This window comes from Halomonas sp. 141 (assembly GCF_002810305.1).
GTDB classification, from domain to species: Bacteria; Pseudomonadota; Gammaproteobacteria; order Pseudomonadales; family Halomonadaceae; genus Vreelandella; species Vreelandella stevensii.
The window spans coordinates 1-56,952 of record NZ_PINZ01000002.1; the positions used below are offsets into that span (position 1 = coordinate 1).

The window sequence follows — 56,952 nt, forward strand, 5'->3', positions numbered from 1 at the left end:
GAGGAGCCGAGTGCGTCAATCGCGCACGCTCGGATCTGTGGGGGGCCGGAACGAGCAATCGTCCGGTCTACCCGACCAATAACTCCTGGCCTTTGCTACGCTGAAAGAAAACCGGGAGGGTGGCGATGCACGTGCACGAGTATCAACAGTACGACGCAACGGGGCTGGCAGCGCTGATTCGTGGCGGGCAGGTGAGCCGGGAAGAGGTGCTGGAAGCCGCGCTGGTGGCCATCGAGCAGGCTAACCCGGTGCTGCAGGCCGTGGTGCGCATGCGGGTCGAGCAGGCGCGTCGTGAAAGCCAGCAGGTCGAAAGTTCGGCCTGTTTTGCCGGTGTGCCCACCTTGAGCAAGGATTTGTTGATGGCCCTCGAAGGGGAGCCCTTGGCATTCGGCAGTGCTGCGCTACGCGACTGGCGGCCTGCCGAGGATTCACTGTTCATCCAGCGCTCGCGCAGGGCGGGGCTGGTGGTGGTGGGCCAAACGGCCACGCCGGAGCTTGGCTTGATGGGCATCACGGAGCCCAGGGCATTTGCCCACCCTGAAAACCCATGGCGCGCAGGCTATTCGCCCGGTGGTTCCAGCGGTGGGGCGGCGGCCGCGGTGGCCGGGGGCATGGTGCCCTTGGCGCTGGCAGGCGATGGCGGCGGTTCCATTCGTATCCCTGCCAGCTATTGCGGGCTGTTCGGGTTCAAGCCTTCCAGGGGCCGTGTGCCACTGGCGCCAGCCCATGGTGAAGTGTGGCAGGGAGCGGTCGTGGAGCATGCGATCACGCGGAGCGTGCGTGACAGTGCGGCCCTGCTGGAAGAGGTCAACGGCATGGCGCCTTCGGGCCCTTACCCGGTGCTTGCGGAGCGCGGCTATGTGGAGGCGCTGTCGAAGCCCTGCCCACCCTTGCGGGTGGCGATCTCTTTGGGGGAGCCTTTGGGGCGCAGTGTGGGTACACGGTTGAATTCAGAGGTGACAACGGCCATCGAGAAAACCGCCCAGCGCCTGGAGGAGATGGGGCACACGGTAGCGTGGTGCGACCCGCCGGTCGACGGTGAGGCGCTTGCCGACAGTTACCTGACGCTCTACCTGGGCCACCTGGCGGCAGACCTGCGCTGGATTAGTCAGCAAACCGGCGTGCCGCTCGGCCGCCTGCCTCTGGAGCCTTCTACCCGCGCCATTGGCCGCTTGGGCGCCAAACTCTCTGCCTGGGAGTACGAGACGGCCAAGCGCTACTGGCACGTGGCCGCCGAGCAGATGAGCCAGTTTCATCAGCGTCATGATGTGCTGGTGCTGCCCGTGGCCGCAGACACCGCGCCTCGGTTAGGGGAGCTGTACCCGTCGGCCCTGCGCGAACGGCTGATGGCGCTGCTGGCGGTGCCGGGCCTGCCCGCGCTGGCCCTGAAGGCGGGGCTGTTGAAGCGCCTGGCCGTCGATGCCCTGAGCCGTACGCCCTTTACCCAGTTGGCCAACCTGACCGGCCAGCCTGCCATGTCGCTACCGATGCACGTGGCGCAAAGCGGCTTGCCCGTGGGGGTGCAGGTAATTGGACGGCTGGGGGAAGACCGTCAGTTGCTGCAGTTGGCCGCCGCCCTGGAGCAGCAGGAAAACTGGCAGGCGAGGCTGCCTCGGCAAGCGTTTGCAGCTCAGGCAGGGTAAACTACGCCCCCGTCAATCGACGCCCGTGATTCTATCTAGAGCTTGCTGCATGCACCCATCCTACGAACTGACCGAGGCGGGCGACCGTTATTTCGATGGTCTGGCGGAGAAATTTTCCCGCTCGCTGTATCAGGCCCCGCGTGGAGAGCTGCGCTTGGCCATGCTGGATTACCTGCTGCCTCAGATGCTGAACCTGAACGCCCAGCCGGTACTGGATGTAGGCGGCGGCCTGGGACAGCTGTCGGCCTGGCTGGCCGAGCGGGGGCATGCGGTGACCATGGCAGAGCCTTCCCAGGATATGTTGGTACACGCCCAGGCATGGCATGGCCAGCGGGTCAGCGAAGGTGCTTTCAATGCCGACGCGCTGCACTACGTTGTGGCACCGCTGCAAGCGTTGCCCGTTCAAGCCCCCGGGCCCTGGCCGCTGATCACTTGTCATGCGGTGCTGGAGTGGCTGGGCGACCCGGCCCAGGCGCTGGCTACCCTGGCCAGCCTGCTGGCCCCCGGTGGTCAGCTGAGCCTGATGGTGTTCAACCGCGATGCGCTGCGCTTCTCCAACGTGGTGAAGGGCAACTTGAGCAAGGCGCTGGGCGACCAGTTGGCAGGCAAGGGGCGTCGCCAGCGCTTGACCCCCATTTCACCCATGACCCACGCGCAAGTTCTGGGCTGGGCCGATAGCTGCGGCCTGGAGATGGTCGACGTGGCGGGCATTCGTATCTTTCAGGACTACCTGCGCCAGACCCCTGCCAGCGCTGACGACCAGGCCACGCTCATGGCGCTGGAACGCCAGTACTGCCGCCAGGAGCCCCATTGGCGGCTGGGCCGCTATCTACTTTACACCTTCACCAAACCCGAGGCCGATGCATGAGCGCTCAACTGCCCGCCAGCCAACTTCTCGAACGTTACCATGGCCCTGCGGCTCAACTGCTGCCCATCGCTCCGCCTGCCGATGGCTGGCTGGTGGAGCGCTCTACCGCCATGATCAGTGGCGATGTGGCGCTGCGCCAGCAGTGGCAGGACGCTGGAAAGCTGGCCAGTAGCCCGCTGGCGCCCATGAATGCAGAGCCCGCTGGCCGCGTGGTGCTGTTCTGGCCCAAGGCGCATGCCTTGGGCACGTGGTGGCTGCGCTGGCTGTGCCAATGGCTCCCCGAGAACACGCCTTTCGAGATCGTGGGGGAGCACCAGGGCGGGATCAAGCGTGTGCCGAAGCTGCTGGCAGCGCTGGGCATGGGGTGTGACAAGCTGGACAACGCACGCCGCTGTTCACTGTTTGCCAGCCACACCGTGGCGCTGCCCGAGCAGCCGGATGAGTGGCAGCGCTTCGAAGCGCTGGGCATGACGCTGGTGAGCCACCCTGGTGTGTTTGGCCATGGCAAGGTCGACGAAGGAACCTTGCTACTACTTGAAACCCTGGAAGCGCACTTGCCCAGGCGCCCGCTGAGCGTGCTGGACATGGGCTGTGGTGACGGCATCATCAGCGCCTGGCTGGCCAGCCGTGGCCATACGGTGACAGCGGTGGACGTCAACGCCTTTGCCGTCGAGGCGTGTCGCCAGACGCTGGCGGCCAACCAGCTGACGGGCAGCGTGTGCGAAAGCGATGTCTACCGTGCGCTGGGCGATGCGCGTTTCGACCTGATCGTCAGCAATCCACCGTTTCACCAGGAGCGCGAGATCAGCTACGGACCGAGTGCGCGACTCATCGACGAAGCGCGTCAGCACCTGACCCCCAAAGGCCAACTGGTGCTGGTGGCCAACGCCTTCCTGCCTTATCCCGAGCGGCTGGAGCGTGCGTTTGGAAGCTTCGAGACGCTGGCCGACAATCGGCGTTTCCGGGTGTATCGCGGGCAGTCGTGAAGGGGCCGCTGGCTCAGGCGTTGGGTGAGGCACCGGCATAGCGAATGTCGGTAATGGTGTAGAACGCCTCGCCGTTGGGCGTGATCACCGTGATCTCATCGTCCACCTCCTTGCCCAGCAGCGCCTTGGCCATGGGGGCATCGACACTGATCCAGTGCTTCCGGGTGTCGATTTCGTCATGGCCCACCAGGCGGATATGCAGGGTTTCCCCCGCGTCGTCTTCCAGGCTCACGAACGCGCCGAAAAACACCTTGTCGGTGTTGGCGGGCAGCCTGTCCACTACCTGTAGTTCGTCCAGCCGCTGGGTCAGATAGCGGATGCGGGCGATGACCCGGTTCAGCTCTTTCTTGTTGTAGGTGTAGTCGGCGTTCTCACTGCGGTCCCCCAGCGCAGCGGCTTCCCCTACCTTGGCCGACAGCTCAGGGCGCTTGACGCGGGAAAGGTGGTCCAGAATGCCCCGCAGGCGGGCCGCGCCCTCGGCGGTAATCAGATTGCTCTTGGGTGCCTGGCGCGGGTCTTTTGCCGGATCGCGCCAGCGCGTCATGTTGCGGCCTTTCATGGTGTCGTTACCTTCCCGGAAAAGTGCCTAGCTTACGCTACCAAGGTACGGGGCAACAAAGCGGTGATTCTCTGGCGAATCATTCAAACGTTCGTTACATTGTCAGTGTGGACGAGATATCACCATGCCTTGAGCAGGTCTAATTCGATAGTGATAACTCAACAGTCAAGACTCATTCTTCATAACAACAAGCAGGAGTTTTCCATGCGTACAATTCCATTTTCTAGACTCTTCATGGCGGCGGCGTTGGGCGGTGCCCTGGTACTGTCGCCGCTGAGCGCGTCGGCCTTCGAAAGCGAGCTGTTCTCCCTGAAGAACCGCTGGGAGCATACGGTGACCGAGATGCCCGCCAACCAACGCGAGTCGACCCTGAGGGCATTGGCGGGCGAGGCGGAGCGACTGGCCCAGCAGAACCCCAACGAGGCCGAGGTGCTGGTATGGCAAGGCATCGTGCTGGCTTCCTATGCTCGAGAGCGGGGTGGGTTGGGGGCGCTGGGTACCGCCGGTGATGCGCGCACGGTGCTGGAGCGCGCCGTCGAGATCGACCCTACGGGGGGTAATGGCTCTGCGTATGTGACCCTGGGGGCGCTGTATGACCGTGCCCCGGGTCGCCCGCTGGGGTTTGGCAATAGCGCCACCGCTGAGCGGATGTTCCAGCGGGCGCTGGAAATTCGCCCGGACGGTATCGATGTGAACTACTACTATGCCGCTTTCCTGAAAGAAGAGGGCAACACCCAGGCGGCGCGGGAGCATGCTCAGCGAGCCGTGAACGGCACGGCGCGGGAGAGTCGCCAGCGTTCCGACGAAGCCCTTCGCCGTGATGCCGAGGCGCTGCTGCGCGAGCTGTAATGGCCGTCAAATCACGCGGTTGATGATCCGATTGGCATTCCCGGTGGCCAGCATTGATAATGGTACGATCATGTTCACCGGGAGTGCCGTATGGGCCCCACACTCAATCGCGACGATGTGGAACTCATCACGCGTGACACCCTTTACAAGGGGTTTTTTCGCCTGGAAGCGCTAGAGCTGCGTCATCGACTTTTCGAGGGCGGCTGGAGCGCCACCATGCGCCGAGAAGTGCACAACCGCCACGATGCGGTGGGTGTGCTGTTGTATGACCCCGAGCGCGATGCGCTGATCCTCGTCGAGCAGTTTCGCGCTGGCGCCATCGACGACCCTCACTCCCCCTGGAAGTTGGAACTGGTGGCGGGCCTCGTCGACAAGGACGAGACCCTGGAAAACGTGGCGCGCCGTGAGGCCCAGGAGGAAGCCGGTTGCCAGGTGGGCCAACTGACCCGATTGCATACCTACTACCCAAGCCCTGGCGCCTGCAACGAGCGGGTCACGCTATTTTGCGGGCTGGTCGATAGCCAGGGCGTGGGAGGCGTGCATGGCGTCGAGGACGAGAATGAAGACATCCGTGTTCATGTCGTCTCTTTTCCCGCCGCCTGGCAACTCCTGGAGCAGGGCCGACTCGACAACGCCATGTGTTTGATCGGCATGCACTGGTTGGCCGGGCAGCGGGCATCGCTGCGGGCGGCTTCCCGGCGCGCGGCCGTGTCAGCCGCCGAGGCCAACACCCGGTAAGGAGTCATCATGGCAAGAGCCGCCTACGTAACCGATTTGAAAACCCTGCAAGGGGAGTGCAGCGCCAACTATCTGCGCCTGGTGCGCCTGGTGGGTGACCTGCAGAGCGGCCAGCGGCGCGATATCGCCTTGCGCGGTGATCACCGGCACTTTGGCGACCTCAAGCTGGCCATTCTTCAGCAGGCCCCTTACACCACGCTGGTGGAGATCTCCCAGCGCGGCCCGCTGGATGCGGTCATTGAAGGGCCGCGCATGCGCGTGCACCTTTACCATGATGTGCGCATGGCGGAAGTCATCGACTTTCAGCGCGAGCGCCATTTCAGCGGACGCTATCGCTACCCCAATGCGCGCATGCATCAACCGGATGAAAAGCTGCAGTTGAACTGCTTTTTAGGAGAGTGGTTGGCCCATGGGCTGGCCCATGGTCATGTCGTCGATTTGCCGGAGCTACCCTGATGCGGTTGATACAGATTACCGATGCGCATCTGCACGCCGACAAGCAGGCACGCTCTCGGGCGGCCATTCCCTGGCAGCAGTTCGAAGCCGTGCTGGACGCCGTGGTGGCCGAACGCCCGGACGTGGTGGTGGTGAGTGGTGATATCAGCCAGGATGAAACCAGCGCGTCTTACGTTCACGCCTGCGAGGCCTTGAACCGCCTGCCGTGCCCCTGGTTCTGGATACCGGGCAACCACGACCAGCCCGAACTGATGGCCGCAGAACGCCCGATGCTGGATGAAGTCGACCTGGAACAGTGGCGCCTGCTGCTGCTGAATACCCATGTGCCGGGCAAGCCCCATGGCGAGCTGGGGGCGGCCAAACTCACCGCCCTGGCCGAACGGCTGGAGCAGGACGAGCGGCCGGTGGCTATCGTCATGCACCACCCGCCGGTGGACGTAGGGGCAGACTGGATGGATGCGATTGGTTTGCAGGACCGCGATGCGTTCTGGCAGCTGTTGAGCGCTTACCCCCAGGTCAAGATCATTCTGTTTGGGCATGCCCATCAGGCTTTTGCCCAGCATCAGCCGCTGGCGGGCTCGGCGATAGGCACTTATGGTTGCCCCGCCACATCAGACCAGTTTCTGCCCGGTGCGAAAACCTTTGCGGTGGATGAAGCGTCGCGGCCGGGTTATCGCGTGGTGGAGCTGCACGGGGAGGAGTGGCAGACCTGGGTCGAGCGTATCGACCTCTGATGCTTTTCTTTTTAGTTGATAAAGATATAAAAAGATAGTTATTAATTCTTTTGGGTTATTATTGACCTGGCGTTACCCTACCCACAAATGCCCGCCTTGCGATTCATACGCTCAGGGCGGCACACCATGTTTGCACAGGCTTCCTTGAAAAGCCGTCTCGATAAAAGCAAGCACCGTTTTGTGAGGGAGAAGGTAATGAACCAGTTTTCTGCGCCGTCGGCGGCGACGCAACAGGTGCCCATCGCACCGGATGCCGCCCGACTGACCCACCTGAAGCAGCTCGAAGCCGAGTCGATCCATATCATCCGGGAAGTGGCAGCCGAGTTCAGCAACCCGGTGATGATGTACTCCATCGGCAAGGACTCCTCGGTAATGCTGCATCTGGCGCGGAAGGCCTTCTACCCCGGCACGCCGCCGTTCCCGCTGATGCATATCGATACCACCTGGAAGTTCCGCGAGATGATCGCTTTCCGCAATCGCATGGCGGAAGAGGCGGGCATGGAGCTGATCGTGCATACCAACGAAGAGGGTCGCGCCGCCAACATCAACCCCTTCGACCACGGCAGTGCCAAGTACACCGATATCATGAAGACCCAGGCCCTCAAGCAGGCCCTGAGCAAGCACGGTTTCGATGCTGCCTTTGGCGGCGCGCGGCGCGACGAGGAAGCCTCCCGTGCCAAGGAGCGCGTCTACTCCTTCCGCGACAAGTACCACCGCTGGGACCCGAAAAATCAGCGTCCGGAGCTGTGGAGCGTCTATAACGCCAAGATCAACAAGGGCGAATCGATTCGCGTGTTCCCGCTCTCCAACTGGACCGAGCTGGATATCTGGCAGTACATCTATCTGGAGTCGATTCCCATCGTGCCGTTGTACTACTCCGCTAAGCGTCCGGTAGTGCAGCGCGACGGCATGCAGATCATGGTGGACGACGAGCGCCTGCCGCTGGCCGAGGGCGAAGTGCCGGAAGAGAAGTGGGTGCGTTTCAGAACCCTGGGCTGCTACCCGCTGACGGGGGCGGTGGAGTCCACCGCCGCCACGCTGCCGGAGATCATTCAGGAGATGCTGCTGACCAGGACCAGCGAGCGCAGTGGCCGCGCCATCGATCACGATCAGGCCGGTTCCATGGAGAAGAAAAAGCGTGAGGGGTATTTCTAATGGCGCACCAATCAACGTTGATTGCCGATAACATCGAGCAATACCTGCACGAGCACGAAAACAAGGATCTGCTGCGTTTCATCACCTGCGGCAGCGTCGACGACGGCAAGTCCACGCTCATCGGACGGCTGCTCCACGACTCCAAGATGATCTTCGAAGATCAGCTCGCCGCGATCACCAAGGCTTCCAAGACCAGTGGCACCACCGGTGATACGGTGGACCTCGCCCTGTTGGTAGACGGCCTGCAATCGGAGCGCGAGCAGGGCATCACCATCGACGTGGCGTACCGCTTTTTCTCCACCGACAAGCGCAAGTTCATCATTGCCGATACGCCGGGGCACGAGCAGTACACGCGCAACATGGCCACGGGCGCTTCCACTGCCAGCCTGGCGATCATCCTGATCGACGCGCGCTACGGTGTGCAGACCCAAACCCGTCGGCACAGCTTCATTGCCGACCTGCTGGGCATTCAGCATCTGGTCATCGCGGTCAACAAGATGGACCTGGTGGGCTTCTCGGAGGCACGCTTCAACGAGATCGTGGCGGAGTACCGAGCCTTTGCGGCCAACTTGCAGGCCCCGGACATTCGCTTCGTGCCGATGTCGGCGCTCAATGGCGACAACGTGGTCAACGCCAGCGAGCACACGCCCTGGTACTTTGCGGCGGGCAGTGAAGGCTACGAAGGCAAGACCCTGATCGAGCTGCTGGAAAACGTCGAAGTCACCCGTGACCAGAACCTGAGCGACCTGCGCCTGCCGGTGCAGTACGTCAATCGCCCCAACCTGGACTTCCGAGGCTATTGCGGCACCCTGGCGGCTGGTGTGCTGCGCCCAGGCCAAGAGGTGAAGGCGCTGCCGTCGGGCAAGACCTCTCGCGTGGCGCGCATCGTCACTTTCGACGGGGATCTCGACGCTGCTTACCCCGGCCAGGCCATCACCGTGACTCTGGAAGACGAGATCGATATCTCCCGTGGCGATTGGCTGGTCAGCGCCGAAGATCAGGTGCCGCTTTCCAACGTGTTCAATGCCGATGTGGTCTGGATGCACGAAGAGCCCCTGGAGCCGGGCAAGCTCTACGATATCAAGCTGGCCACTCGTGATCTGGCGGGCCAGATCAGCGCCATCGAGTATCAGGTGGACGTCAACACGCTGGAGAAACACCCGACCCAGCGCCTGGGGCTGAATGCCATTGCTCGCTGTGAAGTGGAACTGACGGCATCGATTCCGGTGGACGACTACCGTACCAGCCCCGGCACGGGCAGTTTCATCATCATCGACCGGCTGAGCAACGTGACCGTGGGCGCCGGTATGATTCGGCGGGTCGCGGATGCCCGTGAGCAGGCCGGCACCACCGACTGGGCCGCCTTCGAACGTGACCTGAACGCTCTTGTGCGCAAGCATTTTCCGCACTGGGGCGCGAAGGACATTCGTGACCTTCTGCGCTAATGGTTTGATGACGTTATCGAGATAATCGAGTAGACGCTTAGCCGTTGGCAACGCACACTGAACCTGCTGTTGGCGCAAGACGCTGCAGCAGGTTTTCTATATGGAGACAGCGGGTGGGTTACCGCTGTTTTAATGATCAAAGATGAAGTTTTATCTCCAATGCGCCCTGGAGCGAGTCGCGTTGGGGAAGAACAGCTGCTGGTCGTTGACCTTGAAGTCGGCAATCGCTTGCTGGCCTTCGTCGGACACCAGCCACTCGTGCCATTGGCCCGCCAGCTCATGTTTCAGGTGCGGGTGCTGCTCCTGTGATAGCAGCAGCGAACCGTATTGGTTGAACAGCGCTTCGTCGCCCTCGAACAGCAGGGTCAGGTCCTGCGGGTTTTCAAAGGCCACCCAGGTGGCGCGGTCGGTGAAGCTGTAGGCGTTCATGCCTGCGGCGGTATTCAGGGTCGGCCCCATGCCGCTGCCCAGCTCACGGTACCAATCTCCTTGCGGTGTGACGCCCGCATCTTCCCAAAGGCGCAGCTCGGCGCGGTGAGTGCCGCTGTCGTCACCCCGTGAGGCGAAGGGCGACTCGCTGTCGGCGATCCGCGCGAAGGCGTCGCTGACGCTGTCACTGTCGGCGATGTTGGCGGGGTCATCGCTGGGTCCCACGATCACGAAGTCGTTGTACATCACATCCAGCCGCTCGGTGGCATAGCCATCGGCAACGAACTGCTCTTCGCCTGCGGTATCGTGAACCAGCAGGCTATCGGCATCGCCACGACGAGCGATTTCGAAGGCCTGGCCAGTGCCGACGGCCACCACGCGCACATCGATCCCGGTCGTTTCGGTAAAGACCGGCAGGATGGCTCCAAACAGCCCCGAGTTCTCGGTAGAAGTGGTGGAAGCCAGGGTAATGTAGTCATCATTGGCCAGCAGCGAGGCGCTCCAGGCCAGTGCCGTGGTGCATAGGCTGGCGGTAACGAGGGTAGTGGTCTTGTTCACGGTCCTGCTCCTTTGGGTATTGTTCAAGCGTCGTGGTGGGGCTTGCTAGAGTAGGGTTTACCAGACCAGCTCGCCCCGTATGAACGCCCTGGCTTGCGCTGTTGCCGGAGTGTCAAAAAAGTCTTCTGCCGAGGTGTGTTCGATCAACTGACCGCTGTACATGAACAGCACGTCGTCGGCCAGACGCCGGGCCTGGTGCAAATCGTGGGTGGTCATGACGATACGCGTGCCTGCCTGATGGAACTCATTGACCGCGTCTTCCACGGCCTTGATGGCCGCCGGGTCCAGGGCGGAGGTGGGTTCATCCAGAAACAGGACGGCAGGCTTGAGCAGCCAGGCCCGTGCCAGCGTGAGACGTTGCTGCTCGCCTCCGGAAAGCACCCGGGCGGGGCGTTTGGCCAGGCTGGTCAGGCCGAATTTTTCCAATGCCTGCAAGGCCAGCGCCTTGCGCTGGCGGCGAGGCACCCGATGCACGGCCAGCGCGTAGGTGAGGTTGTCCAGCGCCGAACGGCGCAGCAGCACCGGGCGCTGAAAGACCATGGCCTGCACCGGCGGCTTGCCTTCCCAGGTCACCTGGCCACTGCTGGGGCGCAGCAGCCCATGCGCCAAGCGCATGAGCAGGCTTTTACCAGCCCCGTTGGGGCCCATTACCAGCGTCCGGCGGCAGCCGTGCAGCGCTAGCGTGGTCGGTGCCAGCAGCGTGTCGCCACGGTGGCAGAAACTGACCTGCTGAAAATGCAGTCTGGGGACGGTGGAAGCCGCGGGGCTGAGGGGTGCGTTCATCCTAACCGCCGTTTTGCCGTTTCACTGACCCAGTGGGCCAGTGCATTGATCAAGGTGACCAGGCTGAGCAGAATGATGCCCAGCCCCAAGGCCATCGCCAGGTTACCCTTGCTGGTTTCCAGCACGATGCTGGTGGTCATGACCCTGGTCACGCCGTCGATATTGCCCCCCACGATCATCACTGCGCCCACTTCCGCACTGGCGCGGCCAAAGCCCGCCAGTATCACGGTCAGCAGGCCAAATCGCGCATCCCACAGCAGCGTGGGCATCATGCGCAGTTGGCCGAGCCCCAGCGAACGCAGCTGTTCGGCGTACTCGCTGTGCAGGGCTTCCACCTGCTGGCGTGTCAGGGCAGCAATGATCGGAAAGACGAGAATCACCTGGGCAATGACCATGGCGGTGGGCGAGAACAGCAGCCCGAACTGACCCAATGGCCCCGCACGGGAAAGCAGGAGGTAGACGCACAGGCCCGCGACCACGGGAGGTAGTCCCATGAGGGCATTGAGCACCACGATCAGAGCGTTCCGCCCGGGGAACTGCCACAGTGCCAGCGCCGCCCCTAGGGGCAGTGCCAACAGGCTGGCCAGGGTGACGGCGATCAGCGACACCTGAAGCGATAGCGTTACGATGGCCACGAGCGCGGGGTCCATGCCCAGAATGAGCGCTATCGCGGTGCTGAATGGGTTATCCGACATGACGTTCCGTGGCCAGGGTTGCTGATAGGGGCAGGTTCATTGTGTTGGTAGGGTGTCGTTGTAAGGTCATGACGTGTCTAAAAAGTCACGATGCTGGTAGAAGCATCAGGTAGGTGCATAGTGTACGTAAATTTCCCGGGATGCACGGTGCGCTGAAAAATATGCGCTACTATGCAGTCTCATGCAGCATTTGAAGGTGGGCGGGTGAGAGAGTCTTTGAAAGAGTATTCAAAAGAGTACCTTACGACGGCGGAAGTGGCGGAGTATCTGCGGCTCAAGGAGCGCAAGGTGTATGACCTGGTGCGCCAGGGGCAGATCCCTTGTAGCCGTGCCACCGGGAAACTGCTGTTTCCTCGTCAGCACATCGACATGTGGGTGTTGAGCCACCTGGAAGGCGACCAGGCCCAACGGTTGCCGCCCCCTCAGGTGCTGGCCGGAAGCCTCGATCCGCTGCTGGAGTGGGCGATTCGTGAGAGTGGCTGCGATCTGGCATCGCTGTGCCATGGGAGTGGCGACGGCATTCGGCGCTTGCTCGAAGGCAAGGCCATGGTGGCGGGTATCCACTTGCGGGACCCTGACAGCGGCCGCTACAACGAACCGACCGTGCTGGGGTTGGGTGGGGTCAAGGATCTGGTGGTACTGCACTGGGCCAAGCGCCGTCAGGGTCTGATAGTGGCGCCGGGCAACCCGCTGGGCCTGAAGACGATAAAGGATCTTGCCCGCCCAGACGTGGTGTGTGCTCATCGCCAGCCCGATGCCGGGGCTGCGCATTTGCTGCGAGGCTTGTTGACGCAAGCGTCCATCGCGTCTGACGCGCTGCGCTGGGCCGACCACATGGCGCTCAGCGAGGAGGATCTCGGCCTGGCCATTGCTCAGGGAGAGGCGGATGTCGGGGTGGGCATGGAGGCGGCGGCGCATCGCCAGCAGCTTCATTTCATTCCCCTGGTGGAGGAGTCGTTCGATCTGGTCCTGCATCGACGCAGCGCTTTCGAGCCCACAATGCAAGCGCTGATGGCCTTTGCCCGGCAGCCGCGCTTTCATCAGCGGGCCGAGGCGCTGAAAGGTTACGACATCAGCCAGCTGGGTCGCGTTTTATACAATGCTTGACGATGGTATAAGATGCGCCACACTGGTTAGGTGCTGTACATGACTACTCATCACGAAATGGAGAGCATGATGAATCAAGCGCTAAATAGTAAACGTGTTGCTATTCTGGCAACGGATGGTTTCGAAGAGTCCGAGCTGAGCGTACCTCGCGCCGCGCTGCAAAAGGAAGGCGTCGATGTGCATGTGATCTCCCCGGAAGGCAAGGAGATCCGCGCCTGGGCAGAGACCGAGTGGGGCGATAACTACCCCGCCGACAAGTCGCTTGCCCAAGCCAGCGAGGCGGACTATCACGCCTTGGTGCTTCCCGGTGGCCTGTTCAACCCGGACGAGCTGCGCATGAACGATGAGGCGCTGAGCTTCGTCAAAGCCTTCTTCCAGGCAGGCAAGCCGGTGGCGGCCATCTGTCACGCCCCGTGGATTCTGATCAATGCGGACGTGGTGGAAGGGCGCAAGATGACCTCGGTCGCCAGTGTCGCTCAGGATTTGCGCAATGCGGGCGTGAACTGGGTAGACGAGCCGGTGGTGGTCGACAGTGGGCTCGTGACCAGCCGCACCCCCAAGGACCTGGATGCCTTCAACGCCAAGCTGCTGGAAGAGCTGCAGGAAGGGCGTCACTCGGGTCAGCACGCTTAATGGCGTGGTATCACCAGTGGGCAAGCTTTGCCAAAAGGCTTGCCCATGTCGTTGCCAAACCCATGAAAAAGGATCGTGGCCGGGGTGGCATGATGGTGCACCCTTATCGTGGCTACGGCTCTCAACAGGAAATTTTCGTCATGGGCCGCGTGTTTCGACAGGCGGCCCTTGGGCGTGCCATCCCGCGGCGCGGCATATTGCGTGACACGGCCGACGTGGCCCGGCGCATCTTTCGCCGTGGCCTGGCCGATGCCCAGGTAGAGATCCGTGTGGGTGAAAATCAGCTGACGCTGACCACCGACCGCGACGGTTATTTCGACGCCCATTTGCCCATCACCTCGACGCTGCCAGTGGACGTTTCCTGGCACCGTGCGGATATCGTCGTACGTGCCAGCGGCCAGCCCACGGTGCGCACCAGTGTGGAAGTCTACGTGCCGCCCCCCGAGGCCGACCTGCTGGTGATCAGTGATATCGACGACACCGTGATGTTCACCGGTGTAGCCGAAAAGCTGAAGATGCTCTATCGGCTGTTCGTGCGCAAACCCCATCGACGCACCGCGTTTCCCGGCGTGGCATCGTTGTACCAGGCGCTCTACCGTGGCCAGACCGAAAAGGCAGAGCGTCCCATTCTGTACGTGTCCCGTGGCCCCTGGGCCATCTATGAAATTCTCGAAGCCTTCTTTCAGCTCAACCGTATTCCGGTGGGGCCGATCCTGTTTCTGCGCGAATGGGGTATCTCCTGGCGCAAGCCTTGGCCGCGCCGGGCAGAAGCCCACAAGCGCGACCTGATCGACCGCATGCTGGCGCTCTATCAGGACATGCCCTGCATCCTGATCGGCGACAGCGGCCAGCACGACCCGGAGGTATATACCGAGGTCGTCAAAGCCTACCCGGAGCGCATCAAGGCGATTTACATCCGACGGGTGGACAGTGACCCCAAACGCGAAGAAGCCATTCAACGGCTGCGTGAGCAGTTGGCGCACACTCAGTGCGAACTGGTGTTGGCCGCTGACAGCGTGCTGATGGCCGAACATGCCCACGGGCAGGGCGATATATCTGCCCGCGGGCTGCAGGCCGTCAAGCGTGATGTCGCCGCACATCACAACGACCCCGACTGACGCTGCGCCCCCACGCGTATCATGGTAAAACTAATGGCCCGCTTGCGGGTCTTTTTACGTAGGCACTGACCGTCGCGAGCAGCTTGCTTTGCCGCCGTCAGTGCCCCCACGGCTTGTCGAAGCCTCTCTGAATTACCTGTGAACGCAGCGGTGGAGTTATGTGGATTCTGGTCATTGCCATCATGCTGGCAATCTTCGTACTGCCCAATGCCTGGGCGAAATGGGTGCTGAAGCGTCACACCCGTGGCCGCGACGACTACCCGGGCACCGGGGCCGAACTGGCCGAGCACCTGTTGCGCCGCCTGGGTGTAGAAGGGGTCAAGGTAGAACGTACCGAGCATGGCGACCACTACGACCCGGAAGCCCGCTGTGTGCGCTTGACGCCAGACCACTACGACGGCCGCTCGCTCACCGCCGTCACCGTGGCGGCTCACGAAGTGGGCCATGCCCTGCAGCACCATGAAGGCTATGCGCCGCTGCTGGCCCGCAGCCGCCTGGTACAGCTGGCACAAAGAGCGGAAAAGCTGGGGGCGGTGCTGATGATGCTGGCGCCTTTCCTGTTCCTGCTGACCCGCTTGCCCGGCGGCCTGGCAGCGGTGGTGGCCATGGCCGTGATCAGTTTTGGCACTGCGGCACTGGTGCATCTGGTCACGCTACCGGTCGAGTTCGATGCCAGCTTCAACCGGGCCCTGCCGCTGCTGAAAGATTACGTGCCCCCCTACGACATGCCCGGTGCCCGCCACGTACTGACCGCTTGCGCCTTCACCTACGTGGCAGCCTCCCTGGCCAGCGTCATGAACCTGGGGCGCTGGCTGGTGATTTTGCGGCGCTGAGCCTGGCTTACGCCGGCTTGTTCGCCAGAATCACCGCGCGGCGGGGGGCGGGGTAGCCCTCTATGGTGCGGGTGCGGTCGTGGGGATCCAAAAAGTCGGCCAGTGACTGATAGGTCATCCACTCGGTGGAGCGCTGCTCGTCCAGCGTGGTGGCGGCTTCATCCACTACGCGCACGTTGGTGAAGCCGCAGCGCTCCAGCCAGTGGCACAGGGCGCGGGATGAGGGCAGGAAGTAGACGTTGGGCATGGCGGCGTAGCGCTCGCCGGGCACGAACACGGTCTGCTCGTCGCCTTCCACTACCAGGGTTTCCAGCACCAGCTCGCCGCCGGGGGCCAGCGCGCCCTTGAGCTGTTGCAGGTGCTCCAGGGGCGAAGGGCGATGGTAGAGCACGCCCATGGAGAACACCGTATCGAAAAAGCCCAGGTTTTCCGGTACGTCCTCGATACCCACGGGCAGGAAGTGCGTGCGGCCTTCATCGGCGTCACCCACGAAGTGGCGCACGGCCTGGAACTGCCAGTAGAAGCGCGGGGAAGGGTCGATCACCAGCACGAAGGCGGCGCCTGCGCCTGCCATGCGCCAGGCGTGGTAGCCGCTGCCGCCGCCGACATCCAGCACTTTGCGATACTTGAGCGGGGCAAGATGCGGCGCGACGCGCTGCCATTTCCAGTCGGAGCGCCACTCGGTGTCGATATGAATACCGCCCAGACAAAACGGCCCCTTGCGCCAGGGGGCCAGCTTGCGCAGCAGGTTGAAACACTGGCGCTGCTGGCTCTCGGTAAGTGCCAGCTCTACCGTCAGCGTGTCGCTGTTGAGGTCGACGTGGCGCTCTTCGGGCAGCGGGGGCAGCTTGGCCACGGCCTTTTCCCAGGCGGAAAGGTCGCCGTGGCGCTGGCGGTCTAGCCCGCTGGCCAGCTGCTCGGGCAGTTTGGCCAGCCACGGCGTCAGCGAGGTGTCCTGCGCGGCCTGATCCAGAAACGCTTGATACAGCACGCGATGATCGTCGGGAAGCAGCGCCACGTCAGCCCTCCTTGAACGCGATCAGCGAGGTGAAGTTCAGGTACTGAAACCAGGTCATCGAGCGCGGAAAGCCCGCCTGCGACAACCGCTCGTGCAAGGCATCCAGGGTGTCGGGAATCAGCACATTCTCCAGCGCCGTGCGTTTCTGGCTGATTTCCATGTCGCTGTAGCCGTTGGCGCGCTTGAAGTCGTGGTAGCGCTCTACTCGCCAGGCATTGTCGCGCTCATCGGCGTCGATGGTCTTTTCCGAGAGAATCAGCACGCCGCCGGGCTCCAGGGCAGCGTACAGCCGCTTGAGCAGGGCATCTCGGTCGGCGGGAGGCAGAAACTGCAGCGTGAAGTTGAGAATGATCATCCCCGACGGCGCGTACGCGTAGGTGCGGATGTCGGCTTCTTCCACCTGCATGGCGTGGTCGGGGCTCTCGTCGAGAAAGGTCTGGCGAGCACGCTCGACCATGGCAGGCGAGAGGTCGATGCCGGTATAGCGGAAAGCGTCGGCGGGCATGGCCCCGGCCAGCGCCAGGCCCGAGGCCCCCAGCGAGCAGCCCAGGTCGTAGACATGGGCGCCGTGGCGCAAATGGCGCTGGGCGATCAGGCTCAGCATGCCCAGGATCTGGCCATAGCCGGGCACCGAGCGGCGGATCATGTCGGGAAAGCAGGCGACGACCTGTTCATCAAAAGAGAACCTTGCCACCTTATCCAGGGGTGTTGAAAAGATAGCGTCGCGGTAAGATGCATCACTCATGGGCAAGCCAGGCTGGTTAATGAGGCTCGCTAGTTTACGCGCCCTTGTTAATCCAGAACAGGCCCGTCGATCACAGATTCCTGCCTCACGGAACGACGCCACAGGAGAGGGCACATGGCTTCAGCAAAGGCAACTCCCGATACGCTACCCGCTTGGCAAACGCTTACCCAGCATGCCCAGGCGATTCGTCACATCCATCTGAAGAACCTGTTTGGTGACGACCCCGAGCGCTGGTCACACTTCACCCGTCACGTGGCGGGGCTGACGCTGGACCTCTCCAAACAGCGTTGGGATGACGACACCCTGGAGCATTTGCTGGGTCTGGCGGAAGAGGCGGGCGTGCCGGGGGCCATCGAAGCGCTGTTGAGCGGCAAGCGGGTCAACGTCAGCGAAAACCGCCCGGCGCTGCACACCGCCTTGCGCTTGCCCGCCGATGCCCAGCTGGAGGTGGAGGGTGAAGACATCGTCGGGGCCGTGCACGACAGCCTGGCGCAGATGGAGCGCCTGGTGCAGCGCCTGCACGCAGGCCAGTGGCGCGGTGCCACCGGCAAGCCGATTCGTCACGTGGTGAACCTGGGGGTAGGCGGCTCGGATTTGGGCCCGCTGATGGTGACCCACGCGCTGGCCGATTATCGCCCCAGCGATATTCACCCCGTCGAGGTGCACTTTGCCTCGACCATGGATGGCTCGCAGCTGGCCGACTACCTGACGCGTTTCAACCCGGAAACGACGCTGTTCGTGCTCTCTTCGAAGTCGTTCACCACCATCGATACGCTGTCCAACGCCAACACCGCCCGTGACTGGCTGCTGGGACGGCTGTCCCGGCATGCGGAAGCTGGCGAAGCCCCTCAGGCGCACACCATCAGTGCCGAACTGGTCGTGCGTCAGCACTTCATTGGTGTCTCGGCAAGCCCGGAAAAAATGAGCGAGTGGGGCATCACCCCGGACCACCAGCTGATGTTCTGGGAGTGGGTGGGGGGGCGCTATTCGCTCTGGGGCACCATTGGCCTGCCGATTGCCCTGGTGATCGGCATGGAGAACTTTCGTGCGCTGCTGTCGGGCGCGCACGCCATGGATACCCACTTCAAGACGGCGCCCATGGCCGACAACCTGCCCGTGCTGCTGGGCCTGGCGGGTATCTGGAACGTGAACTTTCTGGACATTCGTGCCCATTCGATTCTGCCCTATGACGGGCGTCTGGAATATTTTGCCGCCTATCTGGAACAGCTGGAAATGGAGTCCAACGGTAAATCCGTGACCCGCCAGGGCCAGGCGGTGAGTTACTCTACCTGCCCGGTGCTTTGGGGGCAGTTGGGTCCCAATGCTCAGCATGCGTTCTATCAGCTGCTGCACCAGGGCACCCAGCCAGTGGTCTGCGACTTCATTGCCCCGCTCAAGCGCTACGACGAGGTCGAAGACCCGGACACTCGCCGCCACCTGAAGGCCCAGCATCGGCTGGCGCTGGCCAACTGCTTCGCCCAGTCGCGGGTGCTGATGCTGGGGGACGATGCGCTGGAGGAGGACGGCCCGCGCCCCGAACACAAACGCTATCGCGGTAATCAGCCCTCGACCACGGTGCTGCTGGACAAACTCACGCCCGCCACCCTGGGGGCGCTGATTGCGCTCTACGAGCACAAGGTGTTCGTGCAGGCGGTGATCTGGGACATCAATCCTTTCGACCAGTGGGGTGTCGAGCTGGGCAAGCAGATTGCCACCGACACCCAGGCCATCATCGAAGGCGAAGGCGAGCTGGCGCGTTTGGACGCTTCCAGCCGTGGGCTGATCGAAGCGTTCTGGGCGGCGGAGCAGACGCCGCGCGGCTAAGGGATGCGTGGCGCCTGTTTTTCATGGCTGGATATACAGCTTTTTGCTTTTCCGCTATCCTGTGCCCTTTTGTCGGCGGCGCACGCCGCCGACAGTACGTATTTTTAGGAACTGACGTTACATGACCCAGTTTGATGCTTCTCAGTACGGCGCGAGTTCCATCGAGGTTCTCTCCGGGCTTGAGCCGGTGCGCAAGCGCCCTGGAATGTATACCGATACCTCGCGGCCCAATCACCTGGCCCAGGAGGTCATCGACAACAGTGTCGATGAGGCGCTGGCTGGGCATGCCACGGCCATCAGCGTCGTGCTGCACTTCGATGGCGCCATCGAAGTGCAGGACAACGGGCGCGGCATGCCCATCGACCTGCATCCCGAGCACGGCGTCTCGGGGGTCGAGCTGATTCTGACCAAGCTCCACGCGGGGGGCAAGTTCTCCTCGTCGAGCTATCGCTTTTCCGGCGGCTTGCACGGCGTGGGCGTGTCGGTGGTCAATGCGCTGTCGCGGCGGCTGGAGGTCGAGGTCACCCGGGACGGCGCACGCCACGCCATTGCCTTCGAACACGGCGAAAAGGTCGAAGAGCTCAAGGAGATCGGCAAGGCCGCCAAACGTGCCACCGGAACGTTGGTGCGCTTCTGGCCGGACGAAAGCTACTTCGACAGCCCCAAACTTGCGCTCTCACGATTGAAGCACCTGCTGCGGGCCAAGGCGGTGCTGTGCCCGGGGCTGGCGGTCACGCTGGTGGAGCCGGACGGCACCAAAACCGAGTGGGCGTACGCCGATGGCCTGCGCGACTACCTGGCCGAAGCCACCGATGGCTACGAGGTGCTCCCCAGGGAGCCTTTCGTTGGCCACTTCAATGATGACGAGCATGGCGTGGACTGGGCGATTCAGTGGCTGCCGGAAGGTGGCGAAGCGCTGCTGGAGAGCTACGTCAACCTGATTCCCACGCCCCAGGGCGGCACCCATGTGAACGGTTTCCGGGCGGGGTTGCTGGATGCCCTGAGGGAGTTCTGCGAATTCCGCAACCTGCTGCCCAGGGGCATCAAACTCACCGCCGAAGACCTGTGGGAGCGCGCATCCTTCGTGCTGTCGGTCAAGATGCTCGACCCTCAGTTTGCCGGGCAGACCAAGGAGCGGCTATCGTCGCGTACCATCGCCGGATTCGTGTCCGGCGTGGTGAAAGACGCGTTCTCGCTGTGGCTGAACCACCACGTGGAGCAGGCCGAGCAGTTGGCCGAGCTGGTGATCAGCGCTGCCCAGCAGCGTCAGCGGAAATCGAAGAAAGTGGCGCGCAAGAAGGTCACCTCGGGCCCCGCGCTGCCGGGCAAGCTGGCCGACTGTTCGGGCCAGGACCCGGCCCAGAGCGAGCTGTTTCTGGTGGAAGGGGACTCGGCCGGGGGCAGCGCCAAGCAGGCGCGCAACCGCGAAACCCAGGCCATCCTGCCGCTGCGCGGCAAGATTCTGAACACCTGGGAGGTCGAGACCCACGATATCTACGGCTCCCAGGAAGTCCACGACATCGCGGTGGCCATTGGCGCCGACCCCGGCAGTGCCGACCTGGAAAAGCTGCGCTACCACAAGATCTGCATCCTGGCCGATGCCGATTCGGATGGCCTGCACATCGCCACGCTGCTGTGTGCCCTGTTCGTGAGGCACTTCCCCGCCCTGGTGGATGCAGGCCATGTGTTCGTGGCCATGCCGCCGCTCTACCGGATCGATCTGGGCAAGGAAGTGCACTACGCCCTGGACGAGAGCGAAAAGGCCGCCATTCTCAAGCAACTGGCCAGCAAGCGCGGCACCCCCAACGTGCAGCGCTTCAAGGGGCTGGGCGAAATGAGCCCGCTACAGCTGCGTGAAACCACCATGGCCGTGGAGACCCGCCGGCTGGTGCAGCTCACGCTGAGCGAGGGGGACGGCACGCTGGAGATGATGGACATGCTGCTGGCGAAAAAACGTGCCAGCGATCGCAAGAAGTGGCTGGAAGATTACGGCAACCTCGCAGACATTGAGGTATAACCTCCGATGACCATGGATATTCAGGTAGCGGAGGGCGACGTCGAGCGTCTGTCCCTGCGCGACTACACCGAAAAAGCGTACCTCGACTACTCGATGTACGTCATTCTCGACCGCGCGTTGCCCAACATCGGTGACGGCATGAAGCCCGTGCAGCGGCGCATCATTTATGCCATGCGTGAACTGGCGCTGCACGCCAACGCCAAGTACAAGAAGTCGGCGCGTACCGTGGGCGACGTGCTGGGCAAGTTCCACCCCCACGGCGACAGCGCCTGCTACGAAGCCATGGTGCTGATGGCCCAGCCGTTCAGCTACCGCTACCCGCTGGTGGATGGCCAAGGCAACTGGGGTAGCCCGGACGACCCCAAATCCTTCGCGGCAATGCGCTACACCGAGGCCAAGCTCTCCAAATTCGCCGACGTGCTGCTCAGCGAACTGGGCCAGGGCACCGTGGAGTGGGCGCCCAATTTCGATGGCACCATGCAGGAGCCGGTGGTACTGCCGGCTCGTCTGCCCCATGTGCTGCTCAATGGCGGCACCGGCATTGCCGTGGGCATGGCCACGGACATTCCGCCGCACAACGTATCGGAAGTGGTCGATGCCACCTGCCATCTGCTGCGCAACCCCAAGGCCACCACGGCCGAGCTGATGGCGTTCGTGCCCGCGCCGGATTTCCCCACCGATGCCGAGATCATCACCCCCAAAGCGGACCTGCAAAAGCTCTATGAAAGCGGCCGTGGCTCGGTGAAGCTGCGCGCTCGCTACGTGCGAGAAGAGGCCAACGTGGTGATCACCGCGCTGCCTTACCAGGTCAGTGGTGCCAAGGTGCTGGAGCAGATCGCCGCGCAGATGCAGGCGAAGAAGCTGCCCATGGTGGCCGACCTGCGCGACGAGTCGACCCATGAAGAGCCCACCCGACTGGTGATCGAGCCACGCTCCAGCCGTGTGGACGTGGAGTCGCTGATGGCTCACCTGTTCGCCACCACGGACCTCGAAAAGAACGTGCGGGTGAACATGAACGTGATTGGCCTGGACGGTCGGCCACGGGTCATGCCGCTGAATGACATGCTGGGCGAGTGGCTGCGCTTTCGTCGTGCCACGGTGCGCCGTCGCCTGGAGCATCGGCTGGGCAAGGTGGAAGATCGCCTGCACATTCTGGAAGGCCTGCTGACGGCTTACCTGAACATCGATGAAGTGATTCGTATCATCCGCGAAGAGGACGAGCCCAAACCTGCCCTGATGAGCGCTTTTGGCCTCTCCGAGCGGCAGGCCGAGGCGATTCTGGAGCTGCGCCTGCGCCACCTGGCCAAGCTGGAAGAGATGAAGATTCGCGGCGAGCAGGACGAGCTGGAGAAAGAGCGCAAGACCCTGCAAGGCCTGCTGGGCAGCGACGCCAAGCTCACCACGCTGATCGAAAAAGAGATTCGCGCGGCGGGCAAGGAGCACGGCGATGCGCGCCGTTCGCCGCTGGTCGAGCGCAGCGAAGCGAAAGCGCTCTCGGAAGTGGAGCTGCTGGGAGCCGACCCGATTACCGTGGTGCTGTCCGACAAGGGCTGGATCCGTGCGGCCAAGGGCCATGACATCGACCCTGAAGGGCTATCGTACAAGGCGGGCGACAGCTTCCGCCTGGCGGCCCGGGGCAAGACCAATCAGCCGCTGGTGCTGCTGGACGATACTGGCCGTGCCTACACGCTGCCAGCGCACAACCTGCCCAGCGCCCGAGGGCAGGGCGAGCCGGTCACCGGCCGCGCCAATGTCTCGGCGGGCGCCCAGATGGCGGGCTTGATGCTGGCGCCGCCCACGCGACGCTTTTTGCTGGCCAGCGATGGTGGCTATGGCTTCGTCGCGCCCCTGGAGGCGCTGACCGGCAAGAACAAGGCGGGCAAGGCGGTACTCAGCGTGCCGAAGGGCTGCAGCGTCATGGCGCCCGTGGAGGTGCCGGAAGGCGAATCGCTGTGGGTGGCGTCGGTTTCCAATGAAGGGCGGCTGCTGCTCTTCCCGCTGGACCAGTTGCCCGAGATGGCCAAGGGCAAGGGCAACAAGATGCTCGATATCCCCGGCCCCCGGGCGGCGCGGCGCGAAGAGTTCCTGCGTGATATCGCCATTGTGCCGGAAGGCGGGGAGCTGATCATTCATGCGGGCAAGCGCAAGCTGACGCTCAAGGCCGATGACCTTGCTTATTACCGGGGTGAACGTGGGCGTCGGGGCAGCAAGTTGCCGCGCGGTTTCCAAAAAGTAGAACGACTAGAAGCAGGGGAGTGACCGATGGCACGCGGTGATGAAGCAGTAGCCGATGTGGTGATGAGTGTACTGGCACCACGCTGGACACCCGACATGGAGCCGCCCCTGGCGGCACTGCTGGCGCAGTTCGGCCTGCAGGAGCAGCAGCGCACGCCGTTGGCCCAGGTGGCAGAAGGCGCGCCGCTGGATTGCCTGGAGCTGCACCTGGCTGGCGCTCCCGCCGAGTGGCGGGAGCTGCGTCAGGCGGCGCTGGCGCTGGGGGAAACGCTGGGGGCCGACGTGGTGGTGCAACCCGACCGGCGCCACCTGGGGGCTCCCAGGCTGGTCTGTTTCGATATGGACTCCACCCTGATCAAGGCCGAGGTGATCGATGAGCTGGCGCGCCGCCACGGGGTAGGCGACGAAGTGGCCGAAGTCACCGAGCGGGCGATGCGCGGCGAGCTGGACTTTCAGGCCAGCTTCCGGGAGCGGATGAGCAAGCTGGCGGGGCTGGATGAGTCGGTGTTGGCCAGCATTGCGGCCGAGCTGCCGCTGATGGACGGTGTCGAGCGGCTGATGGCCAATCTTCGCCATCAGGGTATCCGCACTGCCATCCTTTCCGGTGGCTTTACCTATTTTGCCCGTGGCCTGCAGGCGCGGCTTGGCTTCGATGAGATCCACGCCAATGAGCTGGTGATTCAACAGGGCAAGGTCACAGGCGAAGTCCAGGAGCCCATCGTCGATGCCGAGCGCAAGGCGCTGCTGCTGGAGCAGATTGCCCAGCGTGAAGGTATCGACCTGGCGCAGACGGTGGCGGTAGGTGACGGGGCCAACGACCTGAAGATGTTGGCCAAGGCGGGAATGGGCGTAGCGTTTCGCGCCAAGCCACTGGTGCGTGCCGAGGCGCGTCAGGCGCTGGGCGTGGCAGGGCTGGATGGCGTGCTCTATCTGCTGGGCTATTCCCAGGCCGAGCTGATCGATCCTATCTAGTGATGACGGGGCGGCGTTTGGCCGCCCTGTTCAGCTCGAAGGGCTCTCGGTGCTGGGCGTCAGGCTACCGTACTCGGCCCGCAGGGCTGCCAGCCGTTCGGTTTCGGCCTCCGTCAGCGTAGGCGCGTGCCACAGCCGTTGGCCCTGGGCATCCTTCACGCCCTTCAACGTGAGGGTGAGCTGGACATCCCGGGGTATCTGATCGTTGCCCCAAGGGCCAAAACGGTTGGGTGCCAGGCTCCAGGTGGCGCGCTCACCCGGCGCCAGGCCGCCGGAAATCACGTAGTAGAACGTCTCGTCTACCCAGGCAACGTCGCGGTTGGCGCTGCGCAGTACGCCGCGCAGCTGCAGCTCGGCAATGGTCTCCTCGGAGTCGTTGCTGACCTCTAGTTCAATGACCGGCTCCAGCGCTCCGAATGGGCTGGAAGCAAGATAGTAGCGCGCCCTGTCGATAGTCACCTGCGCCAGCTGCTGCTGAGCGGCTTCGGCGTTGGCCTCTTTTTCTTCCAGGCGGCTCAAGGTGCGCAGGGCCTGGTCACGCTCTCGGGCACGGCGCTGGCGCAGCATCTCGTCGGCTCGCTCGATGACCTGGTCGCCGGTGAGCCCGTGCATGTAGGCGTTGGCCGACTCGGCGATTTCAGCCGCGTTCATGCGCCCGGGTTGCAGCGCACTCATCCCGCTGAAAGACGACATGGCGATGATCTTCAACGCCTGGTCGAACTCGTCGCGCTTGTAAGTGGGCAGCGAATCGCGGACTTTCTCGATGGACACCACGGCTGCGGGCATCGAACTCGTATCAATTTTGGGGTCAGCGCAGCCTGCCATCAGCAGGGCCGTCAGCGACAGTATCGATAGCCTTGTCAGGCGCCGCATAGTTGTACCTCGTTACAGGCCAAAAAACCGACAGGGAGCTTACCCGAAAGTGGTATCGACCACTAGCCGGAGCAGCAAAACTCCCCTGACTCCAGCAGGTGGAAGGCGGCTCTTTTTGGTATAAAGTGTGCCGATTCAACGTTTCCGAGAAGCCCCGTTCCATGAGTGCATCCTTTACTACCTGGCAGGCGCGCTTTGAAAAGCTGCGCAGCAACAAGCTGTTCGAGACCGTGGTGATCGCCATCATCGTGCTGTCTGCCCTGACCATCGGTGCCCGCACCTACGATGAGGTCAGTCAGTTCGAGCAGTGGCTGATCTATCTGGACGTCGCCGTCACCATCTTCTTTCTGGTGGAACTGCTGATTCGCATGGCCGCCGAACGCAATCTGACCAACTTCTTCAAGAAGGGTTGGAACATCTTCGACTTCCTGATCGTCACGGCCAGCCTCATCCCCATGGACGACTCGGAGATGGTGCTGCTGGCACGCCTGCTGCGCATCTTCCGGGTGCTGCGTCTGGTGTCGATGATTCCCGAGCTGCGCCTGCTCTTGGTGGCGTTGATCAAGTCCATTCCACGGATGGGCTACGTGGCGCTGCTGATGTTCATCATCTTCTATATCTACGCGGCGGTGGGCAGCTTCATCTTCCATACCGTGGATGAGCAGCTGTGGGGCAACATTGCGCTGGCCATGCTGACGCTGTTCCAGGTGGCCACCTTCGAGAGCTGGGCCACGGCGGTGCTGTATCCCACCATGGAGCAGTACCCCTACGCCTGGATCTACTTTCTGACCTTCATCTTTTTGAATGCGTTCATTTTCCTGAATATGATGATCGGTATCGTGCTGGACGTGATGCAGAAAGAGAGCGCACAGATTGATTTAGAAAGCGGAGAAGGCGAAGCTGCAGAGATACAGGGCCTGCGTGACGACGTGCGCGCACTGCGCAGCCAGTTGGATCGCATGGAGTCCGCCCTGCAGGCGGCCGCGCAAGCAAAGCCTGGTCTAGCACAGCCTGGGCAAGCAAAGCCTGACCGCGACGAATAACAGGAGAGCCACGATGATGATGAAGGACCCTTCGAAAAAGTATCGCCCTTTCGTGGCGGTGGACCTGCCCGACCGTCAGTGGCCCGGCCAGCGCATCGACACGCCGCCCATCTGGTGCAGCGTCGACCTGCGCGATGGCAACCAGTCGCTGATCGACCCCATGGATCAGGAGCGCAAGCAGCGGTTGTTCGACATGCTGCTGAAGATCGGTTTCAAAGAGATCGAAGTGGGCTTTCCTTCTGCGTCGCAAACCGATTTCGATTTCGTGCGCTCGTTGATCGAGCAGGACAAGATTCCCGACGACGTCACCATCCAGGTGCTGACCCAGGCACGGCCGCATCTGATCGAGCGCACCTTCGAGGCGCTGAAGGGCGCCAAGCGTGCCATCGTGCACGTCTACAATGCCACCGACCCGATGTTTCGACGGGTGGTGTTCAACGTCGACAAGGCAGAGTGCGTGCAAATTGCCGTGGACGCCACGGCGCAGATACGTGACCTGATGGCCGCCAACCCGGAGACCCAGTGGACCTTCCAGTATTCGCCGGAACTGTTCACGACCACGGAAATGCCTTTCGCCGTGGAGATCGTCGAAGCCGTGATGGACACCTTCGGCCCCAGCGTGGACAACCGGATGATCGTCAACCTGCCGGCCACGGTCGAAGTGGCCACGCCCAACAATTACGCCGACCAGATCGAGTGGTTCTGCCGCCATGTGAAAAAGCGCGATACGCTGATCGTCAGCGTGCACCCGCACAACGACCGCGGCACCGGCGTAGCGGCGGCGGAGTTGACCCTGATGGCAGGTGCCGATCGCGTCGAGGGCACCCTGTTCGGTAATGGCGAGCGTACCGGCAATGTGGACATCGTGACACTGGCCATGAATATGTACACCCAGGGCGTGAACCCGCAGCTCGATTTCTCCAATATCACGCCGATCATGCGCGAAGTGGAGTACTGCAACCAGCTGCCGGTGCACCCCCGCCATCCGTACGTGGGCGACCTGGTGTTCACGGCATTTTCCGGTTCGCATCAGGATGCCATCAAGAAGGGCATGGCCGAGCGTCGCGCCAACCCCGAAGCCCCCTGGGACGTGCCGTACCTGCCCATCGACCCCATGGATGTCGGGCGCAGCTACGAAGCCGTGATTCGCGTCAACAGCCAGTCGGGCAAGGGCGGCATCTCCTACCTGCTGGAGCAAGAGCACGGCATCGAGCTACCGCGCAGGCTCTCCATCGAATTCAGCCAGGTGGTGCAGGAAGTGGCGGACCGTACGGGCCGCGAGATCACTTCCCAGATGATCTATCAGGCCTTCCTGGAAGAGTACCTGGAGCAGCAGGCACCGCTGGCGCTGGTCAATCACCGCCTGGCCTCCGAGCCGGATAGCCCCCGCGTCACCCTGGAAGCCGTCGTGGAGCAGCAGGGCGAACGCCATCTGTTGAGCGGTCAGGGCAACGGCCCGCTAGCGGCCTTCGTCAAAGCGCTGCACGCCCATGGTCACGACGTGGAGATCATCGACTACCACGAGCACTCCCGAGGCCAGGGCGCCGATGCGGAAGCCATTGCCTATGTCGAAGTCCGTATCGACGGCCAGGCCGTGTTTGGCGTCGGCAGCGACGAGAGCATCACCAGCGCCTCCATGAAAGGCGTGCTGAGTGCCATCAATCGTTATCATGCGGCTCGTTCCCAACAGTAAACGTTTAGGCGGCAACGTTGGAGTAAACACGGTTTACAAGATGCACTGACTCAGAGATCAGCATGGAGAATAACCCCCAGCAACGCACGCGTCGCTATATCGCAGCCAGGAAACAGCACCCTGCCTGGCTGTTGCTGGCATCCCCCCGAGCGCCCCTGGTGCTGGGCTGCCTGACCTCGTTGTTTGAATTTAGCGAAGATGGTATCGCCGAGTCAGACGCGCTAGAGGCGCTGTCGCAAATGCTGGGGCGTTATGCCGAGCAGGATGAGTACGCCATTGACCCTGACAATACGCGACAGCAGGCTGGGCGTGAGCTGCGCGAGTGGATACGTCGGGGGCTGGTCACTGAGCGTGGTCAACGGTTGTATGCCACGGATGCCTTGTCGTCGGCGATTCAGTTTGTCGATTCGCTGGACAATCGCATCATGACCTCAACTGCGTCGCGGCTGTCGGTGGTGCAGCGTGAAATCGAAAGCCTGGAAGTAAGCCTCAACCCCAATCCTGAGAGTCGCAAAGCAGCGATTCGGCGCAAAATCCAACAGCTGGAGGGCGAATTGGCCGACGCGGAGGCTGGTCATGTACCGGTGCTTTCTGAGCAGCAAGCTATTGAAAATATAAGAGAAGTTTTTCATTTGGCCACCGGTCTGCGTGCCGATTTTCGGCGAGTGGAAGACTCCTGGCGAGAGGCGGATCGCCAACTGCGCCAATCGATCATGTCCGAGAAGTATCATCGGGGGGATATTGTCGATCGCTTGCTGGATGGTCAGGAGGCTTTGCTGGACACCCCAGAGGGCCGTGTGTTCGATAGTTTTTTGCAACAGCTACGCCAAACCGCCGCGCTGGATATGATGCGCCAGCAGCTACGCACTATTCTCGTCCATCCCGCTGCTGGGAAAGCGCTTGGTCGGCTACAGCGGCTGGATCTTAAACAGCTGGGCATGCGGCTGGTTCTGGAAAGTCAGTCCGTATTACAAGCCAGAGCGCGCAGTGAAAAGGATGTCAAAGGCTTCCTCAAGACCGGTTTGGCGGCCGAACACCACCGCGTCGGGCAGTTGCTCAATGATATCTTTCATACCGCTCAGGCGCTGGATTGGCAGCGCCAGAAAGTGCGCCGTTCAGAGGTGTCAGCGCTGCCGCCGCTGGGCTTTGCCCTGGGCAACTTATCGGTGATCGAGCGGCTGCGTTTCAAGGTGCTGGAAAACGAGCAGGACGAGACGCTGGATTTGGCTCAGCAGACGAGCGATTTGAGCGATGTCGAGACTGAGTTCTGGGATTCTCTGGACGGGCTCGACCGCGACGCTTTGGTGCAGGAAACGCTGGCGCTGCTGGCGGCAGAAGGGCGCCCACTCACCCTACTGGAGCTCGCCGAGCGCCTGCCGCCCAGCCATGACCTGGAAACCCTGGCACTCTGGCTGGGCATGGCGCGGGAAGCTGGGGTTGAGATAACCGGGCAGGATGTTCAGGACGTGGTCATTACCGATGATGAACAGTGCGATTGGGTATTCAAAGTGCCGCTGGTTTCCCTGAGTGAGCAGGCGTTGCAGGGCATTGAGTGGGAGTTTTAAGTATGGCGGGTGTTTTTGATCAGATTGTTGGACGCCAGCAGGCAGATGAGGTGAGTGAAGAGCCATCGCCTCCCGAAGGGAAGGATTCGCCCCATTCAATGGCTGAGGAAGGGCTCACAGGTACCGACGGGGAAAATAGCGCGCGTACCGACGTCAAACTGCGGGAAGTGGCTCAGGAGCTGCTGCGTATGGGGCTGCTGGAAGAGAGCCTGCGCCCGCATCTTTATCGAACGGCTCTGGCCTCCATGGAGAAGCTCAATGCAACGTTAGAGCCCCTGGATTTAATTGCCCGCGCCGATGAGATCCGTGGGTTGGTATTTCTGGCGGTGCGTCATGGGGATGTCGATGTGTTTCAAGATGAGTGGTCACATCCACTGGTGCGCAAGCAGCGGCTGAATATGGAGCAGACGCTGCTGGTGGCTATTTTACGTCAGCACTTCATCGCTTACGAGCAGGACGCTGGTACGGGCGCCGGTGACGCCATGGTGGCGGTTGACGAGCTGATTCCACATATGCAGGTGTATTTGGGGGAGAGCGGCAGCGAGGCTCGGGAGCGCACGCGAATGCTGCAATTATTGGATCAGCTCAAGGGGCATGGCCTGGTCTCGGCGCCGGACAGTCACGAGCGGGTAGTCATCCGGCCAATGATCGCTCACTTGGCCAACCCGGAGAACCTCACTGCCTTGCTGTATGAGTTAAAGGCAAGAGTCGCCGCGGAGAGTAGTGACCGCCAGGACAGTGACAAAGAGGGGACGCCATGATTACGACAACGCCTAGCCAGCCCTCGCTGCTGGATGAGGAACGGGCGAGCGCCTGGCAGTTGGCTCCTACCTATATCCTGCAAACCCTGGAGCTGTTCAACTGGGGTGGCTTTGGAGGTATGCACAAGGCGGATATCGACGCTGAGGGTAGCGCCATCATTGGTCCCACCGGCAGTGGCAAGACCACGCTGGTAGATGCGTTGATGACCCTGCTCACGGCCAATCCCAGGTACAACCTTGCCTCTACCGGTGGCCATGAGAGCGACCGGGATCTGGTCTCTTACGTGCGGGGGGTGAGTGGCCCCGGTGATGGCAGTGAGGGGCAGTCGCATATTGCTCGGCCCGGTAAGACCGTGACGGGGCTGGTGGCGATGCTCAGTAATGGTGAAAGCCTGGTGCGTATCGGTGCCCTGCTGTGGTTCGACAGTACCAGCATGTCGCCCTCGGATATGAAAAAGCTATGGCTGTTCAGTACCGCCCGCGAACATACTCTGCATCGCTGGCTGACACTGCAGCAGGAAGGCGGTATGCGCGCTTTGCGCCAACAGGACAAAACCGACACCGGTATTTGGACGTATCCCAGCAAAAAGGGCTTTCTAGCGAGGCTGCGGGACTTTTTCGAAGTGCGTGACAACGCCTTCAACTTACTCAACCGAGCGGCAGGGTTGAAGCAGCTCAACAGCATCGATGAGATCTTTCGCGAGTTAGTGCTAGACGATAACGCCCAGTTTCAGCGCGCCCGGGAAGTCGCCGATAGCTTCGACGACCTCACTGCCATTCATGAAGAGCTTGAAATCGCCCGCCGCCAGCAGCGCTCTCTGGAACCGATCAAAGTCGGCTGGGAGAAGTATCAACGCAACCAGGCAGAGCTGGATGACCAGGAAACCCTCAGCCGGGTGCTGCCGGTGTGGTTTGGTGAACAGGCTCACCGGCTGTGGAAGGCCGAAGCCGAGCGTCTTCAGCAACAAACCCAGCAGGCCGAGGCCGAGTTGGCAGCCGCTGAGGAGAGCTACACTCACCAGCAGCGTACCTGTGAGCGTTTAAATGAAGCTTATCTGCGTCTGGGCGGTTCGGATATTGAGACCCTGGAAGCGCTGGTCAAGGCAAAGCAAGCCAACCTGGAGCGCTGCCAGCGCCATGCGGCAGACTACCAGCGATTGGCACGCTCGCTCTCCTTTGACGATGCCCTCAACCGTGAAGCGGTCGCCACCAATCAGATGCTGGCTGCCGAGCAGTTGCGCGAGGTTCAGCAGGCGCTTGACGCCGCCAAGCAGGCCGCCTTTGAGCAGGGCAGCCAATGCTATCGGATGGAGCATGAGTGCACGGAGTTGCACAAAGAGCTGGCCGAGGTGAAAGCGCGCCCAGGGTCTAATATCCCGGGGCGCTTTCAGCAATTTCGCTCCCTGCTGGCCGATGCGTTGGCACTCGGCGAAGACGACCTGCCCTTTGTCGCCGAGCTGGTACAGGTAAAAGCGGACGAGCAAGCCTGGCGTGGCGCGATTGAACGGGCGATGGGTAGCCACCGGCTGCGTATTTTGGTGCCGCCGGAGGCCAGCCGCCAAGCGCTAGACTGGATCAATAGCCGTCACAATGCGCTGCATGTACGACTCCTGGAAGTGAAATCGCCGTCGAGTCAGGCGCGCTTTTTTGAGGATGGCTTTACCCGCAAGCTCGACTACAAAGAGCACCCCTATCGAGAAGCGATTAAAGAGCTTTTAGCCGGGCTAGACAGACACTGCGTTGGCTCACCGGAGAGGTTGCGAGAGACTCCCCATGCCATGACGGCGGAAGGGTTGATGTCGGGCAAGGCACGCTTTTTTGACAAGCAGGATCAGAAGCGGCTAAACGACGATTGGCAAACCGGCTTTGATAACCGTGACCGGCTGGCGGCGTTAAGCGCGCAAATCAGCGAAGCAGAAGCGCGCTTGCAGAGCGCCAAGGCGGCAGAAGAGCAGGCGAAAGCCTCACTGGCTGCGCTTGAACAGCAGGTAGTGCTGTTAACCAGGCTGGCAGCGTTGGACTATGAGGAGATCAACGCGCCCCAGGCCGAGCGTGAATGGCAACAGCAGCGGGACAAACTGGCCGCCTTGACCGCACCCGATTCCGATGCGGCGACAGCCAAACGCCAACTCGAGCAAGCCCGCGATGAGTTGGCCACGCTGGAGCAGCAAAAAACGCAATGTATCAAGCAGTGTGCCCAGTTAAACAACCGGCTGGAAACAGCCCAAAAAGAGCAGCAGCAGGCGTTTCGCAAAAGCGAAGCAGGGCTGAAGGAGGCGGAGCGCACCCTTGCTGATGACCATTTTTCTCCCCTTGAACAACGGCAGCTTGCCAATGTTGATGAGCTGGAGCGCCACGCCACTACCCAGTTGCAACAGCAACTGACCACCTTGCGGGCGACCCAAAGCCGGGTAGAAAAAGAGCTGGTCAAAGCCATGTCGGATGCCCAGCGGGAAGACCGCGGGGCGCTTTCGGAGGTTGGGCGGGAGCTCGACGATGTGCCCGACTACCTGGCCCGACTCAAGGTGCTCACCGAAGAAGCGCTGCCCGACAAGCAGCAGCGTTTTCAGCAATACCTCACCGACTCTTCCGATCAGGGCGTATCGCAGCTGCTGGCCACCATCGAGGGGGAAGTAGAGCGGATCGAAGAGCGGTTGGAAGACCTCAATAACACCCTGCGGCGGGTAGACTTCCAGCGCGGCCGTTACCTACAGTTGGTGGCCAACAAGGTGGTGCATGAAAGCCTGCGCACCTTTACCCGGGCCAATACGGCGCTCGCCTCGTCGCGGTTTGTCGAGGATGGCGGCGAAAGCCAGTACAAGGCGCTGCAACATATTATCGCCCTGCTGCGCGATGCCTGCGAACGCCAGCGTACCCTCGGCGCGCGAGCGTTATTGGATCCACGTTTTAGGCTTGAGTTTAAAGTCGCCATGATCGACCGGGCCGATGGGCGTGTGATTGAAACCCGCTCGGGTTCCCAGGGCGGTAGCGGTGGCGAAAAAGAGATTATCGCCTCCTATGTGCTGACGGCCTCGCTGAGTTACGCGCTGTGCCCCGACGGCAGCCCTCGGCCGCTGTTTGGCACCATCGTGCTGGATGAAGCCTTTTCGCGCAGTTCGAATGCCGTAGCCGGGCGAATTATTGCCGCGCTCAACGAATTCCACCTTCATGCGCTGTTTATTACCCCCAATAAGGAAATGCGTTTGCTGCGCAAGCACACCCGCTCGGCGGTGGTGGTGCACCGCCGTGGCAATGCCTCCAGCCTGACGCCGATCAGTTGGCAGGCGCTGGATGCCGTGCGTGAAAAGCGGCGTGAGGCGCGCAATGAAGTCCCCGAGTGAAATCGCTGCTCGCTTGGCTAAGCAGTGGCAGCAAGCGTTCTGGCGGGTAGAGCGATTGTTATCCTCGGAGAGTTGGCCGCTGGTGATCCCTATTGGCAAACCCACCGGCCGCCAGTTTGCCGATCAAACCGGTCTGGTGCAGGCCCATGTGCAGCGCTGGCGGCAGGTCACCGTTGGTGAGGTGGTGTTTCAAGATATCAACTTCCGCGCTGCTGCTGAGCCGGTGTCACTCCCCGTGCAGTGGGTGTTGCACACGCCGTCTGAATGGGCCGCCGCTACGGTGGATGGCGATGTGCAGCAGGAGTTTGCGCTGCTGGAAACTCTGGTAGGCAGCGTCAACCAGCGTTACTGGGAGGTGCTGGTGCGTGAGCGCGCCCTCTGGCGCAATAAGTCTGTTAGTGAAATCACTGCCGCTGCAGCGCTGGCGGATTCGCTTTCTCCGGGGATGGCAGAAGGTCGACCATTAAGATTGCTCAACGGACTGAGGGTGGACACCAAGTTTATCGAGCGCAACACGGTGTTACTGACACGCCTGCTGGATGAACGCTACGACGGCATGGCCAGCCAGCAAGGCTTGAACGGTTTTCTGGATGCCCCCGACGATAAAGATCACTGGCTGCTGGTGTTGCCCTTGGAGAAGGGGTTGCTGCCTTTTAAGCGTCAGCGCATCACCGCCAGAGAACTGGCGGATACTTGCCTGCCGGGCTCGCGGGTGGTGGTGGTCGAGAATGTGCAGTGTGAGCACTTGCTACCCGACATGCCGGGTACAGTGGCGATTCTTGGCGCAGGGCTAGATGTACACTGGCTATCAGGTGAGGCGCTAAAAACAAAAGCGGTCGCCTATTGGGGCGATATGGACACTTGGGGACTGCTGATGCTGGCCAGAGCCAGGCAGGCGCTGCCTACGATTACTCCGCTGATGATGAGCGAGGCGCACTTCAAGGCATTTTGCCGTGACTGCGCCGTGCCGGAGCCGGTTCATGCCGAGCTGCCGACCAGCGGCCTGACTGAGCATGAAGTGGCTTTTTTTCATTTTCTTAAAGCCCAACCACAAGGGCGCCTGGAGCAGGAGTATCTACCTTCACAAGACGTACAGCGTGAGCTGCTGGGGTGGTTAGGTCGCTGTTAAAGGCTGCCAGCTAGTACGCCAGCCTGGGGTCGAGGGGAAACTGCTCAACTGAAAGTTTCGTCAGGCTGGCTTCCGGGTGGCGTGGGTTAAACAGATAGTTGCAGTTATGCGGCACAATCACCGTGGGTACTTTGAGCAGTAAAGCGCTACCTTCATTTAGCCACTGTGAACCTAGCGAGCGGGTGAGCTGCTGCTGTTGAGGCCATGTTTCTGGCAGACTTGCTTCAATCGGCATCTCACTGGCTGTTGAGGGTAACTCAACGCGCAGTAGCGTAAATTGATCAGGTAGCTCCTCAATGCTCATTTCAAAATGAACCAGCACCTCAAGCAGCGCAGTGGCCGGTGAGTCGGCCAAGTAAACCACTGGTTGACCTTTATGGTGCCACCGGCCAGCTGTGATCGTGCCACCTATGCCAGAGAGATCCGTGTAGTTGGATATACGCCACGCTACCTTGGTCATGCCGACAACCCATAGTGAATTTGCTGAAGTAGCTCTTCTACTGCTTCATAGCCTGGCGTCGTGGTAACTGCCGTCAAAGCACTGATTCCCCCCAGCGCACGGCGCGGCTTCTCTAACCAATGAATGGCTTTCTCGCGATTGCCGAAAATCTCTTCGGCGAGGATAACGATTCTACTCGTTCGGTAGAGTCGATCACCCTCGTCGGGGGTTAAGGGTTTTCCTTTTGAGCGCCGGTGATCATGGGTGCGGCGATTGATAATCCCAACACCGTAGGCATCGATACCGTGCTCTTTACGTAGTCGCTCAAGGGCATCCAGCGGTACGCCTTTGCGGATCAACTCATCTGAGCGTGCGCCGACAGAACCGCCCATTAGAGCAATAACGCCGCTTTCCACTACATCGATAGCTTCCATTGAAGCGCTCCTTTTTCGCTAATCTATTACTTAAGTATAGGACGCCTCATCCTGTACGGCAATTTGCTGGATATATGCTCGCAAATTGCCAAAATGTGTAAAAAAAGCGTGAAATGGGAAGAAGTGGTTGAGTTAAAGCTGTCAATTTGACATAGCACTGGTATAAGCAACGGGTATAAACTGGATCTGGTTATAAGCCTGATAGCAGCGCCACAGCGGGAGAGGGTTATGCGTACTGGGTGGTCGATGCGGACTGGATGGTTGATAGTCGCGACAGCCATTCTAGTGGCGGGGGTATTAACCGCTGCAGCTTCTCACGAGCCGTTCGATGACCGGCTAGTGCGTTTGGAAGTACAGCGAGCGTTTCCTGTGCTAGAGACAACCCTTGAGCAAGAGACACCTGAGATCAATGCGCTGTTTCTTAGCTACGCCAACGAGCAGGCGATGTGGATGAGCGCTTCGCTAGCGCTTATACGCCACGGCGATATAGCGAGAAGCGTCTTGGTCGACTACGGGCTTTCCCCTCAGTTTCAGGAGGTACTAGTGCGCTTTGGTGCGGATGCGGTACTGCCCATCAGCTACTTCCGTGATCACGATATCGCTACCCTGCGAGCCCAGCACTGGGTTGGCGAGCGCTATCAACAGGTTAGCCGCTGGTGGAACGATGCAGAAGGAGAGGCGGGTGCTGAGTTCACCCCTTACCGCCGCGGGCAGATGGGCATTGCGCTATTGGACACCAATGGCCACGCGCTGCTAAACCAGTTTGTGGTTAGTGAACAAGGCGACGTGGAGTGGCTGCAGAGTGAGCGCTTAGTCGCAGGCGTCGGCGATTTCTTTACCAGTGGGCTACGCGATTTGGAAAGCCAGTGGCGGCGGGGGGACGACATGGGCGCCGCCGATCTAGGCTGGGCCGGTGTCGATCTGCTGGTGATGGCCAGTACTGTTAAGGTGCTGCGTGCAGGGAGAGCGGCTAGAACCGCTCGGGTAGGCAGCATCGAAGCGCAGGGCGCTCGTGCTGGTGTGCGCCAAGGTATTGTTGTCTCGGGCGGACGCTTCGCCACGCTGCCGCGGATTGCCAAAGTGGCAGCGGTGGCGACCACTGCCTATGTGGTAGTACGACACCCAAGCTTAGTAAGTGCGCTTGGTGCCAATCTATCAAAATGGCTCGGCTGGCCGGTATGGCTGGGCCAATTTCTAATCTGGCTGATCGTATTATTGCCGGTACTGATCATTGCGCGTTTTTTCTATCGTTGGCTGCTCATACCACTGCTGTGGCTACTGATGCCCTTGATGAGATTGTGTTTTAAGGCCGCTAACCGTTCGTTGGCCAAGCGCACTCAAGGGCAGGCAGAGGAGCCAGGTTGACCAGGCTTTGTACGAAAAGTCGGCGAGCGTAGGCAGTTTTCGTACAAAGCCTAAAAGGCCCATCCGCAATGCTTTATATACGCATGGGCCTCTTACCATCAGCGTTAAGATCGACTCGCCAGCCACTGTCGCCAGCCGCCAAATTCGGTGATATCTTCCGCTTCACCGCCTTCATTGAGCGCCCCTGCGGTGCAGATAAAGCCGCATTTCCAGCTGCCGTCGGCAAGCTCCACTTGGCCTAAACCGAGCGGGGCGGGAACACCTGCTAAAAAACTGCCCACGGTTTCGATGGGCAGACGCCACACTTCCACATCAATGGCTTGACCATTGTCATCGCGCAGCATTGCCGGGCGTTTGGGTGGCCCACCTGCCAGGGCAAAAAGCTTATAGCGCGGGGCGCTTTGGGTAGTGCTCACCAATACTCCGCCACGCTCGGTCAATTGGTAGTTAAGCGGTAAGCCTTGCAGGTGTGCACCGCATACTATCAGCTCCATGGTGCCGTCTTGCGCTGAAGCGGGGAGTTCTGTCAAGGGCGGGTGCTGTATGTCGGTGGCACCTAATGGCAGCATTAAACGTGCTTCCAGGGCACGGGCGAGGGAGAGTAACGTTAAGTCAGCAAACACCGGCCCAAACAGTGTCACGCCCACGGGCAAATCGCGCTCGCTAAAGCCTACAGGCACGGCCAGGGCACTGTAGTCGAGCAGGTTCATAAAGTTAGTCCAGGTGCCCAGGCGGGAGTTGACGCCGATGGGATCCGCCGCCACTTCGGCCTTGCTCGGGTGTGTGACCGTGGTGGGCGAGAGCATAACATCGACGTTCGCCATTAACGCATCGGCCTGGCGCTTGAATTCGGCGAGCTTATAGCGCGCATCGAAGGCGTCCACCGCCAGCGGGGTAGCGCCGCCTTGGGTAATTTCAAACGTTACCGGGTGAACCGCCTCAGGATGGGATTGTATCAACTCGCTAATAACATGGTAGCGTTCGGCTACCCAAGGGCCTTCGTAGAGCAAACGCGCTGCTGCGAGTAACGGCGAACAGTCTAGCTCAACTTTTTCGCCGCCAAGGGCTTCCAGCTCAGCAATCGCTTGGTGCATGCCTTGGGTATAGGCCACATCGGTTTGCCACTGGGCTTCAGGCGGTACGCCAAAGCGGAACGCGGAAGGGGCCTTTCCATAGCGTCTGGCGTGCACGGCAAAATCGTGCTTGCGCGACCAGGCGCACTGATCATCATAGGCAGCGGTAATGCTGAGCACTTTCGCGGCATCGTCGGCGGTGAAGGTAAACAGACTAATGGTATCCAGTGTTGCGCAGGCGGGTACTACGCCGCGGGTGCTGAGCAGGCCCAGGCTTGGCTTGACGCCGTACAAGTTGTGAAAACAGGCCGGCACACGGCCTGAGCCCGCGGTATCGGTACCGAGAGCAAAGCTGACCATGCCTGCCGCCGTGACCACCGCCGAGCCGCTGCTGGAGCCACCCGGCACCCGCGTCGGGTCGAAGGCATTGGCGGGCGTGCCGTAAACCTCCAGCGCCCGTTCACCGACCAGCCCCGTGGCAAACTGATCCAGGTTGGTTTTGCCCATGGGGATCGCCCCCGCATCGATCAGCTGCTGCACCACAAAAGCATTTTCCGTAGGTGTATAGGCATACGCCGGGCTGCCAGCGGTGGTCGGAACGCCCGCCAGGTCGATATTGTCCTTGATCGCAAACGGAATGCCGTAAAGCGGCAGGGACTCCGGCGATTCGCCTTCCAGGCGTTGGAGGTAGGGCGCTAATTGCTCACGCGTCAGCCGGGTGATCCAGGCAGGGTCATGGCCGTGTGTATCGGCCAGGGAGAGCAGGTGTTCTACCAGTCGTGCAGGTGTCAGGTTGCCCTGCCGATAGGCGCTGTGCAGGCTGGCGATATCCAGCGCTTGGGTGAGTGCCATGGTGGTCTCCTAATCTAGTTCTGAGCTAGTGGTCTTACCTAGCCGTTCTGGGTCGTGTCGAGCTTGAGTGGCGTGTCGTTCATTGGCGTGGCTGGGTGACTTATGCGCCAGGGGTGGGTCGAAAGACGAATCTGCCACCCTTGCCCATCGCGCTCCAGATAGTCCATGCACAGGCTGGCTCGCCAGCGCAGTGCGTCGTCGCTGGCCTTTTCCAGTGGCGTGTAAAGCGAGTCATGGTGGCCTGATGCGGGGCGCGGAGTGATGGCCATGGCATGGTCACCGATCTGTAACCAGCGTAGCCGCCCTTGGGCGTCGGTGCGCACTAGCTCGCGTTGGCCGGGGGGGCATTGGCGTTGCCAGTGTTCGACGTAGCGCCCGTGGGGGTGCTGCTCTTCGAGCAGGTGGTCATCGAGCCAGGCCAGGTGCCCGACGTCTTTTTCCAAGCTGGGGTTCAGGTCCTGCAGGCGGTGCCAGGTGCATACCGGCCCGTCGATCTGGGTGATGCCGACGAAACCGGTCAGGTGGGCGAGCCATTCGAGCTGCGCTCGACTGCACGCCCCCAAGTGCTCGATGCCTGCCAGCGCATCGTGATGGGCGGGAAGGCGCAGGTCGGCATGCCACTGAGCGCCCTGAATCCAGACCACCTGGGTGCCGGTATCCGTGTACTGGTAGGGCGGCTGAGCGGGCTCGGCATAGAGCGTGCGCTTCCAGACGCCCCGAAACTCGGTTGGTGTGGCGGGGAGTGGTAGGGTCATGAGACGGGCTTCCCGTCTTGGGCAGCCGAGTGCTTGCCGTGCTGGCCCAGGCTTCCCACTTCTCGGGCACCTTCGGGAAGCGTAATCTCACCCTTTGCCAAACGCTCGCGCAGGTAGCGGAAGGTCTGGATCGTTTGGGCGTAGAGGTGTTCGCCCGCTTTGAGCGGTGCGTAATGAGCTTTGCCGTGGCGCTCGACCAATTCAGGCAGCGGTGCCACTTCAGTATGGTAATCACAGGCGAAAAACAGCGGGAAAGAGTAGCGCTCCTGTTTAACTTTGCGCACTCGGTGGGAGGTCGCCACAAATTCTCCGTTGCTCCAAATTTCCAGCATGTCGCCAATATTGACGACTAATGCATCCTCTTGATAGGGGACATCGATCCATTTGCCTACACCATTCATTACCTCGAGCCCCGGTGCCGTGGGTAGCAGCAGCGTGAAGCACTCGTAGTCGGTATGGGCACCGATGCCTTGGGCATCTTCGGCATCAGGGTTATACGGATAGTGGATCAATCGCAGTTGGCTGGGCGGCTTGGTGACGTGGCGCAGTAGCTGCTGCTCATCAAGACCCAATGCTCGGGCAAAGCCGCCCATGAGTGCCCGGCCCACTTGGTAGGCAGCCTCGTAGTAGGCGGCGATAGGCTCGCGGAAACCGTCAAGGTCGGGCCAGGGGTTGGGACCGAGGAGTGGCGTACCTGCCAACACCTCTGGGTCGTCGCTGGGCAGTTCAAAGGCAAGATCAAACGCCTCTTTCATGTCCGGCTTGTTAGGGTCTGGCGACTCTTCACCAGGAGGAACATAGCCTCGGTGGTGGTGGTAGATGCCGATGTAGCGCTCCATTTTGATGGCTTCAGGTTGGGCAAAGAAGCGTTTGGCTTGAGTAATCAAACCCTCGCGAAGCGGGAGGTCGATACCGTGGCCCACCATTTGAAAGAACCCCACGTCTCGTGCGGCGCGACCAAGGTTATCCGCAACCGCTTGGCGTGCAGCGGCATCACCATGGAGTAAACCGCTAATGTCGATAACGGGGATTGCTTGAAAGTCAGCTAAGCGCTGGTCGGCGGTGATCTGGCTCATGCGTTTACCTCCTGTTCACTGGTGAGCACCACAAGTGGTTGCCCCGGGGCAATGGAAGCGCCCTCAGAAAGGGGTAAGCGAGCAACACGGCCAGCGCAGTGGACGGTGATCTCAACTTCCATTTTCATCGACTCCACCAGTGCCACTGGCTGGCCAGCCGTTACCAGATCACCTTCTTCCACCAGCAATTTCCACAGACTGCCGGTGACGGGGCTTTCGATGCCTATTTCGTGATCATCCAGCGCGGTGACTTCGGTGGCTTCCGGGGCCTGGTCTTCAAAGGTGAACTTGCCATTGGCACGCCAGGCGGCCATTTCGGCCTGGAAGGCGGCTTCACGCTTTGAGCGGAAGGTCTCAATTGCCGAGGCATGTTTGTCGATGTCGGCTTGGTAGTCCGCCAAGCGAAAGCGAGTCGTTTCAATGGACAACTCGTAACGACCATGGGGGAAGTCGCGGCGAATTTGCGCCAGATCCCCGTGGCTGACCTCATGAAAACGCAGTTGATCAAAAAAGCGCAGCAGCCAGGGGTTCTCGAAGTGGGCCGTGGTGCGATAGCGGTTCCACATCTGCAGGGTGCGCCCCACGAACTGGTAGCCGCCAGGGCCTTCCATGCCATAGATGCACAGGTAGGCGCCGCCGATACCCACCGAGTTTTCGGCGGTCCAGGTGCGGGCCGGGTTGTACTTGGTGGTAACCAGCCGCTGGCGCGGGTCGAGGGGCGTGGCGACCGGTGCGCCGAGGTAGACGTCCCCTAGCCCCATGACGAGATAGCGGGCGTTGAAGACGATATCGCGCACCTGCTGCTCGCTTTCCAGCGCATTGATGCGGCGTATGAAGTCCAGGTTGCTGGGGCACCAGGGGGCGTCGGGTCGCACGCTGCGCTGGTACTTGTCCACCGCTTCCTGACAGGCGGGGTCGTCCCAAGAGAGCGGCAGGTGCACCACGCGGGACTCAACTTCCAGCGACTCGACATCCACCAGCGCCTGTTCGGCCTGGCGCAGGTGGTCGAGCAACTGGTCGAGGCTTAGCTCGCGGGGCTCGTAGTGGACCTGCAGGGAGCGAATGCCCGGCGTCAGCTCGCGCAGCCCCACCACTGGGTGCTCGCGTAGCCACAGCATCCAGGCGTGGACCCGAAAGCGCAGCGCGATATCCAGCTCCATGGGGCCGAACTCGATCAGCAGGAAGTCGTCACCTGCGCGGCGGTAGACGATGCGCTCGCCTGCCTGAGCAGCATCGACCTCGCGGAGCAGCGGCGAGCCGCGCTCGGCCTCACAAACGGGCGCGGGCTGGGCGGATAGCTGCTGCAACTGCGTCAACTGATGCGCTTCCAGGGCGCGGGCATCTTCCAGGCGGATCGGCACGAAGCGCACCTTGTCGCCTGCCGTCAGTTGGCCCAGCTTCCAGCGTTCGGCGCGCACGACCGTGGCCGGGCAGACGAAGCCGCCCAGTGAGGGGCCGTCGGGGCCCAGGATGACCGGCATGTCGCCGGTGAAGTCGATGGTGCCGAAGGCGTAGGCGTTGTCATGAATATTGGAGGGGTGAAGCCCCGCCTCGCCGCCATCGGCGCGTGCCCAGGTGGGCCGAGGGCCGATGAGCCTGACGCCGGTGCGGCTGGAGTTGTAGTGAACCTCCCACTCATGGTCGAAAAAGCGCTCGATATCCTCGTCGGTAAAGAAGTCCGGGGCGCCGTGGGGGCCGTAGAGAACCGCAATGCGGGTCACCTCCGGGCCGCCAAAGGTGGGGATCAGCGCTGGGTCCAGCGTCTTGACGGGCGCAGCTGAAAACGCGGGCAGGTCCAGCATGTCGCCACTGCGCAGGGCACGACCACCGTGGCCACCAAACTGGCCCAGCGTGAAGGTGCTGCGTGAGCCCAGGTAGCGGGGGCAGTCGATGCCGCCCCGCGCCAGCAGGTACGCGCGGGCGCCCACGGCGGCCTTGCCCAGGGTCAGGGTGGCGCCGGCTGGCACGTCGATGACCTGCCAGCCGGAGATGGCGGTGCCATCGAGGGTGGCAGGCAGCTCGGCGCCCGCCAGCACGATCTGGGTGGCGCGATGAAAGCGCAGCGTGGGGCCATTCAGGGTGATTTCGAGCCCGGCGGCCTCGTCGGGGTTGCCCAGCAGCCGATTGCCCAAGCGAAACGACCAGTCGTCGAAGGGACCAGATGGGGGAACACCCACGTCCCAGTGGCCTTGACGCCCCGGGTAATCCTGCACGGTGGTCAGCGTGCCCGGGCTGAGAACTTCCATGGCGGGAGGGGCCCATGCCAGCTGGGTGAGCCAGTGCGTATCGATCTGGGCGGCGTCGAAGCGGGCGTCCCTCAGCACATGGGCCAGCCAGCGGCGATTGGTGGCAATGCCATATACCGAGGCATCTTCCAGGGCCGTGGCCAGCCGGGCAATGGCCTGTTGGCGAGTGTCGGCATGGACCATCACCTTGGCCAGCATGGGGTCGAACAAGGGGGTGACTTCCAGGCCTGCTTCGAGGGCGTGGTCGATACGCAGGCCCTGATCCTCGGGGAAGGTGACTTCGGTCAGCAGCCCCGCGCTGGGGCGGAAATCGTGCGCTGGGTCTTCGGCATATAGCCTGGCCTGCACGGCATGGCCACGGGGCTGCAGGCCCTCTGCCAGGCTGGCCAGCGGGGGGAGTGCCTGGCTACCGAGGCGTACCATCCACTCGACGATATCGACCCCGTAGACCAGTTCGGTCACCCCGTGCTCGACCTGCAGGCGGGTATTGACCTCTAGGAAGTAGAACGCCTCGCGTTCGGCATCGTAGATGAATTCGACGGTGCCCGCACTGCGGTAGTTGACCGCCTGGCCAAGCTGCACCGCCGTGGCGTGCAGGGAGCGCCGCACGGCATCAGGCAGGTTGGGAGCAGGGCACTCCTCAAGGACTTTCTGATGGCGCCGCTGGGTGGAGCAGTCCCGCTCGCCAAGGGCAATCACCTGCCCCTGACCATCGCCGAACAACTGCACTTCCAGATGGCGAGCACGGGCGATGTAGGCTTCGAGAAAGACGCCGCCATCGCCGAAGTTGCGCTCGCCCAGACCTTTCACCGAATCAAAAGCGCGGGCCAGCTCTGCCTGGGAGTGGCATACCTGCATGCCGATGCCGCCACCGCCAGCGGTGGACTTGAGCATTACCGGGTAGCCGATACGCTCGGCGTGAGCCTTGGCGTCTTCCAGCGAGGCCAACAGCGGTGAACCGGGGACCAGCGGCACACCGGCCTGTTCGGCCAGCGCGCGGGCTTCGTGCTTCAAGCCAAATTGGCGGATCTGCTCGGCGGTCGGGCCCAGGAAGACCAGACCGGCCGTGTCGCAGGCGCTGATGAAGCGGGTGTTTTCCGACAGGAAGCCGTAGCCGGGGTGAACCGCTTGGGCGCCGCTTTGCTGCGCAATGGCGATGAGCTTGTCGATGTTCAGATAGGTCTCGCTGGCGCCGCCTTCACCCAGCGAATAGGCTTCGTCGGCCTGGTGCACGTAGGGCGCATCGCGGTCGGCGTCGGCGTATACCACGACGCTCTGGATGCCGAGGGCGTTCAGCGTTCGCAGGATACGCGCGGCAATGGCCCCGCGATTGGCAATCAATACCTTGGACAATAACGGTGTCATGGACATGGTGGTGCCTGCAAAGAAGGGCGGGCCGTCCCGCAGATGAATCAGCCCCTTGGGGTCGTCCCCAGGAGGAAAAGTGACCTCACTCCCAGACCAGCAGCTCGATGGGCGTCGGGTGGTAGCCGTTACAGGGGTTGTTGAGCTGAGGGCAGTTGGAGACCAGCACGATGACATCCATGTTGGCTTCCATCTCGACGTACTTGCCGGGGGCCGAAATACCGTCGGCAAAGGTCAGCCCGCCGCCGGCCGTCACCGGCACGTTCATGAAAAAGTTGATGTTGTGGGTGATGTCGCGTTTGGTCAGCCCGAACTCGGGATAGCGGGCAATGGCCTGCATCCAGTTGTCGCGGCAGGAGTGCATATGGCGCTTTTCGAGATCGTAACGCACGGTATTGCTTTCGCTGGCGCAGGCGCCGCCCAGGGTGTCGTGGCGGCCACAGGTATCGGCGGTGATGGTCAGCATGGTGCGACCTTCACTGGACATCAGCCGGGTGCCCGCCGTCAGGTAAACCGCGCCTTGTTCGCGCACGGTATCCATGGCGCTGTAGCGCTCGGCGGTATCGTCGGCATTGAAGAACAAGGTGTCGGCGGCCTGGTTACCCTCCAGGTCCAGAATGCGCAGGGTCTGGCCGCGCTTCACGGTGCCGATGTAGTGGTCACCGGCCTCGACGGTGGTGCGGCGGACGGCGTTTTCAGGGCGTAAGGTGCTTTCGATGATCATGGTGTCCCCCTTAGAGGCCGAGGTGGTAGAGGCGATTGTTGGCAAAGCCACGTGCGTTTTCGGGCCGTGAGCGGTAGCAGGGGTCTTCCTCGGTGGGAGGCTCCGCCGTGCCTAGCGCGATATCGACGCCGCGACGGGGGTAGTGCGAACTGGGGTCGAGGGGGTGCGGGCAGGTGTGCAGCAACACCAGCGTATCCATCTCGAAACGCAGCGTGACGCGGCTGCCCGGCTGGCAGTGGTTGTCGACATAGCGCAGCTTGCCTGCGTCATCGCTCTCGACTCGTGAAAACAGGTTGAGGTTGGCCGCCAGATCGCGTCGGCCCAGGCCGTATTTCGCCAGCTCGACGAGAAAGGCATCGTGGCCGGTGCGGGTCCAGTCATTATGGGCCTGCTGGTAGCTCACCGGCTGCCAGCCCTTGGCCAGAAGGTGGTGGGGCATCAGGTTGCCGCCCACGCTATCGTGCCAACCCAGGGTGTCGTGGGTGATCGACGCAAAGATGCGGCCCATGTCGGAATAGAGGCAGTGGCCCTGGGTGAGTTTGAAAGTGTGCTGGCACTTCAGGGTATCCGGCAGGTTGAGGCGCTCCAGCAGGTTTTCCGGGTTGTAGCAGAGCAGCCCTACGTTGCTGTTGGCCTGCTGGGCTGACAGGGTCAGCGTGGTGCCGCGGCGCAGGCGCAGGGACCAGTGATGGCCGCCGGGCAGGTGCGTGGCGTAGTCCGCGTGGGTTGTCATGACAGCGTCTCCTGTACGTGGGTGGTCAGACCGCGTTCCGCCAGCGTGTCACTCAGTGCCTGGGCGGAGTGTGCGCGGTTGGCCTGTTTGCCGATGGGCAGGTCGTAGGTGATGGTGGCGCCATAGGCCTCGGGGGCCTGGGGGTCGTGGCGAGTCTTGTCGAAGACCCACAGCCGCGTGCCGAGGGCGAAGGCTTCCGTGAGGTCGTGGGTGATCATGAAAATGGTCAGCGACTGTTCTTGCCAAAGCCGCGTGATCAGCGCGTGCATGTCCTGGCGAATGCCGGGGTCGAGCGCGCCGAACGGCTCGTCCAGCAGCAGTAGCCGAGGTTTCATCATCAGCGCCTGGGCAATGGCGAGGCGTTGCTGCATGCCGCCGGAGAGCTCGTGGGGGTACTTGTGCAGCGCATGGCCCAGGCCCACCTCCTCGATGCGCGCCGTGGCCACTTCGATGGCGCGCCGCCGGGATGCACCAAAGCGCTTGCCCAGCAGCGGGGCAGTCCGCAGCTCTTCGGCGATCATGACGTTGGCCAGGACGGTCAGGTGGGGGAAGACCGAGTACTTTTGAAACACGACGCCTCGGTCAGGGCCGGGTTCGTCAGGAATGGGCTGGCCATCCAGCAGCAGGCTGCCTTTGGAGCGCTTTTCGGTGCCCAGCAGCATTTTCAGGAAGGTGGTCTTGCCACAACCTGAAGCGCCCACCAGCGTCACGAACTCGCCTTCCTCGACGGAGAAGTTGAGGTTTTCCAGCACCACGTGCTGGCCATAATGCTTTTCCAACCGGTGGGCGGAGAGCAGGCTCATGATTTGTCTCCTTCATCGGCGTGATACCAGGGGAAGGCCAGCCGTGATACCCAGGCCAGCAGTTGATCCAGCACAAAGGCCAGCAGGGTGATCCAAGCCACGTAGGGCAGAATCACGTCCATGGAGAGGTAGCGGCGCACCAGAAAGATGCGATAGCCAAGGCCCTCCTGGGCGGCAATCGCTTCTGCTGCAATCAGGAACAGCCAGGCGCTGCCCAGCGCCAGCCGTGTGGCATTGAGCAGCCGAGGCGTCAATTGAGGCAGCAGCACTCTCAGCAGCACTTGCCAGGAGCTGGCGCCCAGGGTCTGGGCCTTGATCAACTGTTCGTCTGGCAGGCGCAGGGCGTGGCCCTGCAGGTCTCGAATCAGAAAGGGCGTCACGCCCATCACGATCAACGCGATCTTGGCCGCTTCCCCGGTGCCAAAGGCGATGAACAGGATCGGCAGAATGGCCATGGGCGGTATCAGCGACGTTACCGTGATCAGCGGCGAGAGCTTGGCGCGCAGCAGCGGAATGCCGCCACTCAAGATGCCCACCACCAGGCCGATCAGCGCGCTGATACCGACACCGATCAGCAGCCTTTCGAGGCTGGCGAAAGTGTCGGTCCACAATACGATCTGGCCGGTGCGCACGTTCTCGGCCGTGGCCAGGTGGTGAAAGGTCTGCGCCATGCTGCCAGGGGAAGGCAGCAGGCGGTCGTTGGGGTTGTCAGCCAGGCGAGCACTGGAGGCGCTCAGGTAGAGCATGCCCAGTACCAGAAACGGCACCAGTCCCAGCAGCCAGCGGCCGCCGCGCGAGGGCGACAGGTTAATCAAGCGCTTCATGGCAGGGTCCACCAGGTAAGTAAGGGGCAGAAGCGGCGAGCCGCCGCTTCATGGGGCGAATACCGTGGCCTCGTTACTGTGCGTCGAGGTACGCCTGAGTAAAGGAAGGATCGAAGCGCAGCTGCACGTTACTCTCGTCACCGAAGATACCGCTGGGCGTTTCGATGCCCACCACGCCCGCGCTGGGTGCCATGTCGCCCAACAGCCCGTGGGTAAAGCTGAAGTCGGCCACTCGCTCCATGGTGTCCAACAGCTCGGGGCTTTCCATCAGCGCCACGGCTTCGGCGGGGTCGGTATACAGGTAGGTTGCCTCTAGCTGGGCACGGTAACCCTCCAGATCGGTGCCGGCGGCATCGGCCATGATCGTCAGCGCGTGCTCGTCATTGGCCTCGACAAGCGCCATGACCTCGTACCAGGCGCCCACCAGGGCGTGTCCCAGGGCGGGGTAGTCGGCCAGGGTTTGGGTGTTCACTACCATCATGTCAAGAATTTCACCGGGGATTTCCGCCGAGGTGTACACCACCTGGCTGTCCGGCATCTCGGCGATGGTGCTGAGCTGCGGATTCCAGGCGGCTACGGCTTCGGTACTGCTGCTGGAAAACAGGCCGACGATATCGGCGTCGGAGGTATTGACCGTTTCGATGTCGCGCTCGGTCAGCCCAACGCTCTCCAGGGCGCGTGCCAGAAAGTAGTGAGACACGCTGAACTGCACCAGATTGACCCGGCGGCCTTCGATATCCGCCAGCTCACCGCCCCCTTTGAGCACGATGCCGTCATTGCCATTGGAGTAGTCGTTGATGATCAGCGCGGTGGAGTCGACGCCGCTGGCGGCAGGAATGGTCAGAGCGTCCATGTTGGTCATGGCGCAGCCATCGACGTTGCCCGAGGTGAACTGGTTGATGGACTCGACGTAGTCATTGACCTGTATCACGTCGATAGCGATGTCGTGCTGCTCGGCCCATTTGTCGACGATGCCTTCGACATCGGCATAGGCCCAGGGCATCCAGCCTGCATAAATGGACCAGCAGACGCTGAATTGATCACGCTCCTGGGCATGTACGAAAGAGGGGGCCAGCGAGGTGGCAAGCAGGGCGGCAGAGAGCGGGGCCAGCAGATATTTACCAGGGGTGCGGATGGAACGGGTCATGAGAGCCTCCAGCGGCTAAGTAAAAACTCAGGGGGCATCGGCGCATCACTGTGCCTTATCCTCCCGGGCTTTTATCCCGCCGTGTAACCTTGCGCTTGCAAGGTCGATCGCTCTCGGACCAGCCACAGCCATCAGGGGCGTTTCGTTGATGGTGTCGGAACCCTAGCGATCTATTGGAAACTCGATTGTGCGGCTGCGATAGCGGCCAATACCCCGTGTGTAACATCATGAACACAGCAAAATATTGGCCGCTTGCTTAAAAATGACGGTGAATCATGCGTTTGGCGACGTTTCTGACGAACAAGGCATGCAGCGTCGCTTTTGTCTGCGCATTTTTTTGGTGCGTTATCATTGGGCTTGCACCACGCTGTATCGGTTGTCAGCGCTTACAGCGGCGTCTTGCTCATCCTGCCCGGTACTTCTCGCACCAGCCTGGGCATCAGGAAGCCGGGCAGGTGTTCGAGCAACTGCTGGACCAGCGCTTTGGCGCGTTCGTCGGTGACGTCGTAGTGGGCTGCGCCTTGTACGGGGTCGAAGGCGTGCAGGTAATAGGGCAGTATCCCCGCCTCGAACAGTCGTTCGGAGAGCGTGGCCAGGGTCGTGACGTCATCGTTGATGTCGCGCAGCAGGACGCTCTGATTGAGCAGCGTGACGCCCGCCTGTTTGAGGCGCGCGCAGGCTGCGACCACGGCCTGGTCGATCTCGTTGGCGTGGTTGATGTGCAGCACCATTACCTTTTGCAGCCGGGTGTTGCCAAGCCAGCCCAGCAGGTGGTCATCCACCCGGTCCGGGATGACCACCGGCAGGCGCGTATGCAGCCGCAGTCGCTGCAGGTGGGGAATCTCTTCCAGCTGCGCGACCAGCCAGCTCAATTGCCTGTCGTTGGCGGCCAGCGGGTCGCCGCCGGAGAGAATCACTTCCCGAATGGCGCTGTCCTGGCGGATATAGCCAAGGGCTTCCTGCCACTGGGCTCGCGAAGGCGCGTGCTCCTGGTAGGGAAAGTGGCGGCGAAAGCAGTAGCGGCAGTTGATGGCGCAGGCCGGGCTGGCGATCAACAGCACGCGGTTGGTGTATTTATGGATCAGGCCTTTGGCCGGGCGGTGCTCGGCTTCTTCCAGTGGGTCGGTGACATAGCCAGGCGGCGACAGGGCTTCTTCGGCCAGCGGCAGGACCTGGCGCAGTAGTGGGTCGCTAGGGTCGTTGGGCGCGATGCGTGACAGGTACGCCTCGGGCACGCAGATATCGAACAGGCGATGCCCCGCCTGGGCTTCTTGCTGCCACTGGGCGTCCAGGCCAAGGTGCTGGCAGAGGGTTTGCGGGTCGCGAATGGCGCGGGATAGTTGCCGTTGCCAGGAGGCGGGCGCCTCGTCGGATATCGAGTGACCGGCAATGATGATGTTCTCCTGCAAAAAGCCCTCCTTCGGGTTATCATGCGCGCACTTGGCTACAAGGTTAACGACGGCGGAGCAGGGCTGCGCGCGTCACCGACTGAAACACACCATAGAACCATTGAGAGGCAGTATGGCGAACTATTCTACCAATGAATTCAAAGCGGGTTTGAAAGTAATGCTCGATGGCGATCCTTGTTCGATCGTCGAGAACGAGCTGGTCAAGCCTGGCAAGGGTCAAGCGTTCAACCGCGTCAAGCTGCGCAACCTGATGACTGGCCGTGTCGGTGAGCGCACGTTCAAGTCTGGTGACTCGCTGGAAGGCGCTGACGTCATGGATCTGGAGATGGAGTACCTCTACACCGACGGTGACATGTGGCACTTCATGAAGACCGACGGCTCTTTCGAGCAGTACGCGGTAGAGAAAAAAGCACTGGGCGAGACCGAAAAGTGGCTCAAGGAGCAGGTGCCCTACACTCTGACGCTGTGGAACGACAAGGCGATCTCGGTCACGCCGCCCAACTTCATCGAGCTGGAAGTCGTCGAAACCGACCCCGGCCTGAAAGGCGATACTGCTCAGGGCGGCTCAAAGCCTGCTACGCTTTCCTCGGGTGCCGTGGTACGCGTACCGCTGTTCATCAACCAGGGCGAAGTGTTGAAGATCGATACCCGCTCCGGTGAATACGTATCACGCGCTTGATCGGCGTCACTTGCAAGCGGTAAGCAAAGCCACGCACTCTGCGTGGCTTTATGTTGTCAGGGAGAAGGGAATGACGGCCAGTTGGCAGCCAACAGCATCCATGGAGACGCTACGTGAGCGTGCGCGCCTGCTTGCGGCAGTGCGCCATTTTTTCGTATCACGCGATGTCATGGAAGTAGAGACCCCCGTCCTCGGGCAAGGGGGCAGTACCGATGTCAACCTCGTGTCGCTGGCGACGCGGGCACGCACCGACAAGGGCCAGCGCAAGTTGTGGCTACAAACCTCGCCGGAATTTCACATGAAGCGGCTTTTGGCGGCGGGAAGTGGGCCGATCTTTCAGCTGGCTCGCAGCTTTCGTGATGGAGAGGTGGGGTCGCGGCACAATATCGAATTCACCATGCTGGAGTGGTATCAGCCGGGCTATTCGCTCGCCCAGCTGATCGAAGAGACCACGGCGCTGGTCGCCCATGTGATGCCCAATGCCCCTGGGCCGGTGGTGCACTACCGCTACCGTGAGCTGTTTCATACGCATCTGGAAGTGGACCCTTTCACCACCTCGCTGGACACCTTGCGTCTGGTAGCGGCCGAGCGGGGCAGCATGCCCGCCAAGGCGCTGGCCGAGGAGGGGCGTGATACGTGCCTCGATCTGCTCATGGGCATGGTCATCGAGCCGCGCCTGGGCCAGCAGGAGCTGAGCGTGGTGGTGGATTATCCGGCCAGTCAGGCGGCACTCGCGCAGCGCCATCAGGATAGCGATGGGGAGTGGGTGGCGTCGCGGTTCGAGCTCTATCTGAACGGGGTTGAGCTGGCGAACGGCTACCATGAGCTGACCGATGCCGACGAGCAGCGCCAGCGGTTTGCCCGCGATAACGAGGAGCGTCGTCGGTTGGGGCTGAGCGAAGTGGACGTGGACGAGCGGCTGCTGGCCGCGCTGGCCCATGGAATGCCTGCTGCCTCCGGTGTCGCGCTGGGCATCGACCGGTTGATACAGCAGGCCTTGGGTAAGGGGAAGCTGGAGGAAGTACTGGCGTTTGCTACCCCTGCCTGTTGAGGTTGGCCGTGCCGGGCGTTGGCTATGACGCCTGCGGCGTTGCCAGGGATTGGCCCATGGCCACCTTGGCGCCCAGCTCATGCTCGGCAAAGGTGATCGGCTTGGCGAAGCAGGTGACCACCGTGGAGCCCAGCTTGAAGCGGCCCATCTCGGCGCCTTTTTCGATCACGATGGGCTGGCCGAAGACCATCCGCTGGGGCGTGCCCGCCAGCGGGGTCACCTGGCCTGCCCAGACGGTCTCGATGGCGGCCACGATCATGGCACCCACCAGCACCATGGCCATGGGGCCGTGCTCGGTATCGAAGATACAGACCAGACGCTCATTGCGCGCAAACAGGCCGGGCACGTAGTTGGCGGTGGCCTGATTGACGGAGAACAGCCGCCCCGGCACGTAGATCATTTCGCGTAGCGCACCGGTCACCGGCATGTGCACGCGATGGTAATCCCGAGGGGAGAGGTAGACGGTGGCAAAGCTGCCTGCCATGAACTCCTGGGCCAGCGCATCGTCCCCCCCCAGCAATGTATGCACCGAATAGCGATGCCCCTTGGCTTGCACGATGTCGCCTGCGCACAGGCGGCCAAACTGCGAAAGGGTGCCGTCGGCCGGGCTGAGGATGCCGTCGCCCAGGGGGCGGGCATCGGGCTTCAGTGCCCGAGTGAAGAAGTCGTTGAACGTGGCGTAGGCGGTAGGGTCCGGTTCCAGTGCTTGGCTCATGTCCACGTCGAAGCGTTTGATGAACGCCTTGATGACGGCGTTCTTGACCCGTGGTTGATCGCACGCGGCGACCTTGCCCGTCAGCCGGGAAAGCGCGTGATGGGGCAGTGGGTACTGCAGTAGCGAAAAGGCTTTTTGAGAAACGGTCACAGTGGTGTCTTTGTCTCGATGTCGGTTGAGTGTCGTTGGCGCATGGCAGGCATCAGCGTTCGATGGGGGTATCGTCGCGATTGCCCCATTCGCCCCAGGAGCCCGCGTAGCCACGAATGTTGAAGCCCAGGGCCTTGCCCACCAGCCAGGTAAAGCTGCTGCGGTGGTGGCTTTGGCAGTGGGTGGCGATCTCCATGTCCGGTGTCAGGCCCAGCGCGCCCAGTTCGGTGATCAGTTCGGCGTAGTCGCGAATGCGCAGCGCGCGTTGGCGATCCATGGCATCTACCCAATCCATGTTCACCGCGCCGGGGATGTGGCCCAGGTGCTTGTTGTTGCCACGCTCACCGTCGTACTCGGCCTTCGAACGGGCATCCCAGATGGCGAACTGCTTGTCGTTCAGCTTGTCGAGAATCTCGTCGCGGCTGATGGCGGCCTGAGGATTGAGAATGTCGGCCTGATAGTCACTGGGCGTGGGGGCCGTGGGGTCGGTGCTCTCTTCGAGGCCCGCGTCGCGCCACGCATGAATGCCGCCATTCAGGTAGGAGTAGCGGGCATGGCCAATCAGCTCCAGCGTCCACAGCAGGCGAGCGGCCCAGCCGCCACCCTCGTCATCGTAGGCCACCACGTGGGTATCACGGGTCAGGCCCATGGCGCTGAACAGCTGCGAGAGAAACGCTACGGAGGGCACGTCGTTGGGGACCGGGCCCTCGCCGCGCATCAGATAGCGGTAGTCGAGGTAAATGGCGCCGGGCACGTGCCCCTGCCGGTAGCTGTCGCCATTCAGTGGCACATCGACGATCAAGAGCTGAGGGTCGCCCAGATGCTCGACGAGCTGTTCTGGTTCGACGATCAGTGGCAGCACGTTGGTTTCGGAAGAGTGGCTGTTGGTCATGGTCGGCTCCCTGTCCCTGCAATGAAAGTAATCTGAGCCATCGGCGTCAGCCGTCAGGCCTGGGTGTTCAGGCTATCCAGTATGCGTCGGTAGCTGGTAAAGCGCTCTGGGTGAATCTTGCCCGCCTCGACGGCATTCAGTAAAGCACAGCCGGGTTCATTGCGATGGCGGCAATCCCTGAAGCGGCATTGGCCCAGGTGGGGGTGAAACTCGATGAAGCCGTTGGTCACTTCCTGTTCATCGAGGTGCACCAGTCCGAATTCGCGGATGCCGGGGGAGTCGATCAGCTCGCCGTCGTGCACTTCGTCGCTGCGCATGGCGTAAAGCCTGGCGGTGGTGGTGGTATGAGTGCCCTTGCGCGAATCTTCCGAGAGGGCGCCGATGCGCAGGGTCTCGTCCGGCAGCAGCAGATCGATCAGCGAGGATTTGCCTACCCCGCTCTGGCCGACGAACACCGAGGTACGGCCCTCCAACTGCTGACGCAGGGCGTTCAGGCCGTCAGGGTTGGCCGTGGTGGTACGCACCACCCGATAGCCCAGTTGGCGGTAACGCTCCAGCAGTTGGCCGAGTTCGCCACCGCCTTCCGGCAGCAGGTCGGTCTTGTTGAGCACCAGTACGGGCGTGATGCCGGTGGCCTCGGCGGCGACCAGGTAGCGGTCGATCAGGTTGGGGTGCGGCGCAGGCTCCACCGCAAAGACGATCAGCAGTTGGTCGATGTTGGCGGCCACCGGCTTGAGCTGCCCTCTGGCATCCGGGCGTTTGAGGATCGTGTCGCGCTCCTCCCGGGCCACCACGACGCCAGAGCCATCCTGACCCGCTCGCCAGATCACCCGGTCGCCGGTCACCAGCCCTTCCAGGTTGGCGCGCAGATGGCAGCGTACCGGGGTGCCGTCGGCATCGCGAACTTCCAGGGTACGGCCGAAGTGGGCCATCACGCGGCCTGGCTGTTCGGGACCATACTCCCCGGCGGAGAGCTTTTCGGCATCCCGCGCGTCGCGTTTTTCCGCCCGCTGAGCGCGCTCGGCCTGAATTTTTTCGACGCGCCACTGCTGCTGACGGCTTAATTTACGTTTGCTCATGACCACCCGATGATCGTTACAATAGCAGGCATTGTAACCACCTGAGCCACCCACTGTCCCCTATGGGGTGCGGTGCAAGGCAATATAAGCGACACTTTTATGCACATCGCTCGTGTTGGAGCGATTTTGGCCAAGGAATGAGACGAATGAGTGAGCAAGCCGTCACCCCGCGCAGCGACCTGCTGGTATGGATCGACCTGGAGATGACCGGCCTGGAGCCGGACAAGGAGCGCATCATCGAAGTGGCCACGCTGATCACCGATGCGCATCTCAACGTGGTGGCCGAAGGGCCGGTGATTGCCGTCAAGCAGCCGGACAGCCTGCTGGCCGCCATGGATGAGTGGAACCAGAAAACCCACGGTGAGTCGGGGCTCGTGGCGCGGGTCAAGGCCAGCCAGGTGAGTACCGAAGAGGCCGAGCAGCAGACGCTGGCGTTTTTGAGCCGCTACGTGGTACCCGGCTCATCGCCCATGTGTGGCAACAGCATCCATCAGGATCGCCGCTTTCTGGAGCGCGAGATGCCCGCCCTGTGGAGCTTCTTCCACTACCGCAACCTGGATGTGTCCAGCGTCAAGGAACTGGCCAAGCGCTGGAACCCGAGTGCGCTGGAAGGGTTCAAGAAGCGCAACGTGCATTTGGCGATGGACGACATCAAGGAGTCGATAGCCGAGCTTGCCCACTATCGCAGCACCTTCCTGCGCGTGGCGCCCGGCAGCGACAGCAGCATTGATCCGCGCTGACGTTTTTCAGCCTTGCGTCGCGATGCGCGCTGCACGCTTCTGGTGCTGCTCTGCCAGTGCCCAGACCACGTGCTCGCGGACCAGCACGCTGGGGTAGGCGCGGCGTGCCCACAGGGCGGCTTCGACATCACGGCTCCAGGGCGCATTGCCCAGGCCCACCGCCAGGTTGCGTAGCCAGCGCTCGTAGCCGATGCGGCGTATCGGGCTCCCGGCGGTCTTGTCGAGAAACTCCGCCTCGCTCCAGCCGAACAGGGTGACGAGCGAGGCGCGGTCGAGATCGTGGCGCGGGGCAAAATCCTGCTCCTGGGTCGGGCGTGTGAAGCGGGTAAACGGGCAGACCAGCTGGCAGTCATCGCACCCATAGACACGGTTGCCCATGGCCCGACGGTACTCCACGGGGATCGCGCCGTGCAGTTCGATGGTCAGGTAGGAGACGCATTTGCGCGAATCGACCACCTTGTCATCGACGATGGCGCCGGTGGGGCAGGCCGTGCGGCAGGCGCTGCAGCTGCCGCAGTGCTCTCGCTCGAAGGGCGGGTCCACGGGCAGGGGCAGGTCGGTATACAGCTCGCCGAGAAAGAACAGCGAGCCAGCCTGGGGGTTGAGCAGCATGGCGTTCTTGCCGAACCAGCCAAGCCCTGCCTTCTGGGCCAGGGCACGCTCCATGACCGGGGCCGAGTCGACGAAAGCGCGAAAGCCAAAGGCGCCCACCTCTTGCTCGATCTGCCGCGCCAGCTGGGCCAGCCGTTTGCGCATCAGTTTGTGATAGTCGCGCCCCAGCGCATAGCGCGATACATAGGCACGCTGGGGCTGCCCCAGTACTTTGGTGGTGGCAACGTCGGCGGGCAGGTAGTCCATGCGCACGCTGATCACCCGCTGTGTGCCGGGTTCCAGCTCGGCCGGGCGGGTGCGCTTGGTGCCATGCTTGGCCATGAAGCCCATGTCGCCGTGGTAGCCCTGTTCCAGCCAGCGCTCGAGATGGCGCTCGTGGACGGCAAGATCGGTATCGGTGATGCCGATCTGCTGAAAGCCCAGCTCGCGCCCCCAGCGCTTGATCCGCTCGGCGAGTTGCTGGAGTTGCTCGGCAGAGAGTGAAAAATCAGAGGAAGGTGGCATGGTTGATCAACGTTGGCGCGACAGGCGCGCTATGCTAACCCATTACGCTTTCATACGATATCCACGGTGCTGCCGTGTCAATGAATACGGCGGTGCCTCGGCCCATGGCAGCCGCTAAGGAGAGACCGTGTCCACACTGAGTACCTCATCGTTACGCCCTTTGTACAAGGCAGCCCAGGTGCGTGAGCTGGATCGACGCACCATTGCCAGTGGCATCGACAGCTTCGCGCTGATGCAGCGTGCGGCCTCCAGCGCCTGGCACAGCTTTCGCTCGCGTTGGCCCCAGGCCCGCAGCGTCACGGTGCTGTGTGGAAGCGGCAACAACGGGGGCGATGGCCACGTGCTGGCGGCCCTGGCCATGCAGGCAGGGCTCAAGGTTCAGCGGCTTTCGACCAAACCCCTGGAAGCGCTCACGGGGGACGTGGCCAGGGCGGCGGAGCTGGCATCGGCCGCCGGGGTGGGATTCGACGAGTGGCAGCC

51 protein-coding genes and 1 riboswitch (1 of these 52 only partly in view) are annotated in these 56,952 nt (G+C 62.1%); of the genes, 28 read left to right on the forward strand and 23 right to left on the reverse strand.

Going from position 1 to position 56,952, the window contains the following annotated elements:
- The first annotated feature begins 125 nt into the window (after positions 1–125).
- Genes CWI66_RS01380 through CWI66_RS01390 form a run of 3 tightly spaced genes read left to right on the forward strand, consistent with a single transcriptional unit; the run spans position 126 to position 3,497 of the window.
- Complete coding sequence (locus tag CWI66_RS01380) at positions 126–1,643, forward strand: amidase (RefSeq protein WP_100730727.1); 1,518 nt, start codon at positions 126–128, stop codon at positions 1,641–1,643.
- A 49-nt stretch (positions 1,644–1,692) separates the two neighbouring features.
- Positions 1,693–2,511 (forward strand): methyltransferase domain-containing protein, encoded by an 819-nt coding sequence (locus tag CWI66_RS01385; RefSeq protein ID WP_100730728.1) that lies wholly within the window; start codon positions 1,693–1,695, stop codon positions 2,509–2,511.
- Positions 2,508–3,497 carry a class I SAM-dependent methyltransferase gene (locus CWI66_RS01390; protein ID WP_081194254.1) on the forward strand — a complete coding sequence of 330 codons (990 nt, stop codon included), beginning with the start codon at positions 2,508–2,510 and terminating at the stop codon, positions 3,495–3,497. Before CWI66_RS01385 ends, CWI66_RS01390 begins: the two co-directional genes overlap by 4 nt.
- A 13-nt stretch (positions 3,498–3,510) precedes the next feature.
- On the opposite strand, the gene greB is transcribed toward CWI66_RS01390, so the two are convergent.
- Entirely contained in the window at positions 3,511–4,056 is a 546-nt protein-coding gene (gene greB, locus CWI66_RS01395) for a transcription elongation factor GreB (protein ID WP_081194252.1), read from the reverse strand.
- A 204-nt stretch (positions 4,057–4,260) separates the two neighbouring features.
- Here greB and CWI66_RS01400 point away from each other — a divergent pair, with 204 nt between their 5' ends.
- The 6 genes from CWI66_RS01400 (at position 4,261) to cysN (ending at position 9,433) form a co-directional block, all read left to right on the forward strand.
- Positions 4,261–4,905, forward strand: coding sequence for a TRAP transporter TatT component family protein (locus CWI66_RS01400; protein ID WP_081194250.1), 645 nt, complete (start codon positions 4,261–4,263; stop codon positions 4,903–4,905).
- 90 nt (positions 4,906–4,995) lie between these two features.
- Positions 4,996–5,643 carry an NUDIX domain-containing protein gene (locus CWI66_RS01405; RefSeq protein ID WP_081194248.1) on the forward strand — a complete coding sequence of 216 codons (648 nt, stop codon included), beginning with the start codon at positions 4,996–4,998 and terminating at the stop codon, positions 5,641–5,643.
- A gap of 9 nt (positions 5,644–5,652) precedes the next feature.
- Positions 5,653–6,099, forward strand: a complete 447-nt coding sequence (locus CWI66_RS01410; protein WP_100730729.1) for a DUF1249 domain-containing protein — start codon at positions 5,653–5,655, stop codon at positions 6,097–6,099.
- Positions 6,099–6,833 (forward strand): phosphodiesterase, encoded by a 735-nt coding sequence (locus CWI66_RS01415; protein WP_100730730.1) that lies wholly within the window; start codon positions 6,099–6,101, stop codon positions 6,831–6,833. Before CWI66_RS01410 ends, CWI66_RS01415 begins: the two co-directional genes overlap by 1 nt.
- 195 nt (positions 6,834–7,028) lie before the next feature.
- Positions 7,029–7,988, forward strand: a complete 960-nt coding sequence (gene cysD, locus CWI66_RS01420; RefSeq protein ID WP_100730731.1) for a sulfate adenylyltransferase subunit CysD — start codon at positions 7,029–7,031, stop codon at positions 7,986–7,988.
- The gene (cysN, locus tag CWI66_RS01425; RefSeq protein ID WP_100730732.1) at positions 7,988–9,433 is read left to right on the forward strand and encodes a sulfate adenylyltransferase subunit CysN; all 1,446 of its coding nucleotides are present in this window, start codon (positions 7,988–7,990) and stop codon (positions 9,431–9,433) included. The genes cysD and cysN overlap by 1 nt, the downstream gene beginning before the upstream one ends.
- Positions 9,434–9,583: 150 nt before the next feature.
- Here cysN and CWI66_RS01430 read toward each other — a convergent pair whose 3' ends face one another.
- Genes CWI66_RS01430 through CWI66_RS01440 form a run of 3 tightly spaced genes read right to left on the reverse strand, consistent with a single transcriptional unit; the run spans position 9,584 to position 11,898 of the window.
- The gene (locus CWI66_RS01430) at positions 9,584–10,420 is read right to left on the reverse strand and encodes a substrate-binding domain-containing protein (RefSeq protein WP_100730733.1); all 837 of its coding nucleotides are present in this window, start codon (positions 10,418–10,420) and stop codon (positions 9,584–9,586) included.
- 57 nt (positions 10,421–10,477) lie between these two features.
- Complete coding sequence (locus CWI66_RS01435) at positions 10,478–11,203, reverse strand: ATP-binding cassette domain-containing protein (protein WP_016913406.1); 726 nt, start codon at positions 11,201–11,203, stop codon at positions 10,478–10,480.
- A complete protein-coding gene (locus CWI66_RS01440; protein ID WP_016913407.1) occupies positions 11,200–11,898 on the reverse strand; it encodes an ABC transporter permease in 699 nt (232 codons plus the stop codon). Before CWI66_RS01440 ends, CWI66_RS01435 begins: the two co-directional genes overlap by 4 nt.
- 204 nt (positions 11,899–12,102) lie before the next feature.
- Here CWI66_RS01440 and CWI66_RS01445 point away from each other — a divergent pair, with 204 nt between their 5' ends.
- From CWI66_RS01445 to CWI66_RS01460, 4 genes are all read left to right on the forward strand, one after another.
- The gene (locus tag CWI66_RS01445) at positions 12,103–13,005 is read left to right on the forward strand and encodes a helix-turn-helix transcriptional regulator (RefSeq protein ID WP_026001632.1); all 903 of its coding nucleotides are present in this window, start codon (positions 12,103–12,105) and stop codon (positions 13,003–13,005) included.
- A 69-nt stretch (positions 13,006–13,074) separates the two neighbouring features.
- A complete protein-coding gene (locus CWI66_RS01450) occupies positions 13,075–13,638 on the forward strand; it encodes a type 1 glutamine amidotransferase domain-containing protein (RefSeq protein WP_100730734.1) in 564 nt (187 codons plus the stop codon).
- Positions 13,639–13,700: 62 nt separating this feature from the next.
- Entirely contained in the window at positions 13,701–14,756 is a 1,056-nt protein-coding gene (locus tag CWI66_RS01455; RefSeq protein WP_422822515.1) for an App1 family protein, read from the forward strand.
- A gap of 158 nt (positions 14,757–14,914) precedes the next feature.
- Entirely contained in the window at positions 14,915–15,589 is a 675-nt protein-coding gene (locus CWI66_RS01460; protein ID WP_100730736.1) for a zinc metallopeptidase, read from the forward strand.
- Positions 15,590–15,596: 7 nt separating this feature from the next.
- On the opposite strand, the gene cmoB is transcribed toward CWI66_RS01460, so the two are convergent.
- Positions 15,597–16,607 carry a tRNA 5-methoxyuridine(34)/uridine 5-oxyacetic acid(34) synthase CmoB gene (gene cmoB, locus CWI66_RS01465; RefSeq protein ID WP_100730737.1) on the reverse strand — a complete coding sequence of 337 codons (1,011 nt, stop codon included), beginning with the start codon at positions 16,605–16,607 and terminating at the stop codon, positions 15,597–15,599.
- A 1-nt stretch (position 16,608) separates the two neighbouring features.
- Positions 16,609–17,352 carry a carboxy-S-adenosyl-L-methionine synthase CmoA gene (gene cmoA, locus CWI66_RS01470; RefSeq protein WP_039177622.1) on the reverse strand — a complete coding sequence of 248 codons (744 nt, stop codon included), beginning with the start codon at positions 17,350–17,352 and terminating at the stop codon, positions 16,609–16,611.
- Positions 17,353–17,466: 114 nt separating this feature from the next.
- Between cmoA and pgi the strand changes: the two genes are divergently transcribed.
- From pgi to serB, 4 genes are all read left to right on the forward strand, one after another.
- Positions 17,467–19,176: a glucose-6-phosphate isomerase gene (pgi, locus tag CWI66_RS01475; protein WP_100730738.1), complete on the forward strand. Its 1,710-nt coding sequence runs from the start codon at positions 17,467–17,469 to the stop codon at positions 19,174–19,176.
- A 121-nt stretch (positions 19,177–19,297) separates the two neighbouring features.
- Entirely contained in the window at positions 19,298–21,193 is a 1,896-nt protein-coding gene (parE, locus tag CWI66_RS01480; protein ID WP_100730739.1) for a DNA topoisomerase IV subunit B, read from the forward strand.
- 6 nt (positions 21,194–21,199) lie between these two features.
- Positions 21,200–23,452, forward strand: coding sequence for a DNA topoisomerase IV subunit A (gene parC / locus CWI66_RS01485; RefSeq protein ID WP_016913416.1), 2,253 nt, complete (start codon positions 21,200–21,202; stop codon positions 23,450–23,452).
- 3 nt (positions 23,453–23,455) lie between these two features.
- Positions 23,456–24,400, forward strand: a complete 945-nt coding sequence (gene serB, locus CWI66_RS01490) for a phosphoserine phosphatase SerB (RefSeq protein WP_100730740.1) — start codon at positions 23,456–23,458, stop codon at positions 24,398–24,400.
- A 30-nt stretch (positions 24,401–24,430) separates the two neighbouring features.
- On the opposite strand, the gene CWI66_RS01495 is transcribed toward serB, so the two are convergent.
- A complete protein-coding gene (locus CWI66_RS01495; protein ID WP_100730741.1) occupies positions 24,431–25,273 on the reverse strand; it encodes a DUF6694 family lipoprotein in 843 nt (280 codons plus the stop codon).
- 161 nt (positions 25,274–25,434) lie between these two features.
- On the opposite strand from CWI66_RS01495, the gene CWI66_RS01500 reads away from it, so the two are divergent.
- The 6 genes from CWI66_RS01500 (at position 25,435) to CWI66_RS01525 (ending at position 34,805) form a co-directional block, all read left to right on the forward strand.
- The gene (locus tag CWI66_RS01500; protein WP_096923196.1) at positions 25,435–26,316 is read left to right on the forward strand and encodes an ion transporter; all 882 of its coding nucleotides are present in this window, start codon (positions 25,435–25,437) and stop codon (positions 26,314–26,316) included.
- 13 nt (positions 26,317–26,329) lie between these two features.
- Entirely contained in the window at positions 26,330–28,009 is a 1,680-nt protein-coding gene (gene leuA / locus CWI66_RS01505; RefSeq protein ID WP_100730742.1) for a 2-isopropylmalate synthase, read from the forward strand.
- Between the two features lie 62 nt (positions 28,010–28,071).
- A complete protein-coding gene (locus CWI66_RS01510) occupies positions 28,072–29,574 on the forward strand; it encodes a DUF3375 domain-containing protein (protein WP_100730743.1) in 1,503 nt (500 codons plus the stop codon).
- Between the two features lie 98 nt (positions 29,575–29,672).
- Positions 29,673–30,335: a DUF4194 domain-containing protein gene (locus CWI66_RS01515; protein ID WP_232710691.1), complete on the forward strand. Its 663-nt coding sequence runs from the start codon at positions 29,673–29,675 to the stop codon at positions 30,333–30,335.
- Complete coding sequence (locus CWI66_RS01520; protein ID WP_100730745.1) at positions 30,332–33,676, forward strand: ATP-binding protein; 3,345 nt, start codon at positions 30,332–30,334, stop codon at positions 33,674–33,676. The genes CWI66_RS01515 and CWI66_RS01520 overlap by 4 nt, the downstream gene beginning before the upstream one ends.
- Positions 33,660–34,805, forward strand: a complete 1,146-nt coding sequence (locus CWI66_RS01525) for a Wadjet anti-phage system protein JetD domain-containing protein (protein ID WP_100730746.1) — start codon at positions 33,660–33,662, stop codon at positions 34,803–34,805. The genes CWI66_RS01520 and CWI66_RS01525 overlap by 17 nt, the downstream gene beginning before the upstream one ends.
- A 10-nt stretch (positions 34,806–34,815) precedes the next feature.
- Here the strand turns inward: CWI66_RS01525 and CWI66_RS01530 are convergent, their stop codons facing one another.
- Entirely contained in the window at positions 34,816–35,265 is a 450-nt protein-coding gene (locus CWI66_RS01530; RefSeq protein WP_100730747.1) for an RES family NAD+ phosphorylase, read from the reverse strand.
- Entirely contained in the window at positions 35,262–35,678 is a 417-nt protein-coding gene (locus CWI66_RS01535) for an antitoxin Xre/MbcA/ParS toxin-binding domain-containing protein (protein WP_100730748.1), read from the reverse strand. The genes CWI66_RS01530 and CWI66_RS01535 overlap by 4 nt, the downstream gene beginning before the upstream one ends.
- A gap of 369 nt (positions 35,679–36,047) precedes the next feature.
- On the opposite strand from CWI66_RS01535, the gene CWI66_RS01540 reads away from it, so the two are divergent.
- Positions 36,048–37,043: a hypothetical protein gene (locus tag CWI66_RS01540; RefSeq protein ID WP_232710693.1), complete on the forward strand. Its 996-nt coding sequence runs from the start codon at positions 36,048–36,050 to the stop codon at positions 37,041–37,043.
- A 104-nt stretch (positions 37,044–37,147) separates the two neighbouring features.
- On the opposite strand, the gene atzF is transcribed toward CWI66_RS01540, so the two are convergent.
- From atzF to epmB, 10 genes are all read right to left on the reverse strand, one after another.
- Positions 37,148–38,968, reverse strand: a complete 1,821-nt coding sequence (atzF, locus tag CWI66_RS01545) for an allophanate hydrolase (RefSeq protein ID WP_100730749.1) — start codon at positions 38,966–38,968, stop codon at positions 37,148–37,150.
- Positions 38,969–39,006: 38 nt separating this feature from the next.
- Positions 39,007–39,723, reverse strand: a complete 717-nt coding sequence (locus CWI66_RS01550) for a hypothetical protein (RefSeq protein WP_100730750.1) — start codon at positions 39,721–39,723, stop codon at positions 39,007–39,009.
- Positions 39,720–40,799 carry an isopenicillin N synthase family dioxygenase gene (locus tag CWI66_RS01555; RefSeq protein ID WP_100730751.1) on the reverse strand — a complete coding sequence of 360 codons (1,080 nt, stop codon included), beginning with the start codon at positions 40,797–40,799 and terminating at the stop codon, positions 39,720–39,722. Before CWI66_RS01555 ends, CWI66_RS01550 begins: the two co-directional genes overlap by 4 nt.
- Positions 40,796–44,416, reverse strand: coding sequence for an urea carboxylase (gene uca, locus CWI66_RS01560; RefSeq protein ID WP_100730752.1), 3,621 nt, complete (start codon positions 44,414–44,416; stop codon positions 40,796–40,798). Before uca ends, CWI66_RS01555 begins: the two co-directional genes overlap by 4 nt.
- 79 nt (positions 44,417–44,495) lie before the next feature.
- Positions 44,496–45,134, reverse strand: coding sequence for an urea amidolyase associated protein UAAP2 (locus CWI66_RS01565; protein ID WP_100730753.1), 639 nt, complete (start codon positions 45,132–45,134; stop codon positions 44,496–44,498).
- Between the two features lie 10 nt (positions 45,135–45,144).
- Positions 45,145–45,867: an urea amidolyase associated protein UAAP1 gene (locus tag CWI66_RS01570; RefSeq protein WP_081136953.1), complete on the reverse strand. Its 723-nt coding sequence runs from the start codon at positions 45,865–45,867 to the stop codon at positions 45,145–45,147.
- The gene (locus CWI66_RS01575; protein WP_081136955.1) at positions 45,864–46,670 is read right to left on the reverse strand and encodes an ABC transporter ATP-binding protein; all 807 of its coding nucleotides are present in this window, start codon (positions 46,668–46,670) and stop codon (positions 45,864–45,866) included. Before CWI66_RS01575 ends, CWI66_RS01570 begins: the two co-directional genes overlap by 4 nt.
- Positions 46,667–47,494, reverse strand: coding sequence for an ABC transporter permease (locus tag CWI66_RS01580; RefSeq protein WP_081136957.1), 828 nt, complete (start codon positions 47,492–47,494; stop codon positions 46,667–46,669). Before CWI66_RS01580 ends, CWI66_RS01575 begins: the two co-directional genes overlap by 4 nt.
- A gap of 73 nt (positions 47,495–47,567) precedes the next feature.
- Positions 47,568–48,641, reverse strand: a complete 1,074-nt coding sequence (locus tag CWI66_RS01585) for a putative urea ABC transporter substrate-binding protein (RefSeq protein ID WP_016913432.1) — start codon at positions 48,639–48,641, stop codon at positions 47,568–47,570.
- A 58-nt stretch (positions 48,642–48,699) separates the two neighbouring features.
- A riboswitch (guanidine-I (ykkC/yxkD leader) is annotated at positions 48,700–48,818 on the reverse strand.
- 209 nt (positions 48,819–49,027) lie between these two features.
- The gene (gene epmB / locus CWI66_RS01590; protein ID WP_081136959.1) at positions 49,028–50,050 is read right to left on the reverse strand and encodes an EF-P beta-lysylation protein EpmB; all 1,023 of its coding nucleotides are present in this window, start codon (positions 50,048–50,050) and stop codon (positions 49,028–49,030) included.
- Between the two features lie 112 nt (positions 50,051–50,162).
- On the opposite strand from epmB, the gene efp reads away from it, so the two are divergent.
- Positions 50,163–50,729 (forward strand): elongation factor P, encoded by a 567-nt coding sequence (gene efp, locus CWI66_RS01595; RefSeq protein ID WP_016913434.1) that lies wholly within the window; start codon positions 50,163–50,165, stop codon positions 50,727–50,729.
- 70 nt (positions 50,730–50,799) lie between these two features.
- Complete coding sequence (epmA, locus tag CWI66_RS01600) at positions 50,800–51,780, forward strand: EF-P lysine aminoacylase EpmA (RefSeq protein ID WP_016913435.1); 981 nt, start codon at positions 50,800–50,802, stop codon at positions 51,778–51,780.
- A gap of 22 nt (positions 51,781–51,802) precedes the next feature.
- Here the strand turns inward: epmA and asd are convergent, their stop codons facing one another.
- From asd to rsgA, 3 genes are read right to left on the reverse strand one after another with little or no spacing between them, the layout of a single operon-like run.
- Positions 51,803–52,645: an archaetidylserine decarboxylase gene (asd, locus tag CWI66_RS01605; RefSeq protein ID WP_039177575.1), complete on the reverse strand. Its 843-nt coding sequence runs from the start codon at positions 52,643–52,645 to the stop codon at positions 51,803–51,805.
- 52 nt (positions 52,646–52,697) lie between these two features.
- Positions 52,698–53,537 carry a sulfurtransferase gene (locus tag CWI66_RS01610; protein ID WP_100730754.1) on the reverse strand — a complete coding sequence of 280 codons (840 nt, stop codon included), beginning with the start codon at positions 53,535–53,537 and terminating at the stop codon, positions 52,698–52,700.
- 53 nt (positions 53,538–53,590) lie between these two features.
- Positions 53,591–54,616 carry a small ribosomal subunit biogenesis GTPase RsgA gene (gene rsgA, locus CWI66_RS01615; RefSeq protein WP_100730809.1) on the reverse strand — a complete coding sequence of 342 codons (1,026 nt, stop codon included), beginning with the start codon at positions 54,614–54,616 and terminating at the stop codon, positions 53,591–53,593.
- Positions 54,617–54,762: 146 nt separating this feature from the next.
- Here rsgA and orn point away from each other — a divergent pair, with 146 nt between their 5' ends.
- Positions 54,763–55,356 (forward strand): oligoribonuclease, encoded by a 594-nt coding sequence (orn, locus tag CWI66_RS01620; RefSeq protein WP_100730755.1) that lies wholly within the window; start codon positions 54,763–54,765, stop codon positions 55,354–55,356.
- A gap of 6 nt (positions 55,357–55,362) precedes the next feature.
- On the opposite strand, the gene queG is transcribed toward orn, so the two are convergent.
- A complete protein-coding gene (gene queG, locus CWI66_RS01625; RefSeq protein ID WP_100730756.1) occupies positions 55,363–56,472 on the reverse strand; it encodes a tRNA epoxyqueuosine(34) reductase QueG in 1,110 nt (369 codons plus the stop codon).
- Positions 56,473–56,599: 127 nt separating this feature from the next.
- Between queG and CWI66_RS01630 the strand changes: the two genes are divergently transcribed.
- Positions 56,600–56,952 carry the start of an NAD(P)H-hydrate dehydratase gene (locus tag CWI66_RS01630; protein ID WP_100730757.1) on the forward strand. 1,141 nt of this gene lie beyond the right edge of the window, so only the first 353 of its 1,494 coding nucleotides appear in the window; the start codon lies at positions 56,600–56,602; its stop codon lies beyond the right edge, outside the window.

Coding starts and splice junctions, on each gene's coding strand:
- CWI66_RS01460 (WP_100730736.1), top strand. CDS start 14,915: ATGTGGATTCTGGTCATTGCCATCATGCTGGCAATCTTCGTACTGCCC.
- parE (WP_100730739.1), top strand. CDS start 19,298: ATGACCCAGTTTGATGCTTCTCAGTACGGCGCGAGTTCCATCGAGGTT.
- efp (WP_016913434.1), top strand. CDS start 50,163: ATGGCGAACTATTCTACCAATGAATTCAAAGCGGGTTTGAAAGTAATG.
- atzF (WP_100730749.1), bottom strand. CDS start 38,968: ATGGCACTCACCCAAGCGCTGGATATCGCCAGCCTGCACAGCGCCTAT.
- CWI66_RS01535 (WP_100730748.1), bottom strand. CDS start 35,678: ATGGAAGCTATCGATGTAGTGGAAAGCGGCGTTATTGCTCTAATGGGC.
- CWI66_RS01390 (WP_081194254.1), top strand. CDS start 2,508: ATGAGCGCTCAACTGCCCGCCAGCCAACTTCTCGAACGTTACCATGGC.
- CWI66_RS01500 (WP_096923196.1), top strand. CDS start 25,435: ATGAGTGCATCCTTTACTACCTGGCAGGCGCGCTTTGAAAAGCTGCGC.
- CWI66_RS01435 (WP_016913406.1), bottom strand. CDS start 11,203: ATGAACGCACCCCTCAGCCCCGCGGCTTCCACCGTCCCCAGACTGCAT.
- CWI66_RS01525 (WP_100730746.1), top strand. CDS start 33,660: ATGAAGTCCCCGAGTGAAATCGCTGCTCGCTTGGCTAAGCAGTGGCAG.
- uca (WP_100730752.1), bottom strand. CDS start 44,416: ATGTCCATGACACCGTTATTGTCCAAGGTATTGATTGCCAATCGCGGG.
- CWI66_RS01585 (WP_016913432.1), bottom strand. CDS start 48,641: ATGACCCGTTCCATCCGCACCCCTGGTAAATATCTGCTGGCCCCGCTC.
- cysN (WP_100730732.1), top strand. CDS start 7,988: ATGGCGCACCAATCAACGTTGATTGCCGATAACATCGAGCAATACCTG.
- CWI66_RS01415 (WP_100730730.1), top strand. CDS start 6,099: ATGCGGTTGATACAGATTACCGATGCGCATCTGCACGCCGACAAGCAG.
- CWI66_RS01515 (WP_232710691.1), top strand. CDS start 29,673: ATGGCTGAGGAAGGGCTCACAGGTACCGACGGGGAAAATAGCGCGCGT.
- parC (WP_016913416.1), top strand. CDS start 21,200: ATGACCATGGATATTCAGGTAGCGGAGGGCGACGTCGAGCGTCTGTCC.
- rsgA (WP_100730809.1), bottom strand. CDS start 54,616: ATGAGCAAACGTAAATTAAGCCGTCAGCAGCAGTGGCGCGTCGAAAAA.
- cmoA (WP_039177622.1), bottom strand. CDS start 17,352: ATGAGTGATGCATCTTACCGCGACGCTATCTTTTCAACACCCCTGGAT.
- CWI66_RS01580 (WP_081136957.1), bottom strand. CDS start 47,494: ATGAAGCGCTTGATTAACCTGTCGCCCTCGCGCGGCGGCCGCTGGCTG.
- epmA (WP_016913435.1), top strand. CDS start 50,800: ATGACGGCCAGTTGGCAGCCAACAGCATCCATGGAGACGCTACGTGAG.
- orn (WP_100730755.1), top strand. CDS start 54,763: ATGAGTGAGCAAGCCGTCACCCCGCGCAGCGACCTGCTGGTATGGATC.
- CWI66_RS01410 (WP_100730729.1), top strand. CDS start 5,653: ATGGCAAGAGCCGCCTACGTAACCGATTTGAAAACCCTGCAAGGGGAG.
- CWI66_RS01575 (WP_081136955.1), bottom strand. CDS start 46,670: ATGAGCCTGCTCTCCGCCCACCGGTTGGAAAAGCATTATGGCCAGCAC.
- greB (WP_081194252.1), bottom strand. CDS start 4,056: ATGAAAGGCCGCAACATGACGCGCTGGCGCGATCCGGCAAAAGACCCG.
- CWI66_RS01520 (WP_100730745.1), top strand. CDS start 30,332: ATGATTACGACAACGCCTAGCCAGCCCTCGCTGCTGGATGAGGAACGG.
- CWI66_RS01550 (WP_100730750.1), bottom strand. CDS start 39,723: ATGACCCTACCACTCCCCGCCACACCAACCGAGTTTCGGGGCGTCTGG.
- CWI66_RS01495 (WP_100730741.1), bottom strand. CDS start 25,273: ATGCGGCGCCTGACAAGGCTATCGATACTGTCGCTGACGGCCCTGCTG.
- CWI66_RS01450 (WP_100730734.1), top strand. CDS start 13,075: ATGAATCAAGCGCTAAATAGTAAACGTGTTGCTATTCTGGCAACGGAT.
- CWI66_RS01565 (WP_100730753.1), bottom strand. CDS start 45,134: ATGATCATCGAAAGCACCTTACGCCCTGAAAACGCCGTCCGCCGCACC.
- CWI66_RS01380 (WP_100730727.1), top strand. CDS start 126: ATGCACGTGCACGAGTATCAACAGTACGACGCAACGGGGCTGGCAGCG.
- CWI66_RS01610 (WP_100730754.1), bottom strand. CDS start 53,537: ATGACCAACAGCCACTCTTCCGAAACCAACGTGCTGCCACTGATCGTC.
- leuA (WP_100730742.1), top strand. CDS start 26,330: ATGATGATGAAGGACCCTTCGAAAAAGTATCGCCCTTTCGTGGCGGTG.
- cysD (WP_100730731.1), top strand. CDS start 7,029: ATGAACCAGTTTTCTGCGCCGTCGGCGGCGACGCAACAGGTGCCCATC.
- serB (WP_100730740.1), top strand. CDS start 23,456: ATGGCACGCGGTGATGAAGCAGTAGCCGATGTGGTGATGAGTGTACTG.
- CWI66_RS01400 (WP_081194250.1), top strand. CDS start 4,261: ATGCGTACAATTCCATTTTCTAGACTCTTCATGGCGGCGGCGTTGGGC.
- CWI66_RS01405 (WP_081194248.1), top strand. CDS start 4,996: ATGGGCCCCACACTCAATCGCGACGATGTGGAACTCATCACGCGTGAC.
- CWI66_RS01510 (WP_100730743.1), top strand. CDS start 28,072: ATGGAGAATAACCCCCAGCAACGCACGCGTCGCTATATCGCAGCCAGG.
- pgi (WP_100730738.1), top strand. CDS start 17,467: ATGGCTTCAGCAAAGGCAACTCCCGATACGCTACCCGCTTGGCAAACG.
- CWI66_RS01530 (WP_100730747.1), bottom strand. CDS start 35,265: ATGACCAAGGTAGCGTGGCGTATATCCAACTACACGGATCTCTCTGGC.
- CWI66_RS01440 (WP_016913407.1), bottom strand. CDS start 11,898: ATGTCGGATAACCCATTCAGCACCGCGATAGCGCTCATTCTGGGCATG.
- CWI66_RS01385 (WP_100730728.1), top strand. CDS start 1,693: ATGCACCCATCCTACGAACTGACCGAGGCGGGCGACCGTTATTTCGAT.
- queG (WP_100730756.1), bottom strand. CDS start 56,472: ATGCCACCTTCCTCTGATTTTTCACTCTCTGCCGAGCAACTCCAGCAA.
- CWI66_RS01455 (WP_422822515.1), top strand. CDS start 13,701: ATGAAAAAGGATCGTGGCCGGGGTGGCATGATGGTGCACCCTTATCGT.
- CWI66_RS01570 (WP_081136953.1), bottom strand. CDS start 45,867: ATGACAACCCACGCGGACTACGCCACGCACCTGCCCGGCGGCCATCAC.
- CWI66_RS01555 (WP_100730751.1), bottom strand. CDS start 40,799: ATGAGCCAGATCACCGCCGACCAGCGCTTAGCTGACTTTCAAGCAATC.